At 71.9% G+C, this 57249-nt stretch carries 45 protein-coding genes (2 of these 45 only partly in view); 27 read left to right on the top strand and 18 right to left on the bottom strand.

The annotated features are described in order from the left end of the window. Positions 1 to 188: the 3' portion of a response regulator gene (locus K8638_RS26195; protein WP_223757357.1), read on the top strand. Its footprint begins 1789 nt before the window's first position; 188 of the gene's 1977 nt are visible here — the last part of the coding sequence; its start codon lies beyond the left edge, outside the window; it ends in the stop codon at positions 186 to 188. 20 nt (positions 189 to 208) lie between these two features. On the opposite strand, the gene K8638_RS26190 is transcribed toward K8638_RS26195, so the two are convergent. Continuing rightward, entirely contained in the window at positions 209 to 1729 is a 1521-nt protein-coding gene (locus K8638_RS26190; protein ID WP_223757356.1) for an Hsp70 family protein, read from the bottom strand. A 294-nt stretch (positions 1730 to 2023) separates the two neighbouring features. Between K8638_RS26190 and K8638_RS26185 the strand changes: the two genes are divergently transcribed. The 6 genes from K8638_RS26185 to K8638_RS26160 all read left to right on the top strand — a co-directional run bounded on the left by K8638_RS26185 (position 2024) and on the right by K8638_RS26160 (position 10484). Then, a complete protein-coding gene (locus K8638_RS26185) occupies positions 2024 to 4273 on the top strand; it encodes a serine protein kinase PrkA (protein WP_223757355.1) in 2250 nt (749 codons plus the stop codon). A gap of 140 nt (positions 4274 to 4413) precedes the next feature. Further along, a complete protein-coding gene (locus tag K8638_RS26180; protein WP_223757354.1) occupies positions 4414 to 5289 on the top strand; it encodes a serine protease in 876 nt (291 codons plus the stop codon). An 80-nt stretch (positions 5290 to 5369) separates the two neighbouring features. Beyond that, a complete protein-coding gene (locus K8638_RS26175) occupies positions 5370 to 5822 on the top strand; it encodes a cytidine/deoxycytidylate deaminase family protein (RefSeq protein ID WP_223757353.1) in 453 nt (150 codons plus the stop codon). A gap of 294 nt (positions 5823 to 6116) precedes the next feature. Next, positions 6117 to 6734 (top strand): histidine kinase dimerization/phospho-acceptor domain-containing protein, encoded by a 618-nt coding sequence (locus K8638_RS26170; RefSeq protein WP_223757352.1) that lies wholly within the window; start codon positions 6117 to 6119, stop codon positions 6732 to 6734. Between the two features lie 78 nt (positions 6735 to 6812). Beyond that, on the top strand, positions 6813 to 8258 hold the full coding sequence (gene nla6 / locus K8638_RS26165; RefSeq protein WP_223757351.1) for an enhancer binding protein Nla6: 1446 nt from the start codon (positions 6813 to 6815) through the stop codon (positions 8256 to 8258). Positions 8259 to 8516: 258 nt separating this feature from the next. After that, positions 8517 to 10484, top strand: a complete 1968-nt coding sequence (locus K8638_RS26160) for an ArsA family ATPase (RefSeq protein WP_223757350.1) — start codon at positions 8517 to 8519, stop codon at positions 10482 to 10484. 193 nt (positions 10485 to 10677) lie between these two features. Here K8638_RS26160 and K8638_RS26155 read toward each other — a convergent pair whose 3' ends face one another. After that, positions 10678 to 11364, bottom strand: coding sequence for a tetratricopeptide repeat protein (locus K8638_RS26155; RefSeq protein WP_223757349.1), 687 nt, complete (start codon positions 11362 to 11364; stop codon positions 10678 to 10680). Positions 11365 to 11461: 97 nt separating this feature from the next. Here K8638_RS26155 and K8638_RS26150 point away from each other — a divergent pair, with 97 nt between their 5' ends. The 3 genes from K8638_RS26150 to cmk are packed head-to-tail and all read left to right on the top strand — an operon-like array spanning position 11462 to position 14234. Continuing rightward, positions 11462 to 12430 (top strand): acetyl-CoA carboxylase carboxyltransferase subunit alpha, encoded by a 969-nt coding sequence (locus tag K8638_RS26150; protein WP_223757348.1) that lies wholly within the window; start codon positions 11462 to 11464, stop codon positions 12428 to 12430. 23 nt (positions 12431 to 12453) lie between these two features. Further along, entirely contained in the window at positions 12454 to 13545 is a 1092-nt protein-coding gene (hisC, locus tag K8638_RS26145) for a histidinol-phosphate transaminase (RefSeq protein ID WP_223757347.1), read from the top strand. Beyond that, positions 13542 to 14234 carry a (d)CMP kinase gene (gene cmk, locus K8638_RS26140; RefSeq protein ID WP_223757346.1) on the top strand — a complete coding sequence of 231 codons (693 nt, stop codon included), beginning with the start codon at positions 13542 to 13544 and terminating at the stop codon, positions 14232 to 14234. Before hisC ends, cmk begins: the two co-directional genes overlap by 4 nt. A 15-nt stretch (positions 14235 to 14249) precedes the next feature. Here cmk and K8638_RS26135 read toward each other — a convergent pair whose 3' ends face one another. Further along, complete coding sequence (locus K8638_RS26135; protein ID WP_223757345.1) at positions 14250 to 16385, bottom strand: transglycosylase SLT domain-containing protein; 2136 nt, start codon at positions 16383 to 16385, stop codon at positions 14250 to 14252. A gap of 354 nt (positions 16386 to 16739) precedes the next feature. Here K8638_RS26135 and K8638_RS26130 point away from each other — a divergent pair, with 354 nt between their 5' ends. Further along, positions 16740 to 16973 carry a hypothetical protein gene (locus K8638_RS26130; protein WP_223757344.1) on the top strand — a complete coding sequence of 78 codons (234 nt, stop codon included), beginning with the start codon at positions 16740 to 16742 and terminating at the stop codon, positions 16971 to 16973. A gap of 91 nt (positions 16974 to 17064) precedes the next feature. Here K8638_RS26130 and K8638_RS26125 read toward each other — a convergent pair whose 3' ends face one another. Together K8638_RS26125 and K8638_RS26120 are read right to left on the bottom strand one after the other, a co-directional pair. Next, entirely contained in the window at positions 17065 to 18582 is a 1518-nt protein-coding gene (locus K8638_RS26125; RefSeq protein WP_223757343.1) for a CAP domain-containing protein, read from the bottom strand. After that, positions 18579 to 18878, bottom strand: a complete 300-nt coding sequence (locus K8638_RS26120) for a DciA family protein (RefSeq protein WP_223757342.1) — start codon at positions 18876 to 18878, stop codon at positions 18579 to 18581. The genes K8638_RS26125 and K8638_RS26120 overlap by 4 nt, the downstream gene beginning before the upstream one ends. A 177-nt stretch (positions 18879 to 19055) precedes the next feature. On the opposite strand from K8638_RS26120, the gene K8638_RS26115 reads away from it, so the two are divergent. Both K8638_RS26115 and K8638_RS26110 read left to right on the top strand, forming a co-directional pair. Continuing rightward, entirely contained in the window at positions 19056 to 21662 is a 2607-nt protein-coding gene (locus K8638_RS26115; protein ID WP_223757341.1) for a carboxypeptidase-like regulatory domain-containing protein, read from the top strand. 94 nt (positions 21663 to 21756) lie between these two features. Next, on the top strand, positions 21757 to 22632 hold the full coding sequence (locus K8638_RS26110) for a GGDEF domain-containing protein (RefSeq protein WP_223757340.1): 876 nt from the start codon (positions 21757 to 21759) through the stop codon (positions 22630 to 22632). Positions 22633 to 22680: 48 nt separating this feature from the next. Here the strand turns inward: K8638_RS26110 and K8638_RS26105 are convergent, their stop codons facing one another. Then, entirely contained in the window at positions 22681 to 24888 is a 2208-nt protein-coding gene (locus K8638_RS26105; protein ID WP_223757339.1) for a lysophospholipid acyltransferase family protein, read from the bottom strand. A gap of 2 nt (positions 24889 to 24890) precedes the next feature. Continuing rightward, the gene (locus tag K8638_RS26100; RefSeq protein WP_223757338.1) at positions 24891 to 25853 is read right to left on the bottom strand and encodes an SDR family oxidoreductase; all 963 of its coding nucleotides are present in this window, start codon (positions 25851 to 25853) and stop codon (positions 24891 to 24893) included. Between the two features lie 102 nt (positions 25854 to 25955). On the opposite strand from K8638_RS26100, the gene mutL reads away from it, so the two are divergent. The 5 genes from mutL (at position 25956) to K8638_RS26075 (ending at position 30633) form a co-directional block, all read left to right on the top strand. After that, positions 25956 to 27827, top strand: coding sequence for a DNA mismatch repair endonuclease MutL (mutL, locus tag K8638_RS26095; protein WP_223757337.1), 1872 nt, complete (start codon positions 25956 to 25958; stop codon positions 27825 to 27827). A gap of 159 nt (positions 27828 to 27986) precedes the next feature. Then, positions 27987 to 28142, top strand: a complete 156-nt coding sequence (locus K8638_RS26090; RefSeq protein WP_223757336.1) for a hypothetical protein — start codon at positions 27987 to 27989, stop codon at positions 28140 to 28142. Between the two features lie 17 nt (positions 28143 to 28159). Next, on the top strand, positions 28160 to 28891 hold the full coding sequence (locus K8638_RS26085) for a porin family protein (RefSeq protein WP_223757335.1): 732 nt from the start codon (positions 28160 to 28162) through the stop codon (positions 28889 to 28891). Between the two features lie 109 nt (positions 28892 to 29000). Continuing rightward, positions 29001 to 30005, top strand: a complete 1005-nt coding sequence (locus tag K8638_RS26080) for a tol-pal system YbgF family protein (RefSeq protein WP_223757334.1) — start codon at positions 29001 to 29003, stop codon at positions 30003 to 30005. Between the two features lie 115 nt (positions 30006 to 30120). After that, positions 30121 to 30633, top strand: a complete 513-nt coding sequence (locus tag K8638_RS26075) for a hypothetical protein (RefSeq protein ID WP_223757333.1) — start codon at positions 30121 to 30123, stop codon at positions 30631 to 30633. Position 30634: 1 nt separating this feature from the next. On the opposite strand, the gene K8638_RS26070 is transcribed toward K8638_RS26075, so the two are convergent. The 7 genes from K8638_RS26070 to K8638_RS26040 form a co-directional block, all read right to left on the bottom strand. Then, positions 30635 to 32260 carry a carboxypeptidase-like regulatory domain-containing protein gene (locus K8638_RS26070; protein WP_223757332.1) on the bottom strand — a complete coding sequence of 542 codons (1626 nt, stop codon included), beginning with the start codon at positions 32258 to 32260 and terminating at the stop codon, positions 30635 to 30637. Continuing rightward, positions 32257 to 32817 (bottom strand): hypothetical protein, encoded by a 561-nt coding sequence (locus K8638_RS26065; RefSeq protein ID WP_223757331.1) that lies wholly within the window; start codon positions 32815 to 32817, stop codon positions 32257 to 32259. Before K8638_RS26065 ends, K8638_RS26070 begins: the two co-directional genes overlap by 4 nt. Before the next feature lie 22 nt (positions 32818 to 32839). Continuing rightward, positions 32840 to 34735: a sigma 54-interacting transcriptional regulator gene (locus K8638_RS26060; RefSeq protein WP_223757330.1), complete on the bottom strand. Its 1896-nt coding sequence runs from the start codon at positions 34733 to 34735 to the stop codon at positions 32840 to 32842. Positions 34736 to 34760: 25 nt separating this feature from the next. Next, a complete protein-coding gene (locus K8638_RS26055; protein WP_223757329.1) occupies positions 34761 to 35744 on the bottom strand; it encodes a hypothetical protein in 984 nt (327 codons plus the stop codon). Beyond that, complete coding sequence (locus tag K8638_RS26050; protein WP_223757328.1) at positions 35741 to 37735, bottom strand: serine/threonine-protein kinase; 1995 nt, start codon at positions 37733 to 37735, stop codon at positions 35741 to 35743. Before K8638_RS26050 ends, K8638_RS26055 begins: the two co-directional genes overlap by 4 nt. Positions 37736 to 37755: 20 nt before the next feature. Next, positions 37756 to 38853 carry a 6-phosphofructokinase gene (locus tag K8638_RS26045; protein ID WP_223757327.1) on the bottom strand — a complete coding sequence of 366 codons (1098 nt, stop codon included), beginning with the start codon at positions 38851 to 38853 and terminating at the stop codon, positions 37756 to 37758. A 140-nt stretch (positions 38854 to 38993) separates the two neighbouring features. Next, the gene (locus K8638_RS26040; protein ID WP_223757326.1) at positions 38994 to 39476 is read right to left on the bottom strand and encodes a hypothetical protein; all 483 of its coding nucleotides are present in this window, start codon (positions 39474 to 39476) and stop codon (positions 38994 to 38996) included. Positions 39477 to 39605: 129 nt separating this feature from the next. Between K8638_RS26040 and K8638_RS26035 the strand changes: the two genes are divergently transcribed. Then, positions 39606 to 40268: a hypothetical protein gene (locus K8638_RS26035; protein ID WP_223757325.1), complete on the top strand. Its 663-nt coding sequence runs from the start codon at positions 39606 to 39608 to the stop codon at positions 40266 to 40268. Positions 40269 to 40287: 19 nt separating this feature from the next. Here K8638_RS26035 and K8638_RS26030 read toward each other — a convergent pair whose 3' ends face one another. After that, complete coding sequence (locus K8638_RS26030) at positions 40288 to 40842, bottom strand: hypothetical protein (RefSeq protein WP_223757324.1); 555 nt, start codon at positions 40840 to 40842, stop codon at positions 40288 to 40290. A gap of 599 nt (positions 40843 to 41441) precedes the next feature. On the opposite strand from K8638_RS26030, the gene K8638_RS26025 reads away from it, so the two are divergent. The 3 genes from K8638_RS26025 to K8638_RS26015 all read left to right on the top strand — a co-directional run bounded on the left by K8638_RS26025 (position 41442) and on the right by K8638_RS26015 (position 44202). Next, entirely contained in the window at positions 41442 to 41792 is a 351-nt protein-coding gene (locus K8638_RS26025) for a hypothetical protein (RefSeq protein WP_223757323.1), read from the top strand. A gap of 131 nt (positions 41793 to 41923) precedes the next feature. Beyond that, on the top strand, positions 41924 to 43246 hold the full coding sequence (locus K8638_RS26020; RefSeq protein ID WP_223757322.1) for a S1C family serine protease: 1323 nt from the start codon (positions 41924 to 41926) through the stop codon (positions 43244 to 43246). After that, positions 43234 to 44202 carry an FHA domain-containing protein gene (locus K8638_RS26015; protein WP_223757321.1) on the top strand — a complete coding sequence of 323 codons (969 nt, stop codon included), beginning with the start codon at positions 43234 to 43236 and terminating at the stop codon, positions 44200 to 44202. Before K8638_RS26020 ends, K8638_RS26015 begins: the two co-directional genes overlap by 13 nt. A 36-nt stretch (positions 44203 to 44238) precedes the next feature. Here the strand turns inward: K8638_RS26015 and K8638_RS26010 are convergent, their stop codons facing one another. Together K8638_RS26010 and K8638_RS26005 are read right to left on the bottom strand one after the other, a co-directional pair. After that, positions 44239 to 44610, bottom strand: coding sequence for a VOC family protein (locus K8638_RS26010; protein WP_223757320.1), 372 nt, complete (start codon positions 44608 to 44610; stop codon positions 44239 to 44241). Between the two features lie 121 nt (positions 44611 to 44731). Further along, positions 44732 to 45385: a class I SAM-dependent methyltransferase gene (locus K8638_RS26005; RefSeq protein WP_223757319.1), complete on the bottom strand. Its 654-nt coding sequence runs from the start codon at positions 45383 to 45385 to the stop codon at positions 44732 to 44734. 333 nt (positions 45386 to 45718) lie between these two features. Between K8638_RS26005 and K8638_RS26000 the strand changes: the two genes are divergently transcribed. The 3 genes from K8638_RS26000 (at position 45719) to K8638_RS25990 (ending at position 49690) form a co-directional block, all read left to right on the top strand. Then, the gene (locus K8638_RS26000; protein WP_223757318.1) at positions 45719 to 46234 is read left to right on the top strand and encodes a hypothetical protein; all 516 of its coding nucleotides are present in this window, start codon (positions 45719 to 45721) and stop codon (positions 46232 to 46234) included. Between the two features lie 170 nt (positions 46235 to 46404). Continuing rightward, positions 46405 to 48147: a DUF6311 domain-containing protein gene (locus tag K8638_RS25995; protein ID WP_223757317.1), complete on the top strand. Its 1743-nt coding sequence runs from the start codon at positions 46405 to 46407 to the stop codon at positions 48145 to 48147. 244 nt (positions 48148 to 48391) lie between these two features. Beyond that, on the top strand, positions 48392 to 49690 hold the full coding sequence (locus K8638_RS25990) for a TIGR03915 family putative DNA repair protein (RefSeq protein ID WP_223757316.1): 1299 nt from the start codon (positions 48392 to 48394) through the stop codon (positions 49688 to 49690). Here the strand turns inward: K8638_RS25990 and K8638_RS25985 are convergent. Continuing rightward, positions 49660 to 50640, bottom strand: coding sequence for an aldo/keto reductase (locus tag K8638_RS25985; RefSeq protein ID WP_223757315.1), 981 nt, complete (start codon positions 50638 to 50640; stop codon positions 49660 to 49662). The genes K8638_RS25990 and K8638_RS25985 overlap by 31 nt on opposite strands. 263 nt (positions 50641 to 50903) lie before the next feature. Here K8638_RS25985 and K8638_RS25980 point away from each other — a divergent pair, with 263 nt between their 5' ends. Both K8638_RS25980 and K8638_RS25975 read left to right on the top strand, forming a co-directional pair. Then, complete coding sequence (locus tag K8638_RS25980) at positions 50904 to 56312, top strand: non-ribosomal peptide synthetase (RefSeq protein ID WP_223757314.1); 5409 nt, start codon at positions 50904 to 50906, stop codon at positions 56310 to 56312. Continuing rightward, positions 56305 to 57249: the 5' portion of a non-ribosomal peptide synthetase/type I polyketide synthase gene (locus tag K8638_RS25975; RefSeq protein WP_223757313.1), read on the top strand. The gene runs 10551 nt beyond the window's last position; only the first 945 of its 11496 coding nucleotides appear in the window; its start codon is at positions 56305 to 56307; the stop codon falls past the right edge of the window. Before K8638_RS25980 ends, K8638_RS25975 begins: the two co-directional genes overlap by 8 nt.

Genomic DNA, 57249 nt, shown 5'->3' with positions numbered 1-57249 from the left:
GCGCCCGGCTCCGCGACGCGGCGCGGGAGCCCTTCGAGTACCTCCCCCTGGGGGAGCACTTCGAGCTCGTGCGCCGCCAGGGTGATACGCGCGTCGCCCCGGACGACCCCACGCCCTTCGTGGCCGTGGAGCCCCCCGAGGCGGTGGGCCCGGAGCCGTCCACGCGGGTGGCGCTGCCCTCCCGGTAGGCGGGGGAGGGCAGGGCGCTTCAGCTCTGCGTCACGCGCACCGTGGTCCGCATCTCCTTGCCCGTGGCCGGGTCGCGGGCGCGCATGGTGAGGATGCCTTCCACGTTCACGTCGAAGGTGATCTCCACCTGCACGCCGCCGGCGCGGGCCTGCTGGATGCCGGAGAAGGTGAACTCGCCGAGCAGGTCGTTGCGCGCCACCATGTCGTGGTCACCCTGGTAGATGCGCATGGCCAGCTCCGTCTGGTTGTCCACGCTGGTGGTGGCCAGGAGCTGCTTGGCGTTGGGGATGGGGGCGTTGCGCGGGAAGACGACGTGGAAGGCGCCGCCCGCCTTCTCCAGGCCAATGGCCATGGGAATCACGTCCAGCAGCTGGATGCGCAGGTTGGTGTCGTCCTGCAGCGAGTGCGCGTAGAGCGCCGCGCCGATGGCCACCGCCTCGTCCGGGTGCACGCCCTTGCTGGGCGGCTTGCCGAAGAACTTCGTCAGCCGGTCCTGGACGATGGGCATGCGCGTCTGCCCGCCCACCAGCATCACCTCGTCCACGTCCTTCGTGGACAGCCCGGAGTCCACCAGCACCCGCGCCACCATCTGCAGCGTGCGGTCCACGAGCTGGTTGGTGAGCTGCTCCAGCATCTTCCGGGTGAACTTCATCTCGATGTTCAGGGGCTGGCCCTGGGACGTCATCGTGATGAAGGGGATGTTGAAGGGCACCTCCTCGCGCGCGGACAAGTCGATCTTGGTGCGCTCGGCCAGGTCCTTGATGCGCTGCATGGCCACCGGGTCCGTGGCCAGGTCGATGCCCGTCTTCGCCGCGAAGTCCTTGAGGACGTGGTGGATGATGGCGTTGTCGAAGTCGATGCCGCCCAGGAAGACGTCACCGCCGGTGGCCTTCACCTCGAAGACCCGGTCGCGGATCTCGATGATGGACACGTCGAACGTGCCGCCGCCCAGGTCGTAGATGACGACCTTCTCCTTGAGCCCCTTGCCCACGCCGTAGGCCAGCGCGGCCGCGGTGGGCTCGTTGATGATGCGCACCACCTCGAGGTCGATGAGCTTGCCCGCGTCCTTCACCGACTGGCGCTGCCGGTCGTTGAAGTAGGCCGGGACGGTGACGACCGCCCGCTTGATGGGCATCTTCAGGTAGTTGGACGCCACCTCGCGGATCTTCGCGAGAATCTTGGCGCTGACCTCCTGGAGGGTGAACTCCTTCTTCCCCACGTCCAGGTTGACGTCGTTCTTCTTGCCGGGGCGCATGTTGTACGCCACGACCTTGCGCATCGTCTCGACGACGTCACTCTGGAAGGGCCGGCCCACCAGGCGCTTCGCGCCGTAGATGGTGTTGCGCGGATTGAGCTGCCACTGGCGCTTGGCCTCGTAGCCGAGCAGCTCGTTCCCCTTGTCGTCGATGGCGAAGATGGAGGGGATGGTGTACTCGCCCCCCTTGTAGGGGATGAGCTTGACGTTCCCGCTGTCCTCGACAATCGCCGCGCACGAGTTCGTCGTGCCGAGGTCGATGCCGATGATGGGCTCCTTGTGCATCGTGTCTGGACTCCGGTGGGGGGCGCCGCAGGGAGAGGGAAGGACCGTACCGCACCCGCGCGAAGGGCGCGAGTCCGCACGCACCCTGGTCCCCTGCTCCCCCAGGTGGGAGGCCCGGGGCGGCCCACCGCTCTCGGGGCAGGGGACGGAAGGGGACCGAGCGGCCCCCAACACAAGGCCCAGCAGGCCCTGGACAACTTCGGCCCCGCCGGAAAAGTTCGACCCGTGACGGGGTCGTGCGGCCGTCCGGCGCCATGGCTAGATCGAACTGACCCCCGCACGAGGAGCGGCACCGTGGACGCGAAGGGCTATCTCCAGGAGGTCGGCGCGCAGGTGAACGCCGACTTCGTCAAGAACCGGTCGATCCTTTCCTTCGAGGAATACCTCTCACTCTTCTTCAACGACCCCCGGGCCCAGGCGCGCAACGCGGCGCAGTATCTGCGGGACGTCATGGACCACTTCGGCACGGAGACGGCGCCGCACCCCACGGGGACCATCCGGCGCTTCAAGGTGTTCGACGCCCCGGGCTCCGAGCGGGACGGCCGGGTGGCGGGCCAGGAGGAGGTGCAGAACGCCATCTACCGGGTGCTCGGCAACTTCGTGCGCGCCGGCCGCATCAACAAGCTCATCCTCCTGCACGGGCCCAACGGCAGCGCCAAGTCCACCCTCGTCAACGCCCTCAAGGAGGGCATGGAGGCGTACTCCCGGCTGCCCCAGGGGGCCCTCTACCGCATCGCCTGGGTCTTCCCCTCGGAGAAGCTCATCAAGGGCTCCATCGGCTTCGGCGAGCGGGGCGCGGGCAACGAGGGGGACGTGGCCACCTATGCGCACCTGGACGCGGAGTCCATCGACCTGCGCATGCCGTGCGAGCTGAGGGACCACCCGCTCTTCGCCGTCCCGCCGGGCGAGCGGCGCAAGCTCCTGGAGGCCGCTCTCAAGAAGAAGGGCCTGGGCAACGGGGACGGGGAGACGGGCGACTTCATCCTCTCCGACTACGTGCGTGACGGTGAGCTGTGCGCCAAGTGCCGCCGCATCTACACCGCGCTGCTCAACTCCTACGGCGGGGACTGGCTGAAGGTGATGCGCCATGTCCAGGTGGAGCGCTTCTACGTGTCGCGCCGCTACCAGGTGGGCACGGTGACGGTGGAGCCGCAGATGAGCGTGGACGCCATGGTCCAGCAGATCACCGCGGACCGCACCCAGCTCAACGTGCCCGCGCCCCTGCACAGCACCGTCCTCTTCGAGCCGCACGGTCCCCTGGTCCATGCGAACCGGGGCCTCATCGAGTACGCGGACCTGCTCAAGCGGCCGCTGGAGGCCTTCAAGTACCTGCTGGGCTTCAGCGAGACGGGCGAGGTGCCGCTGGAGCCCTTCGTGCTCCAGCTCGACGAGGTGCTCATCGCCTCCGCCAACGAGAAGCACCTGGGCGCCTTCAAGGAGCTGCCGGACTTCGCGTCCTTCAAGGGCCGCATCGAGCTGGTGCGCGTGCCCTACCTGCGCCGCTACAAGACGGAGCAGCAGATCTACGACGCGCAGATCACCTCCACCACGGTGGGCAAGCACGTGGCCCCGCACGCCACCGAGCTGGCCGCCATGTGGGCGGTGCTCACCCGCCTGAAGAAGCCCATCCCGGACCGCTACCCCAACGACGTGAAGGAGCTCATCGACCACGTCACCCCGGTGGAGAAGCTGCACCTCTACGAGGAGGGCGCGCCGCCGGACCGGCTGAGCCTGGCCAACACCAAGGAGCTGCGGAAGCTGCGCGAGGAGCTGTTCACCGAGTCGGACGCGTATCCCAACTACGAGGGCCGCTCCGGCGCCAGCGCGCGGGAAATCAAGACGGCGCTCTTCAACGCCGCGCAGAACCCCGACTACAAGTGCCTCAACGCCCTGGCCGTGTTGGAGGAACTGGAGGCCATCTGCAAGGACAAGAGCGTCTACGAGTTCCTCCTCCAGGAGGTGGTGGACGGCTACCACGACCACGAGTCCTTCGTCCGCACGGCCGAGGCCGAGTACCTGGACCGGGTGGACACCGAGGTCCGTGAGTCCATGGGGCTCGTCTCCGAGGGGCAGTACCGCGAGCTGGTGGAGCGCTACATCCAGAGCGTCAGCCACTGGGTGCGCGGGGAGAAGATGCGCAACCGCGTCACCGGGGCGCTGGAGAAGCCGGACGAGCACCGGATGGCGGAGGTGGAGGCCATCGTCATGCCGAAGGGCGAGGACCCCGGGGAGTTCCGCCGCGGCCTCATCTCCAGCATCGGCGCGCACCGGCTGGACTACCCGGACGCGGACATGGACTACCCGCGCATCTTCCCGGACATGTTCAAGCGCCTGAGGGACCACTACTTCGAGGAGCGCAAGCGGGTGCTGCGCAAGAACAAGGAGAACGTCCTCAAGTACCTCTCCGAGGACCGCAACCAGCTCACCCCGCGCGAGCAGGCCCAGGTGCAGAGCACGCTCAAGACGATGTCGGAGCGCTACGGCTACTGCGAGTCCTGCGCGAAGGACGCCATCCTCTTCCTGATGAAGAAGCGCTACGGATGAGCCGCGCGTGAGCGGGCAGGCGGCCGGGGCCTCGCCGGACGCCTGCTTCCAATGCCGGTGGTGGCTCGGGATGATGGGGGCTGCAAACGAGTTGCATCCTCGTAGCGGTAGCGCAGCCGTTCCCCCCCACCGGAGAGTCGATGAGCCGCTTCTTCCCGGGCGTCCCCGCCCTGCTCGCCCTCGTGTCTTGCGCCAGTGCGCCCTCGCAGCAGGCCGCCAGCGCTCCCGCGCCCCAGGCGGCCCCCGTGGAGCGCGTGGTGGCCCGGCCCGAGGCCCCGAGGCCGTCCCGCAAGGAGCGGGTGCGGCGCATCCTCCCGCACAACGTGCGCCTCCAGATTTCCGACGGCGGCAAGGCGCGCAGCGCGGCGTCCGGCGTGGTGGTGGGCTCCGAGCGCGACGAGAAGGGCGGGGTGGTGGCCTGGGTCGTCACCAACGCGCACGCGGTGGAGATGGGCCACCTGAAGGAGCCCGTCCTGCGTGTCCTGGTGGACCGCCGGGGCGACGTGCTCGAGCACACCGGCGAGGTGGCGGCCACCGGGCAGGTGCCGGACATGGACCTGGCGCTGGTGCGCGTGCCGGGCCTGGACCTGCCGGCGGTGAAGCTCGCGGACGACGCGGAGCTGGAGCCAGGCGAGGACGTGGTGGTGGCGGCGTCTCCCTTCGGCCGCGCGCTGTCCCTGTCCGGCGGCATGCTGTCCCAGGTGGAGTGGGACCGCGAGACGAAGCGCCCGAAGATGGTGAAGACGGACGCGCCCATCGGCTATGGCGCGTCCGGCGGCGGCATCTTCAGCCTGGAGACGGGCAAGCTGCTGGCCATCGTGGAGGGCTACCGCACCGCCAAGGTGGACTTCGCCGTGCAGGAGCAGAGCTACAGCTTCGACGTGCCCATGCCCGGCGAGACGTTCGCCGCGCCCAGCGCCAAGGTGCGCCAGTTCCTCCAGGCCAGGGGCTTCGCGCGGCTGCTCCAGCACGGCGCCTCCTCCGAGGGTGGCGTGGCTCACGCGGCGGGGCGTTGACACTCGCACCCTCGGTGGTGCAGCGGCGGATTTTTCGACACGCTCACGGGCCGGGTTACATCCCGGCCCGGAGGTATCGCATGTCCGGACGTGTCTCGTGGGATCAGTACTTCATGGACATCGCGAAGCAGGTGGCCACGCGCGCCACGTGTGATCGCAAGCATGTGGGCGCCGTCATCGTGCGGGGCAGGACCATCCTGTCCACCGGCTACAACGGCTCCATCCGCGGCCTGCCGCACTGCGACGACGTGGGCCACATGATGGAGAACGGCCACTGCGTGGCCACCGTCCACGCCGAGGCGAACGCCATCATCCAGGCGGCCACCAACGGCGTCGGCATCGACGGGGCGACCATCTACACCACCGCCAGCCCCTGCTGGCCCTGCTTCAAGCTGATCGCCAACGCGGGCCTGGTGCGCATCGTCTTCGGCGAATTCTACAGGGATCCGCGCATCTTCGAGTTCGCCGCCCGGCTGAAGCTGGAACTCGTGGGCCTCGGCGAGGCCGCGCGCCCCCCCGCCACCACGGCGTGAGTCGCACCTTCGTCCACTGCCCGACAGAGGGCGGGACGGAGTGATCGCGGATCCTCGGAAAACGTCGCCCCGGAGACACTTGGGAGCCCCCGCAAGTGGGCGTCCCAGCACGGGAATTTGCCTCTTCCGGCAAGAATTACCGACCCAGGGTTGACGTTCCGGAAGGGGCTCCCTAACTCTTGGCTCCGGCAGGGGCGAGGGCGGGGAGAGCGGCAAAAACCCGAGGAGTTTCCGTTGGTTAGCTCAACGGCTGTGTCCAGTAATGCACCCTCTGTCCAGGAGGCGTCGGACCCCATGGTGGGCGCGGCCCGCTATGGCGTGGTGGCGACGCTGATGGACAGCCTGCTGCACGACGTGCGCAACCCGCTCAACGCGCTGGCCATCCACCTGGAGGTCCTCTCCGAGAAGCTGAAGGCGGAGACGGGGCAGGTGCCTGCCTCGCAGGAGAAGAACCTCAAGGCCATGCGCGAGCAGATCCAGCGCGTGGACGGCATCCTCCGCCAGTTCTCGGAGTTCATCGTCCACCGGCCTGGGACGCCGGGCGAGGCCGACCTGTCCGAGGCCGCCACGCGCGCCCTGGGGGTGCTGGCCCACGAGGGCCGCAAGCGCCGGGTGCAGGTGCAGGTGGCGGTGGAGGCCGGGGTGCGGGTGCGGCTGGCGGACACGTCCGAGCTGGGCTTCTTCCTGACGCAGGCGCTGCTGCGCGCCTTCCGGCGGGCGGACGGCGGTGGGGCGGTGCGCGTGCGGGTGCGGGCGGAAGGGGACTCGGCGGTGCTGGAGGTGGAGGACACGGGGGCCCCCGTGGAGAGCCAGCCGGACGTGGTGGCGGCCCTGGAGCTGCGCTGCGCGCAGCTGGGCGTGGAGGCGCTGCTGCGCGCCGGGCAGTGCCGGCTGGTGTTCCCCCGCGCCTGAGGCGCGGTCCCGGAGCACCGGAGCCTTTCTCTCGGGTTCACAACTTCGCGTCACGACGCAGTACGGGAGGTCTTCAACTTGGGCAGCGCACGAATCCTGGCCGTGGATGACGAACGCGACACGTGCGAGGCGCTGGCAGAGATGCTCAGCACCTGGGGGCACAAGGTCGAGATCGCATTCGACGGGCACGACGCACTCCGCAAGGCGGGTGAGTTCCGGCCGGACGTCGTCCTGTCGGACCTGGCCATGCCGGAGACGGATGGCCTGTGGCTGCTGCGCAACCTGAAGGAGGAGCTGCCGGACTGCCCGGTGGTCTTCCTCACGGGGCGCGGCACCATCGACGCCGCGGTGGAGGCCATCCGCGAGGGCGCCTACGACTTCATCGTCAAGCCGCTCGACACCGCGCGGCTGAAGGTCTGCATCGACCGGGCGCTGGAGAAGAAGGAGACCCTGCGCGAGGTGCAGACGCTGCGGCGGCGGCTGAAGCAGCTCGGCTCGTCGGACCTCATCGCCCAGTCCGCCGGCATGCGGAAGGTGATTGAGCTGGTGGAGAAGGTGGCCCCCTCCAAGGCCAGCGTGTCCATCAGCGGCGAGTCCGGCACGGGCAAGGAGGTGGTGGCGCGCGCCGTCCACAACCTGTCCCTGCGGCGCGACAAGCCCTTCATCGCCATCAACTGCGCGTCCATCCCCCACACGCTCATCGAGTCCGAGCTGTTCGGCCACGAGCGCGGCGCCTTCACCGGCGCGGATCAGCGCCGGCCCGGCGTGTTCGAGATGGCGCACGGCGGCACGCTGTTCCTGGACGAGTTGGGCGAGATTCCCCTGGAGCTGCAGGCGAAGCTGCTGCGCGTGCTGGAGGAGGGGCGGCTGCGGCGGCTGGGCGGCAAGGTGGAGATCGAGGTGGACGTGCGCGTGCTGTGCGCCACCAACCGCGACCTCAAGCAGGAGATCAAGAACGGGCGGTTCCGGGAGGACCTCTACTTCCGCCTCAACGTGTTCCAGATCCACCTGCCGCCCCTGCGCGAGCGGCGGGAGGACGTGCCCATCCTCGTGCAGCACTTCGTGGACAAGTTCCGGGGGGACTCCGCCAAGCGCGTCAGCGGCGTGCACCCGGAGGCCATGGAGGTGCTGAAGAACTACGACTGGCCCGGCAACATCCGCGAATTGCGCAACGCCGTGGAGCGCGCGGTGATCCTCTGCGACGGGGAGCTGATCACCCGGGAGCACCTGCCGCCGGACATGGCCGGCAAGGCCCCGGAGCGCCACACCTTCCGGCTGCCCTTCGGGCTGAGCCTGGACGCGGTGGAGCGGGAGTACATCCTCGGCAGCCTCCAGCGGAACGGGAACAACAAGGCCCGCACCGCGGAGGTGCTCGGGGTGAGCGAGAAGACGCTGTACAACAAGCTCAACCGCTACGCGGCCGAGGCCCGCGCGCAGCAGTCCCCGGTGCGCGACGCAAGTCCCCTGGGAGGGCCGGTAGGCGACGGACCGCTCGGTCCCAACGGGCTGCGCCCGCTGACCTGACGGGTAGGAAATCCCCTCCGGATTCCGCGTGCTTGGCGGGGCTCGGAGGGGGGCCTTCCAGAGGGCCGTTCCAGCCTCGAAACCCCGCGTCAATTCTTGACTTTTGACCTCTGGACGGGGGATTCTGCGGTAATCTCCCACCCACAGGGAGGGCCCGGCCGCACAGGTCCACGCACCGGGTGACTCCGGCGCCTTCTTCTGGCCGTTCTGGAGAGTGCATCAGTGCCGCCGGGGGGGCACAAGGAAGGCCACAACCCAATGAGCGACGCGCGAGTTCTTCACTTCTTCGGAGGCAAGGGCGGGGTAGGCAAGACCACGCTCGCGGCAGCGTACGCGTTGCGGTTGTCGGAAGACGCCCCGAAGGAACGTGTCCTGCTCGTGTCGCTGGACCCGGTGCGTTCCCTGTCGGACCTCGTGAAGAAGAAGCTCGCGGCGAAGCCGACGAAGCTGGTGCCGGGCAAGGGCGAGGGTGGGGTGTACGCCCTGGAGCTCGAGCCGGCCGCGCTGATGAAGCCCTTCCTGGCGGACTACCTGCCCGCGCTGCAGAAGGCGGCGGCGAAGGGCACGCACATCTCCGACGAGGACCTGGGCAAGCTGTACCAGCAGGCGGTGCCGGGCCTGGAGGAGCTGATCAGCCTCTTCCACGTGGTGGATCTGCTCGAGGGCAAGGAGCGCGAGTTCGACCGGATCATCGTCGACGCGGCGCCCACGAGCCACACGCTGCGGCTGTTCGACCTGCCGGTGGGGCTGCGCAAGTTCCTGGGCCTGGTGAAGGCGGGCGGCGCGAAGCCGGCGGCCACGGGCAAGGGCAAGAAGGCCGCGGAGACCGCCGCGCCGGGCTTCCTGGAGGCGCTGGAGCAGAAGGCGGAGAAGCTGCTCGCGCTGCTGAAGGACCCCGCGCGCACGGCCTTCCACCTCGTCGCGCTGGCGGAGCCGGTGCCCGAGGCGCAGACGCGCATGCTCTTCACGCAGCTTCGCGAGCGCGGGCTGCCGGTGACGGAGATCGTCGTCAACCAGGTGGAGGAGCGGGACGGCTGTCCGGCGTGCCAGGGCCGCCGGGGCCTCCAGGCCCCGCACGTTCGCAAGTTCCAGGCGCTGGACAAGGCGGTGCCAGTGCACCTGCTGGGCAAGCGCGAGGTGGCGCCCCGCGGGCTGGACGGGCTGGCCCTGTTCGCCAAGGCGTGGGCGGGTGGCAAGGAGACGAAGGCGCTGGAGTTCGTCGCGGCGGAAGGTCCCCCGGCGCTGGTGCGCGCGCCGTCCATGCCTCCCATCGCCGCGCCGCCGCTGCCTCCCACGCGGCTGATCTTCTTCGTGGGCCAGGGTGGCGTGGGCAAGAGCTCGTGCGCCGCCGCGGCCGCGGTGACGCTGACGGAGAAGGAGGGGCCGGTGCTCCTCATCTCCACGGACCCCTCGCACTCGCTGTCGGACGTGCTGCAGAGCCGGCTGACGGACACCGAGACGCAGGTGAAGGGCACCAAGGGCCTGTACGCGCGCGAGCTGGACATCGCCGGCTGGTTCAACGCCCTGCGCAAGCGGCTGAAGGAGAAGGCGGAGAAGGCCTTCGAGGGCGCGCCCAGGGCGGGCAGCGAGGTGCCGGCGGATCTGCTCTACCTGCGCAACCTGCTGGAGTGCGCGCCCCCGGGCATCGACGAGCTGGCGGCGCTGTCCTGCCTCACCGACGCGCTGGTGCAGGAGCGCTTCAAGCGCATCGTGGTGGACTCGGCGCCGGTGGTGACGGCGGTGCGCGTGGTGGAGCTGGCGGAGACGGCCAAGACGTGGCTGGGCGCGCTGCACACCGTGCTGAGCAAGCACCGCGCGAAGGGGCTGGGCGAGCTGGCGGACGACATCGCGGCGATGATCAAGCATGTGAAGCGCTTCGAGGAGGCGCTGGCCTCCCCGAGCGAGGCGCGCTTCGTCGTCGTCACGCGCGGCGAGGAGCTGGCCGCCGCCCGCACCGAGCGGCTGGTGGAGTACCTCAAGGAGAAGAAGCTCCCGGTGGAGCGGGTGCTCGTCAACCGCGTGGGCCCCAAGTCCACCTGCGAGAAGTGTGAGAACCGCCGCAAGCTGGAGCTGAACGCGGCCAAGGCCATCGAGAAGAAGCTGGGCCTGCCCGTCACCATGGCTCCCGCGCTCGGCCGCCACCCGGCGGGCCTGCGCGAGCTGAAGGCGTTCCGCACCGCGTGGTACGCGCTGTCTCCGCCCGCGGCGAAGATCAAGGCGGCCTGAAAAGAGGGGGCTCGCCACCCGCGTGCCTCCAGCCCCGGTACTGCCCCAAGACAACTGCCGACCCCGCTGCCCCCGCCGCGCAAGATGACGGGTTGCGTCGTGCGCGCCAAGGCCCGGCAGCGGGCTTCCCGTGTAAGCGTGCGGGGCCCGTCACGTCGAATGCCCGTGGGCCATCACTGACGGCCGGGGTGTCTCAGGCATCGCACTCGGAAGGTGAGTCGGTGAACGTGCCCAGCTCGGGGAAGGTGAGGGCACCCTTCTCGGTGAGCGTTCCCACCAGCGGCGCCCGGCCCTTCAGCCGCAGCTCCACCGAGCGGCCTCGCACCGTGTAGGTGCCGGCCACCTGCCGCTGGCGAGGGACGCCGTCCTCCCCCACCCCCTTCGTCCACAGCACGGCCCGGGTGGCGGAGGTAAAGCGCAGGCCCTGGGTGGTGCCGTAGACGCCCACGCCGGGGCCGAACCAGGACACGGCGCGCAGCAGGTGAGGCACGTCCGCCTCCCGCTCCGGAGCGCGGCCCAGCAGGCGCTGCCAGCCGAGCGTGTCGCGGATGGGGTCGAAGTCCCGGTCCACCTTCGCCCGGGCCAGCCGGCGCGCGTCCAGCTTCACCGCCTGGGTGAGGTGCTCGACGATGACGTCCCGGTGGGCGCTGAACTCGCAGACCTTGCCCTGCTTGCGCAGCACGCCCAGGGTGGCCGCGACGTTGTAGCGGGCGAGCGCATAGCCCGGCGCCTCCCGGGCGGCCTCCTGGAACTTTTCCAGGGCCTCCGGGTAGCGGCCGGCCTGGTACAGGCGGAAGCCCTCGGTGTTGCGCGCCTGCGCGGAGGGGACTGGGCTGGCGGCTGTCAGCGTCAGGACGACTAGCGGAAGGGCGAGGTACATATGCTTCCGACGGAGGGAAGGCCTGGTTGATTCCATGGGGGGGTGCGTAACCTCTTGCGCGTTGAAAGCGGCCTTACCCTGGTGCTAGTCCCGCGCCATGGCAATCGGTACCACCTACGCGCTCGACTTCGAGCGTCCCATCATCGAGCTGGAGAAGAAGATCGAGGAGCTGAAGGTGTTGTCCACCGGAGGTTCGGCGGACTTCACGTCTGAGATCGCCAAGCTCGAGAAGAAGGCGAAGAAGCTCCAGGCGGAGATCTTCAGTGACCTGTCGCGGTGGCAGGTGGTGCAGATGTCCCGCCACCCGAACCGCCCGTACTTCCTCGACTACGTCCAGTTCCTGTTCACCGACTTCGTGGAGCTGTGCGGTGACCGGCACTTCGGCGAGGACCCGTCCATCGTCGGTGGCTTCGCGCGCTTCGACGGCAAGCCGGTGATGGTGATGGGCCACCAGAAGGGCCGCAACACCAAGGAGAACATGGCGCGCAACTTCGGCATGCCGCGCCCGGAGGGCTACCGCAAGGCCCGCCGCCTGATGGAGCTGGCCGAGCGCTTCGAGAAGCCCATCCTCACCTTCGTGGACACGCCGGGCGCGTACCCGGGCATCGGCGCGGAGGAGCGGGGGCAGGCGGAGGCCATCGCCGTCAACCTGGAGGTGATGAGCCGGCTGAAGGTTCCCATCATCTCCACCGTGGTGGGCGAGGGCGGCTCGGGCGGCGCGCTGGCCATCGGCGTGGGCAACCGCGTGCTGATGCTGCAGAACAGCGTCTACTCGGTCATCTCCCCGGAGGGCTGCGCCTCCATCCTCTTCCGCGACGCCACCAAGGCGGACAAGGCGGCGGACGCGATGAAGCTCACGGCCAGGGACCTGCTGGAGATGAAGATTGTGGACGAGGTGGTGGCCGAGCCCCCGGGCGGCGCCCACCGCGACCCCGCGAAGACGGCCGAGGCGCTGGGCAAGGCGCTGCGCAAGCACCTGAGCCAGCTCGCCGAGCTGTCGCCCGATGAACTGGTGCAGGACCGGTACGCGAAGTTCCGCGCGCTGGGCGTGTTCTCCGGGCGTTGAAGGCATTTACTTCCTGGGGCTTCATGCGACCTCTCGTTCCTCCCCACGTCGAGACCCTCAAGCCCTACGTTCCGGGCAAGCCGATTGAAGAGACCGAGCGCGAGTACGGCCTGAAGGGCGTCATCAAGCTCGCCTCGAACGAGAACCCGCTCGGGCCCTCGCCCCGTGCCGTGGAGGCCATGCGCGCGGCCTCCGCCGCGACGCACCTGTACCCCGACGCGACGTCCTTCCACCTGGTGCGCCGGCTGGCCGCGCACGTGGGCGTGCGTCCCGAGGAGGTGGTGCTGGGCAGCGGTTCCAACGAGCTCATCGAGCTGCTCATCCGCACCTTCACCACGCCGGAGGACGAAATCCTCCTGTGCAAGGGCTCCTTCTCCGCCTACCGCATCTCCGCGCAGGCGCATGGGCGCCCCTTCGTGGAGGTGCCCATGCGCGAGGGCTACCAGTACGACCTGGAGGCCATGGCCCGCGCCATCACCCCGCGCACGCGGATGGTGTTCCTGGCCAACCCGGACAACCCCACGGGCACGGCCTTCGGGCGCAAGGCGCTGGAGGCCTTCCTGTCCGCGGTGCCGCCCGAGGTGATGGTGGTGCACGACGAGGCCTACTTCGAGTTCGTGGAGTGGCCCGAGTACGCCAGCGCGGTGGAGCTGTTCCGCCAGTACCCCAACCTGGTGGCGCTGCGCACCTTCAGCAAGATTCACGGGCTGGCCGGCGTGCGCCTGGGCTACGGCGTCATGGACGCGAAGCTGGCGGCGTACGTGCACCGCACGCGCATGCCCTTCAACCTGACGGTGGTGGCGCAGGCGGCGGGCATCGCCGCGCTGGAGGACACCGAGCACGTGCGGCGCACGCGCGACAACAACCGCCAGGGCCTGCGCTACTACGCGGAGGAGCTGCCGAAGCTGGGCGCGACGCTCACGCACAGCCACGCCAACTTCGTGTTCGCCGACTTCCACCGGCCCGCCGTGGAGCTGTACGAATTGCTCCTGCGCAAGGGCGTCATCGTCCGGCCCTTCGCGGGCCAGGGGTTCCCCACGTGCCTGCGCATCTCCGTGGGGACTCCCGCGGAGAACGAGCGGTGCGTGCGGGCGCTACAGGAGATCCTCACATGAGCGCGCGTCCCTTCATCGTCGCCATCGACGGCCCGGCGGGCGCGGGCAAGTCGTCCGTGTCCAAGCTGCTGGCCCGGAGGATGGGCTTCGCGCTGGTGGACACCGGCGCCATCTACCGGTGCGTGGCGCTGATGGCCCGGCGCGAGGGAATCGCCTTCGACGACGACGCGCGCCTGGGCGAATTGCTGAGCCGCGTGCAAATCCACTTCCAGGTGGTGGGCGAGGAGAACCGCGTCTTCCTGGGCGGGCAGGACGTGTCCTCGGACATCCGCACGCCGGAGAACTCCATGGCGGCGTCGCAGGTGTCCAGCCGCCCGGTGGTGCGCGCGGGGCTCCTGCAGCTGCAGCGGCGGCTGGCGCTGGAGTCGGAGAAGGGCGCCATCCTCGAGGGCCGCGACATCGGCACGGTGGTGTTCCCGGACGCGGACGTGAAGTTCTTCCTGGAGGCCAGCCCCGAGGTGCGCGCCCGGCGCCGCTACGAGGAGCTGTTCCAGAAGGGCGTGGAGATCACCCTGGAGGAGGTGCTCGCGGACCAGATGAAGCGCGACCGCGACGACGCCGCCCGTGCCGTGGCCCCGCTGAAGGCCGCGGAGGATGCCATCCGCATGGACTCCAGCGTCACCCCCCTGTCCGAGGTGGTGCACACGCTGGAGGCGGAGATCCTCCGCCGCATGGCGGCGCGGAAGTAGGGCGGGCGCCCCGCGTCAGAAGGTGACGCCTTCCTTCGCGGGCTCCGGCACCTGGAGCGAAAGCCGGAGCGGCTCGGCGCCGTTGCCGTAGAACGCGTGGTAGAGGAACAGGTCCGCCACCACCTGCTTCACGTAGGCGCGCGTCTCCTTGAAGGGGATGGTCTCCACGAAGAGGTCCAGCGGCAGCCTGCCCCGCTCCAGTGCCCACTTCACCGTGGGCCCTGGGCCCGCGTTGTACGCGGCCGCCGCCAGCACCGGGTGCCGGAAGCGCTCCATCAGCCGTGACAGGTACCAGGCGCCGTAGCGGATGTTGCGCTCGGGGGAGAACAGGTCCGCCGGGGCGGGCGCGGGCTCCGCCAGGCGCTCGGCGATGGCCGTGGCCGTGGGCGGGATGATCTGCATCAGCCCGCGCGCGTCCGCCGCGCTCATGACCTCGGGCTTGAAGGCGCTCTCGCGCCGCATGATGGCCCACACCAGGAACGGGTCCACCCTGGCCTTCGCCGCCGCGTCCTGCACCGCGTTGGCGAAGGCGCGCGGGTAGAAGGCCGCCAGCGCGTCCGGCTCGCGCGAGCCGAAGGCCCGGCCCCACAGGTGCCGCGCCGCCACCGCGTGCGCGTGGCCGTACTCCCCCAGCTTGAGCAGCGCGTGCGCGAAGGGCAGCGCCTGGTCCGCCGAGCGCACCCGCGCGGCCTGCGCCTCCACCTCGTCCGCCGCGTCGCGGAACAGGCCCGCCCGCGTCAGCTCCATGGCCAGCTCCAGCTCCGGCGGGCGCGGCAGCTCGAGCTGCTTCGGCGGGTGGGGGAAGTGGGCGGGCGGCGCGCGCCCCAGCGCCTTCAGCCGCTCGGCCGCCATCAGCGCGTAGAAGGACGCCGGCGCGGAGGTGACGAGGGCCTCGTACGCCGGGCCCACCACGTCCGCCTTCGCGCCCTCCAGCTCCTGGCTGCGCGCCACCCAGTAGCGCGCCTGCGGCACCATGTTGCTGCGCGGGAAGGCCTCCACCAGCGCCTCCAGCGTCTCGCGCGCCTTCGTGTACTCCTCCAGCCGCAGGTGCGCGAGCGAGCGGAACCACAGCCCCTCGTCCCGGCGCCGCGAGCGCGGGTAGCGCTGGTGGAAGGCGCCGAAGGCCTTCACCGCGTCCGCGAAGCGGCCGGCCTGCAGGTCCAGCCAGCCCGCGAAGAAGGCGCCCTCGTCGCCCGCGGGCTGCGAGGGGTACTTCGCGTCCAGTCCCGCCATCAGCGCCCGGGCCTTGTCGTTGTCGTCGGCGCGCAGCGCCCGCCGCGCGACGAGGAGCGCCGCCTCGGCGGCCACGTCGGGTGGGCCCTTCTCCGCCACCGCGAGCGCCTTGCGCGCGGCCTCCTCCTGCTTCAGCGCGAAGAAGGCGCGGGCCCGCAGCAGCGCCACCGCCGCCGGCTGCCCCTTCGCCAGCTTCACGCCTTCCAGTGCCTCCAGCTCCTCCAGCGCCCGCTGCGGGGCGCCCGCGTCCAGGAAGCCATCCGCGCGGCGCGTACGCTCGGCGAAGCCCCACTTCACCGCGGGTTTCCTCCCCCCGGTGAGCCACTTCACGGCCTCGTCCGCGTAGGGATGGGTGGGATGACGCAGCGCCACCGCCAGCAGGTCCGCCACCTGTCCGGCGCGGTTGCCCACCGCGCCCCGGGCGAGGCCGCGCTGGTAGACCAGCTCCGGTGTAGGTGTGGCCTTCGCGGCCGCCTCCAGCGAGGCCAGGGCCTCCTTCGCCTTCCCGGCCTTCAGGAGCGACTCACCCAGCCGCGCGCGCGCCCGGGCCGCCAGCTCCGCCGGGGGGCGCGCCTCCAGCACCCGGGAGAAGTCCGCGGCGGCGCCCACCGCGTCACCCGCGTAGAAGCGCGCCTGGCCCAGGTAGAAGGCATGGTAGGGCGCCAGGAGGGCCGGAGGAGGCCAGGCGGCCAGGATATCCCTCGCCTCGGCCGCCCGGCCGTCGGAGAGGGCCAGGGTGCCCGCCAACAGCGCTAATCGGCCCGCGTCGGGGCACTTCTTCGCCACACAGGCGGCCAGCTCGTCCCGAGCCAGGCCCGCCGCTTCCGGCTTGTGGAGGCGTACCGCTTCCAGCGTCGCCGGGGACTGGCCCAGGGCCACCCCCGCCACCAGCCCCGCCACCAGCCCGGTCCAACTCATGTGGTCTTCCTTTCCTGACGCGGCTTTGCGGCCTGCCAACGAGATGTGCGGTCCGATCATTCCCCTTGCCACGCAGGGGGGGTGGTTTGACAGACGGGGCGACAAGTCCTAGATCCCCGCGGCGTCGGGCCGGGCCGGACTGTTCATGACCCGTCAACATTCGCCGAAGGCGTCCAGGCGATTACGTGCTCTTGGGTAGGAAAAGTCGACCCATTGCGTCACCCGGAGTGAATCACTACTTTGCGCGGCCGTTACGCGCCACTCCGGTCTTACCGTCGAAAAGACGGTCTGTCGTCCGGTAGCACTGCTCGTTCACAGCGCTCGGGGGGGGAAACAGCTCAGAGGGAGGGCTCCATGAAGCCGTGTCCAGCCGATCTGCCGCAAACCATCAACCCCGAGGCCGGGCCGAAGCGTGCCGGCGTCGAGACGCATCGCAACCTGAACTGCCACCACTACGACAACTGCCTGGACGAGGCCGTCCGGCGGGGCTGGCAGTCCTTCACGTGCATGAAGTGCCCGCTGTACCAGCACGTGGCGCCGCCCCAGATGGGGCTCGAGGCCTACGCCACGCAGCGCCGTCCCGTCTAGCGCGCGGCACCTCCGTCTCCGGTTTGCTGGGGCCGCCCCTGGTGGTGCACAGGGGCGCCACGGCCGCGCCGTCGCCGTCCGCCGCGCGTCTTCAGGGGACCGCGGCGTAGATGACGGCCACCCAGTACTGCCTGCGGCCGAAGCGCTTCGAGTCTCCCAGGACCACGCCCACGCCCACGAGGTTGTTGGTGGCGTCCGCGAGGCTGCGTGACTCCGGCAGGGCCGTGGGGTCCGCGACGATGAAGAAGTCCACCGCCGCCGTGCCCGCGTCCGGCAGGGCCTGGAACACGCGGTCGTGCAGGGGCGCCTCGGCGGGCTGTGCCGAGGGCTGGTCCAGCTCCAGCGCGCGCTTCGCGTGCGCGCGGGCCAGGGCCTCCAGCGCCGGGCTGCGCCGCAGCGGCGGCAGCTTTCGCGACGCGCGCAGCCGGGCGAGCGTGTCGTAGGCCTCCTGCTGCGGGTCCTCCGGGAGCTGGGCCGCGGGTGAGGCCACGGTGAAGACCTCGGTGAGGACGGCCTCCTCGCGCCCGTCCACCTTCTGGAAGGTGACGCCCACGCCCACGAAGCGGAAGCCCGGGTCCAGCAGGTTGCGGCGGTGGCCGGGGCTGTGCTCGATGCCGAAGTGCGCCGCCAGCGGCCCGGGCGCGAGGCCCAGGTTCTCTCCGGCGCGCACGTAGCGGGAGTCCGCCGGCAGCCTCCGCGTCAGCGTGGAGCCGTCCGGCGCCACGTGGGCGAAGAAGCCCTCCGCCGACATGCGGTCGCTGTAGTCCTGCGCCACGCGCTCCAGCTGCGGGTCGGGTGTCAGCTCCGGGAGGCGGTGCGCGCGGCGGAGCGCGTTGATGCGCTCGTACACGGCCTGCCGGGCCTCGGGCGGGGTGGTGGGCTCGGAGGTCTTCGCGCTCGTGTCGCGCCGCGCGGGGAGGCCGAGCTGGGTGAGGAAGAGGGCGGCCACCTCCGGACCCGCCGAGGCCCGGCCGATGACCTCCACCGTGTAGATGCCGGGCCCGCCGAACTCCAGGCGGGTGCAGAAGCCCGCGCCGCCACCGCTCCGGCGGCCGATGGGCACCTGGTCCACCGCGCCATCCGGCCGGGTGACGTAGATTTCCGCCTGGCGCAGGGGCGCCACGAGGTGGCCGCAGAGCGTTCCCGCGGCGTGCTCGCCGCCGGCCAGGACGCGGGGGAAGGGCTGCAGCTCCGCCTTGCGGTCCGCCATCAGCAGCAGCAGCGCGGCGCGCTCGCCCTCCACGGCCACGCCCACGCCGAAGTGGGAGGCGCGCTCCGTGTTGAAGTCCGTGCGCGCGAGGAAGGTCTCGATGGCGTGCTGGGGCGCCCACGCGCGGATGACGAGGGTGCGCGGCGACGGGTCCGCGCCGCCCGCGTCGCTGACGGCCTGCGTGAGGGTGAGGAGGTCCGGCGCGCCGGTGGTGTACTCGGTGAGGGCCTCGCGTGCGAGCCGCCGCGCCGCCGTGGTCAGCCTGGCGTCCTGCGCCGGCGCGCGCCGGCCCACGCGCTCGAACTCGCGCACCACGTGCTGGCCGGCCCGCCGCTCCATGTCCTCGGCGGACGGCGGCGCCGCGGCGAGGAAGGCGCCGAGAGCGAGCAGGGCAATCATCGGCGCTCCATCCGGAAGGCGAGGGCCGTCACGGTGCCCGGGCCGAGCCGCGCGTTGAGCTGCTCGCACAGCGAGGCCGCCTCCGCCTCCAGCGACCTCGCCCACTCCTCGCCGGCCACCGTCACCACCAGCGTGGTGCCCTGCAGGGCATGAGGGGCCGTGTGGCGGGCCAGGTGGGGGCCCACCACCGATGCCCACACGGGCGCCAGCGTCTGTCCTCGCCCGGACTCTTCCGCGAGGCGGGCCAGGACACGGGGGAGGAGGCTTTCCAGGGACTTGGGCTCGCTGCGCGCCATCGAACCCCGATGATGAGTCCAGGCCACCCGAAAGCCAACCGTCCATTGAGTGCCAGGAGGGGAGGGCGGCCGGGCGGACCCCATGGCTGTCGGATGGGGGGCGGAGGGTGCCGGAGACCGTCGCACACGGGGCGGCCAGCCTGTAAGGTCGCGGACAGCCCCCTGGAGCCGCACCGTATGAGCCCGTCCCCCCGTCCCTTCCTGCTGGCAGGCCTCGCCTGCGCGCTGCTGGCCCTGGCGGGCTGCGCGGCGGACTCGACGGACGGGGCCCGCATCCCCGCGGACCCCTATCGCCAGCTCGACTGCGCGGTGGACCAGGACTGTCCGGACCCGGCGCTCTTCTTCTGCGACACCGCCGTCTCGCGCTGCGCGCCCGCGTGCCGTACGCCCGAGGACTGCCTCGCGGCCCGGCGCGCGGAGTACGCGCTCGCCGAATGTGACGGCTCGCCCCTGGGCTGCCAGTGCGACATGAACCGGTGCATGCCCGGCGTGTGCGCGGCGGACGCGGACTGTGGCGGAGGCCGGGTGTGCCGCGACGGGGCCTGCGTGGTGCCTCCGGCCGCGGAGACGGTGGACGCGTGCGAGGTGACGCCGGACGTCGTCGTGGGCCGTCCGGGGCTGCCCGTGGTGTTCACCGTGTGGGCGAGGGACAAGGCGGGCGCGCCGGTGGTGCCGCGAGACGGCGTGACGTGGCGCGCGCGCGCGCCGGCGGTGACGGGGGAGGGAACGGGCTCCAGCGCCCGCTTCGTCCTGGCCGAGCCCGGAGACGAGCGCGAGGCGGTGGAGGCCCGCGTGGGCAGCGCCACCTGCCGCGCCCGCGTCACCGTGCTGCCGGCGACCGTGCCGGCGGGTGGGGTGCGCGTGCTGGTGGTGGACGAGCTGACGGGACGTCCGGTGCCGCTGGCCACGGTGGCGGTGTCCAACGCCGCGGGCGCCCTGACGGCCAGCGCGGTGACGGGCCCGGAGGGTGCCACATGGGTGCCCGCCACCGGCGAGGTGGGCCTGTCCGTCTTCCATGCGGACTACGGCTACCTCACGCTGGCGCGCCAGGACGTGACGGGCGAGCGGGACGTGCGGCTGGCCCTGCGGCGCAACCCGCTGGACCGCTTCGGGGGCGTGCGCGGCACCTTCGGCGAGGACCCCAAGTCGGACGAGGCCACGCCCGCGCTGCGGCTGGGACTGGCGGGCCTGTCGATGCCGGGGCTTCCCGCGGAGCTGGCGCCGGAGGCGCTGCTGGGGCCGGAGCGCGAGGTGGAGGTGGCCCTGGGCAACAGCCGCCGCCGCCTGTCGCTGCCGTCCGGCGCGGCCCTGTGGCTGGCCGGCACGCCTCCGATGGAGGTGAACGCTCCCGGCGTGGCGGGCTTCTGCGACACGTCGCTGGAGGGCGTGGTGGAGGCGGAGTTGGCGGTGCGCGCGGGCGCGTGCGGCACCCGGGCCGCCTGGGCGCTGCAGGGAGGGCTGCCGCTGAGGGAGCTGCCCCTGAACGCGCTGGAGCCCGGGGTGGACCCGCTGCTGCTGCTGGGCCGGCTGGTGCCGGGCTCGCCGCGCTTCTCCTCGACGGTGCGGCGGGACACCCGGTTCACCCTCGACCTCACGCCCGGCATTACCTCCGGAGCCCCGGACGTGGAGTCCGTGCGGTACCCGCGCGCCGTGTCCTTCGCGGAGGGCGGCGTGCGGCTGGCCTTCCCCTTCGCCGTGCGCGTGCCGGAGCTGCCTCGCTACCGCGGCGTGTACCTGGACCGCGCCTACGTGCTGGCCACCGTGTCCGCGCCCGGCCGGGGCGTGGTGCCGCTGGGCCTGGGCGCCGCGACGAACGCGGCCCCCGCGGACCCGAACACCGACAAGGACGAGCGGCTGGCCAGCCCCGGGCTGGTGCTGGTGCGCATGGCGCCCGCGCACGGCGGACTGGAGGGCCAGCCCTACCGGCTCGTGGTGGCGGCCACCTCCACCCTGGCTCGCGAGGATGCGTCCGCGGCCGTGGCCACCTCCGCCCTGCTGGTGGACCTGCCGGGCCCGGACTTCGACCCCCAGGGCTCGCGGCCCGTGGAGCCGCGCACGGGCTTCCTCGGCCTCCCCGAGGATGCCCGCTACAACTTCGACTCCGCCGCCTGGCAGGGCCTGGAGGCCCGGCAGTTCCGCGCCGATGTGGACGAGGCGGCCTCGCTGGTGCGCGTCGTCTTCACCAACCGGGCCGGCCGCCGGTGGACGGTGCTGGCGGACCCGGACCACGCCCGCGCCGGCTTCCGCCTGCCCAGGCCCCCCGCCACCTTCGAGGACCGGACGTATTTCGGCGACGTGCAGGGCTCGCGCGCGCGCATGCTGGTGGAGGCGCTGATGGTGGGGGGCCCCGCCGCGCGCGACAGGCTGGGCCCGGAGCGGCTGGCCTCCGCCGGCGGTCCGGGGATGGAGCGCCTGGCGGACCTGACGCTCGGGACCGCCGCGCTGGATGTGGGACGCCCGGAGGTGGCCTGGCTCTTCCCGGAGCTGGAGGGGCAGCGCCTGGTCCGGGGCAGCGCGGTGCGCGTGCGCGTCACCGGATTCCGCGTGGGCTCCGGGGAGGCCTCGGAGGGCCAGGTGCGCCTGACGCTGCGCGGGGGCCTTGGCTGCGAGGGCACCGTGCTCCTGGAGGCCGAAGACGTGTCCCAGGGCCGGGGCGAGGTGGAGCTGCGGCTCCCGGCCACCTGCTCGGGGATGGGGGTGATGCTGGTGGCCGAGCTGGCGGACTCCGGCGGCGTCCCCCTGCGTCCACCCGTCGCCGCCGTGCGGGGCGTGGATATCCCCTGACGGGTAGGTCGTGGTAGGTCCCCGCCCGGACTCCCGCCCGTGACTCGCTTTCGGGATTTACCGGGTGGTAGCGTTGAGCTTCGAGGAGGCAGGGTTGCAGAAGGAGACGGTCGTCACGGTCATCTCGAAGATCTCCGACCGGCCGGTCAACCTCGACGCGGCGCTGGTGGTGATCTACGGCCTGGACCTGGGGCGGAAGTTCGACCTCACGCGCGAGGAGACGCTCATCGGGCGCTCGTCGAAGGCGGACATCCAGATCGACCAGGAGTCGGTGAGCCGCAACCACGCGAGCATCTCCAACACGCGCGAGGGCGTGCGCATCCGCGACATGGGCTCCACCAACGGCACGTTCATCAACGACGACCTGGTGGAGGGCGTGCGGTCGCTGCGCAACGGCGACCTGGTGAAGATTGGCCGCACCATCTTCAAGTTCATCGCCGGCGGCAACATCGAGGCGGCGTACCACGACGAGATCTACCGGCTGACCACCATGGACGGCCTGACGCAGATCTACAACCGCCGCTACTTCGACGAGCAGCTCGACCGGGAAATCTCGCGCAGCCGCCGCTACGAGCGAGTGCTGTCGCTGGTGCTGCTGGACATCGACCACTTCAAGCAGGTGAACGACAACTACGGGCACCTGGCGGGTGACTCGGTGCTGAAGCAGCTCGCGTCCACCGTGCGCACGAAGATCCGCCGCGAGGACGTGTTCGCGCGCTACGGCGGCGAGGAGTTCGCCGTCCTCCTGCCGGAGGTGTCGCTGGGCGGCACCCGGCAGCTCGCGGAGAAGGTGCGGCGGCTGGTGGAGAAGCAGCGCTTCGAGTTCGACAAGCAGCCCATCCCCGTCACCGTGTCGCTGGGCATCGCCACGTTGGAGCCCCAGCACCGCGAGCCCGGGGACCTGGTGCGCGCGGCCGACGAGAAGCTCTACGAGGCCAAGATGGCCGGCCGCAACCGCGTGGTGGGCTGAAGCGGCCGCGGCCCCCGGGCCGTGGCCCGGAGGCGGGCTCGCGGTGGCTCAGCCCGCGAAGACGGAGCGGCGCTCGCGCAGCAGCGACTGGACCATGCCCTGGATGGACTCGCGGGTGCGCTCGGTGAGGCGCTGCACCTCGCCCAGGTCGTCCGCGGCTTCGGGGGGCAGTCCCTCCATGCCGATGGGCTCGCCGAAGCGCACGCTCCACTTGGCCGGCAGCGGCAGTGGCCCCAGCGGGGTGAGCGGCAGGTAGGGCAGGCCCAGGAAGGACGCGGGGAGGCGGCCCAGGAGCGGCGACGTCTCCTCGCCGCCGACGATGGCCACCGGGACGATGGGCGCGCCGGTGCGCAGCGCCAGCTTCACGAAGCCTCCGCGCCCGAAGCGCTTCAGCCGGTAGCGCTCCGCGAAGGGCTTGCTCAGCGCCTGATAGCCTTCCGGGAAGACCACCAGCGGGCGCTGCTCGTCCAGCAGCCGCAGTGCGTTCTCCGGGCAGGCGCGCACCGCGCCCAGGCGGTTGAAGAGGGTGCCCAGCACCGGCGCGTGGAAGACCTGGTCCTCCACCAGCCACCGGGGCTCGCGCAGGTCGGGGCGCTCGCGGGAGAGGACCAGCGACATCACCAGCCCGTCATAGGGCAGGGCGCCCGAGTGGTTGGCCACCAGGATGGCCGCGCCCTGGGGAACGTGGTCCGCGCCCTGCACGGACACGCGCCAGTATTGCGAGTAGAGGAACTCCAGCACCGGCTCCAGGTGCTCCACCAGCGCCGGGTCCTTGCCGTACTCGTCGATGTTGGCGCCGCCGCCCGTGCCCAGCCCGGCGCGCACCGCCTCCATCAACCCGTTCATCGCGCCCAGGGCCCGGCCCAGGCCCTCGCTGGCCAGCGCCTGTCCGGCGATGTCCCTCGCCAGCGACAGCATGCCCGCGGCCCGCTGCGCGAGGGGACGCGGCCCCTCGGGCTCGCGCACCTGGTCCGTGAAGAACGGCTCGCGCGGACGCTCGCCCTCGTCGGGGGGCGGCACCAGCGACAGCGGGCCCCGGCGGCCCGGCGGGAACTCGTCTCGCGTGGCGTCCGGCGCCTCCACCTCCGCCTCCAGCGACGACGTCTCACGGGTTCCCTGCTCCGTCACCGAGAGCGTCACGGACAGCTCCAGCCCGGACGTGTCCTGGAAGGGGACTTCCTCGTCGTCCTCGCCCGGGCCGAAGCCTCCCTCGGCTTCCGCCTCCAGGTCGAACGTGTCCTGGAAGCCTTCCTCTTCACCCTCGCCGGCGTTGGCGGCGCGCTCCTCCAGGCCCTCGTCGCCTTCCTCCGGGAACGCCTGACGCCGCGAGACGGCATGGCGGTCCAGCACCTCGGCCACGGCCACCTCGGCGGCGGCCTCGGCCACCTGCGCGGCCACGGCGGCGGCCAGCTCGCGCTCGCGCTCCGGGTGCTGCGTGGACGGGCTGTGCTCCAGCACCTCCTCCACCGCCGCCTCGGCCATCTCGGTGGCCATCTCGGTGGCCATCAGCCGGTCCACGTCCTGTTCCTCCCCGGGCCGGCGCTCCATCGCCTCGTCCACCGCGACCTTCGCCGTGGCCTCGGCCACCTCGGCGGCCAGCGCCTCCGCCAGCGCGTGGTCCACCTCGCGCTGCTGCGGGGTGCGCGCGCCCAGCTCGTCCGACAGCACCGGCTGGCGAGGCGGCGGCGGACTGTGCGGAGACACGGGGGCGGCGGGCTCGCGCAGGGGCAGCGCCGCTTCGTCGTCCGTGAGCGCGGCGGGTTGTTCCGCGTGCGGGGGGGCTGCCTCCGCCTCGTGCTTCCGCTCGGCGGCCCTGGTGCCCTGCTTGCGGCCCGGAGCTTCGGCCGGGCCCGCTCCGCCCGCCGCGGGCGTCTTGTGGCCTCCGGCCTTCGCCACCTCGGACTTCCTCGCTTCGTCCGCCTCACGAGACGCGGCTGACTTCCGGCCTCCGGCCTTCGCCGTCTCGGGCACCTTCGCATCACCCGCCGCGTGGGAATCGCGGCTCCCGCCGGATGCGCCCCCGGCCTTCGCCGCCGCGGACTTCTTCCCGGGCGCGGAGGACGTCTTCCCACCACCGGCCTTCGCCCGCGCGGGCTGCTTCGCGGGGGGCGCGGACTTTCTCGCGGCCTCCTTGCGCGCGGGCTTCGCGTCTCCGGCGGAGGCTTCCTTGGTGCCGTCGCCGGGCTTCGCGGAGCCACCGTCGCGGGACGCGGCGCCGCGCTGGAAGGGATCGTTTCCGAGGACACCCTTGGCCATGACTAGCTCCTCCTCAGCGCCGCGGCGGCGTCCCGGACGTGATGGTAGGGGATGAAGCCGAGCGCGGACTCGGCGCGCTCGCCGTCCGCGACCCACGAGTAATGGATGTAGTCGAGAAGGGCCACGGGCAACGTGCCGGTGCCCACCATGTCCAGCGTGTGGAGCGCGGCCCGGAAGAGCGGCCCCGGCAGGGGGAGCGGCCGGGCCCCCGCCTGCTGGATGATGCCGGACAGCGGCAGCACGCCCCGGCCCACGATGTTGAACTCGCCGGACGCGTCCGCGCGCAGGGCCAGGTGCAGCGCCCGCGCGGCGTCCTCCTCGTGGAGGGCCTGCCACAGCGGGTCGAACCCCAGCAGCGTGGGCACCACGCCCCGCTTCAGGAAGCGCGTGGCGGGGTTGTCCACCGAGGGGCCGAGCACCGGCGCGAAGCGCAGCACCAGCACGCGCAGGTCCGGGTGCCGCTCGCGGAAGGCGCGCACCTGGCCCTCCACCTCCACCTTGTCGGTGACGAAGCGGCTGTGCGGGCACCCCTGCATCGGCGACTCCTCGCGCAGCAGCGCGGGGTTGTTGCCGCGCGCGCCGTACACGGCCGTCATGGAGGGCACCACCAGCCTCGGCAGCCGCGCGCGGCCCGCCGCGGTCAGCACGTTCATGGTGCCGATGACCTCCAGCTCGTGCGCCAGGGAGCCGTCGCGGATGGGGCCGAGGAGGAAGGCCAGGTGGTAGAGCGCGTCCACGGGGCGCTCGGTGAGCGCGTCGGTCAGCTCACCTTCCGCGTCGTGGCGCGTGAGGTCCACCCGGTGGAACTCCACCTTGGCACCTTCTGGACGTGCCACGTCGAGCACCAGGATGCTCTCCACCTCTGGATCCCGCTCCAGCCGGTGCATCAGGAGCTTCCCGTAGTCTCCGCTCGCGCCGGTGACCGCAACGCGAAGCCGCCCCTTGCCTGGTCGTGACACGTCCATTCGCGCTGTCGGGTGTTAGCCCAGACGCTCGGGAATGTCAGCCGCCAGCATCGTCGTCGCGCTGGACAACGTTGTCCGGGTGGCGGAGGGTGAACGATCGCCATGGCCCGCATCGCCCGCCTCAGTGACGTCCTCATCAACAAGATCGCCGCCGGAGAGGTGGTGGAGCGCCCCGCCTCCGTGGTGAAGGAGTTGGTGGAGAACTCGCTGGACGCGGGCGCCAGCACCGTCCGCGTGGAGCTTCAGGGCGGGGGCGTGGACCGCATCATCGTGTCGGACGACGGGCACGGCATGGGGCGGCTGGACGCGGTGACGTGCCTGGAGCGGCACGCCACCAGCAAGCTGCGCGAATTGGACGACCTGTTCCACATCAGCTCCATGGGCTTCCGGGGCGAGGCGGTTCCGGCCATCGCCTCCGTCTCCCGCTTCACACTCCACACGGCGGAGGCCGGCGCGGACGTGGGCACGCGGGTGACGGTGGAGGGCGGGGGACCGCCGGTGGTGGAGGACGCGGAGCCGCGCACCGGCACCGTCATCACCGTGGAGGACCTCTTCTTCAACGTGCCCGCGCGCCGCAAGTTCCTGCGCCGGGGGGAGACGGAGCTGAAGCACGCGGAGGAGGCCGTGGTGCGCCTGGCGCTGGCGTACCCGGAGGTGGGCTTCTTCGCCACGAACGAGGGCGACACGCTCTTCTCCAGCCCGGCGTGCCCGGAAGACCCGCGCGAGCGCATCGCCGCGGCGCTGGGCCCCACCGCGCACCCGCACCTGTTCCCCGTGGAGGAGCGGCGGCTGGGCATCTCCATCACCGGTTACGCCGCCTCGCCCGAGTTCACCTTCAACAACGCGCGCGGCCTCTACACGTACGTCAACCGGCGCTACGTGAGGGACCGCGGCCTCATCGGCACCATCCAGCGCGCGTACCAGGACTTCCTCGCGGCGGGCCGCCAGCCGGTGGTGGTGCTCCACATCGACATCGACCCGGCCGCGGTGGACGTCAACGTGCACCCGCAGAAGCTGGAGGTGCGCTTCGCCGACGCGCGTGGCGTGCAGGAGGCGCTGACGGCCGCGCTGACCCGCATGCTTCGCGCCGCCCCGTGGCTGGGCGCCGCGGCGGAAGGCAATGCCCCACAGGCGGGACAGCCGCGCGAGGCCGCCCACTACGCGCTCGCCGTGGAGCGCTTCCTCACCCGCGCCCAGGAAGCGACGTGGGGTGCGCCCCTGCCCACCGCCATGGATGCCCCGGACTCCGGCCGCGCGCCCCTGGGGCCGGCGCCCACGGGGCCCCTGCCGCCCGGTGTCCGGCCGGGGGCGCTGCCCTTCGCGCCCAGCAGCCCGGGACAGGCGCCCGCCTTCGGACAGGCCCAGCCGCAGCTCAACGAGGCCCCGCCGCCGGGCTACTTCGCGGCGCTCCGGCCCATGGGCCTGCTGGGCGGCCGCTTCCACGTGTGCGAGGGCCCCGGCGGCACGCTGGTGGTGCTGGATCCACACGCCGCCCTGGAGCGGGCGCGGCTGACGGGCTACCTGCGCGCGCTGGAGGACGGGAAGGGGCCTCCGGCGCCGTCGCTGTTCGGCACCACGCTGGAGTTGCCGCTGGCGGCGGCGAAGGCGCTGGTGGAGGGGCGCGAGGCGCTGGGGAGGCTGGGCTTCGACGTGGAGCCCTTCGGCGGCACCACGCTGGCGCTGAAGACGGTGCCTCCCGGACTGGAGGGCGTGGACGGGCGCTCGCTGCTGGAGGCGCTGGCCCGCGCGCTGCCACCCAAGGGCGCCACGCTGGACGCGGTGTCCCTGGCGGAGGCGGTGCGGGTGATGGCCTGCCACGCCGCGCGCCGGGCCAGCGCCACGCCCCTCACCGACGCGCAGCTCCGCGCGCTGCTCGGCGAGCTGGACCGCGCGGACTTCCACCCCGCCTGCATCCACGGCACGGTGGTGGTGCTGGAGATGCCGCTGCTGGAGCTGGAGCGCCGCGCCCGCTGACGCCCGAGCCGGAATCCCCAGTCGCTCCGAGCCCTTGCGCGTCCGGAAAGTTGACGCGTGGGAGGCGGCTGCTACGGTGCGCCACACGCCTGTAGCACCGGGCGGAATCAGCAAGGACGTACGCGACGGGTACCCACGGCAACGCACGGGAGCGGGCACATGCGCGGTGTGATCACCCTGCGGGACGTGGTGGCCAACCTGGGCGTCGTCCTCCGCGAGTTCGGCGTGGTGTGTGTCCTGCACTGTCTGCTCGCGGCGCTCCGCCGCCGGCAGACGACCTTCCTGGAAATCGCGCTGCGCCCCAAGCGCCCCTGACGGAAAACGCCGCCTTGATGCTTCGCCGCCTCCTGCCGCTGCTCGCCCTGCTCACCACCGCCCCCGCCTTTGCCCAGGCGCCGGAGGAGGACGAGGACGACGAAATCCCCACGTCGCTGAACGGGGTGGGGCGCATCTCCATCCAGGGCGGCTGGCGCGTGACGTCCAACGAGACGCTCTACACCTCCTGGTATGGCCGCACGGAGAACCAGGGGCTGGCCCGCGCCCGGGAGGTCTCCGGCGGGCCGCTGGTCATCGGCTCCTTCGCCTACGCGATGTCGGACCTGGTGGAGGTGGGCATCGACCTGTTCGGCACCGGCGGAAAGCTCTACCTCCGCGAGCCCGACGGGAGCGAACGCAGCATCAACCTCCTCAGCTACGGCGCCATGATAGGCCTGCGCTTCCAGACGGTGCTGCCCGAGGTGGGGCCGTACGGGCTGGTCCCCTTCGTGGGCCTCTTCACCGGACCCGCGCTCGTTTCCTCGAAGCGCCAGGGGGAGGCCGTGCAGGAGAGCACCACCCAGGCCTGGGTGGGCACCCTGGGCGCCACCTGGCGCCTGTCCTCCCGCTGGGGCCTGACGGCCGAGTACCGCCTGTCCTTCCTCCGGGGGCCGGTGGGCGCGCCGGAGACGGAGAACAACAACCGCCGCATCGGCTCGTTCAGCGCTGGCGGCAACTGGCTCTCCGTGGGCGTGACGTACACCTTCCCACCAGAGCCATCCCGGCCGCTTCCGGACGGTTTCTTGTAGAGAGAGCAGCCAGTCGAGACCCGGGCTGTCCACTCCAGGAAATGCATCGGCCCCGCGCCGTTGTTTCGGTGCGGAAATTATCGCCATACGCCCGGGAGAACTCCTTACGATGCGTGAGCCGGCCGAGCTCGTTTCCGCGCCCAGGAAGATGTCCATGCCAGAGCAGTCGAAGACGGAAGTGGAGAAGGAACTGCAGGACCTCCGGCGGGAAATCGTCGAGGCCCGCAACCTGGTCATCAAGAGCGACAACCTGCTGAAGAACCTCCATGCGGAGGTGAAGGCGGTGGGGAAGCGCCACGAGGACTTCCAGAAGCGCCAGTGGCTCTCCTCGGCGGTGGCCTATGTGCTGTTCGCCATCATCGCCGTGGGCGCCGCGCTGATGATCACCAGCGCGCGCAGCTCCAGCGCCAGCAATGAGCGCGAGCGGCTGGAGAAGATGGTCGCGGACCTCACCACGCAGCTCGAGAAGCAGCGCGCGGACACGGCGGCCCACCAGACGGCCCAGCGCGCCGCGGCCGAGGTCTACAAGATGATGACCAACCTCCCCGGTGACGAGCGCCTCAAGGGCATCGACGCGCTGGTGAAGCTGGACACGTCCCGCCTGAGCAACCTGGAGCGCCAGGCCCTCAATGACCGCGCCTCCGTGCTGCGCCGCGAGACGGGCGACGCCGCCTTCGAGCGCGGGAAGATCGCCTTCCGCAAGAACGAGATGCAGTCCGTCATCTCGGAGATGGAGCGCTTCCTGGCCATGAACCCGCCGCAGGAGCAGGCGCTGGACGCGTCCTTCTTCCTGGGCACCGCGTACAACCAGACGCGTCAGCACGACAAGGCGGTGCCGATGCTGGCCCGCTTCGTCGAGGGGGACAAGTCCTCCAAGACGCGTGACTACGCCATGCTGCTGCTGGCCCAGTCGTACCAGGAGGTCGGCCAGTACGATAAGGCGCTGGAGACCGCGCGTGACGCGGCCGGCACCTACGTCAACAGCCAGTACCAGCCGCAGTTCCGGGGCCGCATCGCCACGGTGAAGCGCCTGATGAACCCGGATGCCGCGGCCGCGCCCGCCGCCGTTCCGGCCGCCGCGCCCGCGCAGGCGGCCTCCCCGGCCGGCCAGTAGTCCCGGTGGGCTCAGGGGCAGGCGCCCTGGGGCCCGCTGCTCCCCCCCACCGGACGACGGTGCGGGACACGGAAGCGTTGCCACGCGGGGTCCACGGTCGTAAGACCTGGACCCCGTGTCCGCTCCCGACCCCCGGAAAGACCCCCGCTACCGCCGCTTCCGTGGTGGCGCGTACGCGGTGTACATCCTCCTCACCACGCTTTTCTCCGTCTGGATTCTCTGGAGCGTGGGCCGCTCGGTCGCGGCCATGACGCCGGAGCGGCCGCCGGACGCACCCCAGCTGCTCACCTTCCGTGAGTGTCTGGACGGCGCGCAGGCGCTGTGGGCGGAGCTGGAGTCGGAGCGCGAGAAGCTGGTGCGCGTGTCGCCCGCCCGGGACGTGGACCGGCAGTGGATGCGCTTCCGGACGGCGTGGCTGGAGCGGCTGCGCCAGCGCGAGTCCATGTGCGGGCTCGAGTCGCGGGATCGCGAGCGCCTGCGCGCGGTGTACCGCCGCCTGGAGACGGTGCAGGACCTCTACACCATCCATGCCGTGCAGTACGCGGGCGAGGTGGGCGGCGCGGTGGACGCGCTGCACGCCGCCTTCGCCACCGCGCGCAAGGACCCGGGCGCCGGCAAGCTGCCGTGAGTCAGCGCACCGGCATCAGCGCCGTGTAGCGGCCCTGGTGGTCCGACACCGTCTGGGACAGCAGCACGGACGAGGGGCGGCCCTCCAGCGTCCCCACCCGGTAGAAGCGGATGGAGGCATAGGGCAGGGTCCGCGTGCCGTCCGTCACCCGGCCGGTGAGGGTGCGGCCGCGCTGCAGGTTGAAGGTCGCCAGCTCCTGCACGGTGGCGTCCTCGCCGGGCAGCACGGTGATGACGCGGCTGATGCGCGGGAGGTTCTCCGCCGGGAGGAAGTCCACGCGGTAGACGGCGGGGTCCAACCGCAGCCGCCAGGTGCCTTCGTCGTCGGTGGCGACCAGCGCCTCGCCACCGCCGGGCGGACGGGGCCAGCCGGGCACCTCGGCGATGGGCTCCACCGCCACGCGCACGCCGCGCGCCGGCTCGGTGCTGCCGGGCAGGTGGAGGGTGCCCATGACGACGCGCCGGTCGGGACAGACGACGTCCGGCAACACGGCGCCGGTGCGCGGCACCTCCACCGGCTGCACGATGAGGCCCGCGGTGACACCCAGGGGCGGCACCACCACCAGGGAGAGCGTGCCGCCCGGAGCCGCCGGCAGGGTGTCCACCGTGAAGCGCCCCTCCAGGGTGGTGGTCGCCAGCGGGCCATGGAACAGGCCGCCGCCGCCCACCTGCCCGCGCAGCGCCACGGTGGCGCCCGCCACCGGCCTGCCGTCCAGGCCCACCACCCGGCCCGACACCCGCACCGGCTCGCCATACTCCCCCAGCTCCAGCGGCGAGGTGAGCGGCGCGCGCGGGTCCACCGTGAAGGTCTTCTGCGGAACCCAGGGCGCCTCGCCCAGGGCCGTCACCCGCAGCAGGATGGCGGAGCGCCGTGCCGCCTCCCGGGGCATGACGAGCGTGAAGTCACCCGAGCCGCGCATCACCGGCACACGCTGGGACAGGGGCGACAGGTCCGCGTCCAGCGCTTGAATCCGCAGGTCCGCGTCCACCAGCAGCTCGCCCTGGCGCACCACCCGGCCGCTCAGCCGCACCACCGTGTCCGGGGCGGGCAGCACCAGCTCCAGCGGCACCCGGGCGCCGGGCTCCACGTGGCTGGTGCCCCGCACCGGCGGCACCTCGAGGTCGCCGGCCGTCAGCGTCACCGCGTACTCGCCGGTGCCCACGGGCAGCTCCCACGCGCCGTTGATGGGCACCAGCTCCGCCTCGTACCGGCGCGTCACGCCGGGCAGCAGGAGGCTCTCGCCGTCGGCGCGCAGGTGGAGGGGCTCCGAGTAGGGACGCGTGGTGGTGCCCCCATCCGGGGCCGGCAACGACGTGGCGCGCACCACCCGGCCCGCCACCCGGGCGGGCTCGAGGAGCTCCAGGTCCAGCTCCGGCCGCACCGGGTCCACGCGGAAGTCCTGCGCGTGCATGCCGTCGTGGGGGTTGGGCGTCACCTCCACGACGATGTCCCGGCCCGGGTCTCCACACCCGTCCGGGAAACACACCTCGTTCGGGCCGCACTCGGCATCCGAGCGGCACACGAGCTGGCTCGGGTCCGGCTCCTCCTCCAGCAGGGCGCACCCGGTGCCCGCGAGCACCGCCAGCAGCGCCAGCGCGGGGACGAGCGGCGCGCGGCGCGGCGTCACCGGCAGTCCCCCTGCACGGTGTTCACCACCCAGGCGTACGTGACGACGTAGCCCGGGTCCTCGATGAAGGTGCCGTCGGGAAGCTGCACCACCCGCGGCTGCACCACCCGGTCCTGCAGCTCCGAGTCGCTGACCAGCGCCTCCACCAGGTGCGTGCCCGGCGTGCCCAGCGGGCTGTTGGCGGACGCGAGGCTGATGAGCAGCGAGCCCCGGTCCGAGCGCAGCGGGTCCCGGGTGATGTTGGCCAGGTCGTACTGCCGGTAGGGGCCCCGCGGGTCCTGTGGGTTGTAGTCCACGTACCAGTGCACCTTGAGGCGGTCATCCAGGTCGGGGTCCTCGGCGACGACCTCGAAGGTGAGGTCACACGCGCCGGCGCCGAAGTCGGAGATGACGCGCTGCTGGGGCGACACCAGGCTCTCCACGATGCGGGGCGGCCGGTTCCTCTGCCCGGGCACGCCCTCCAGCAGCGTGTCGTCCTGGGGGATGAGGCAGCCCGTCGCCGCGCAGGCCGCCACCACCAGCGCCGACCATCCGTATCGCCGAGTCGTGCCTTCCATCGTCCGTGCGCGGGCCGCCCGCTCAGAGCAGCTCGTCTCCCTCCTCGGGAGGCAGGGGCCGGCCCGACTTCTCCGCCTCCAGCTTTTCCAGGTGGCGGAAGATGGTGCGCGGGTCCACGCCCAGGTCCTTGGCTGTCTTGGTCCGGTTGCCGTTGTTCCGGGCCAGCACCTCGTTGATGTAACGCTTCTGGAATTCTTCCTTGGCCTGGAGCAGCGGCATGATGGGCTCCAGGTTCTCCGGCTTGAGGTCCAGGTCGTCCGGACCCAGCAGCGGCTTGTCCGCGAGCACCACCGCCTTCTTCAGGCGGTTCTCCAATTCGCGGATGTTTCCAGGCCAGCCGTACTTCCGCATGGAGACGGTGGCGGAGGGGGTGAAGCCCCGGGCCTTGGAGTTGAACTCGCGGGCGTACTTCTGGAGGAAGAAGCGGCCCAGCACCACCACGTCCTCGCCGCGCTCGCGCAGGGGGGGCAGCTTCAGGGTGACGACGTTGAGGCGGTAGTAGAGGTCCTCGCGGAAGGTGTTCTTCTTCACCTCGTCCTCGAGCACCTTGTTGGTGGCGGCCACCACGCGGATGTCCACCGGCTCGCCGCGGTTGTCGCCCACCTTGTAGACAATCTTCTCCTGGAGGGCGCGCAACAGCTTCACCTGGAGCTGCAGGGGCATCTCGCCAATCTCGTCCAGGAAGAGCGTGCCGCCGATGGCCGCCTGGAACTTGCCGGCCTTGGTGGCCACCGCGCCGGTGAAGGCGCCCTTCACGTGGCCGAACAGCTCGCTCTCCAGGAGGTTCTCCGGAATGGCGCCGCAGTTGATGGTGATGAAGGGCCCCTTGGCGCGCGGGGAGCGGCGGTGGATTTCGCGGGCGATGAGCTCCTTGCCGGTGCCCGTCTCGCCGGTGATGAGGACGGAGATGTCCGTGGGGGCAATCTTGTCGATGCGCTTGTACACGTCGCGCATGCCCTGGCAGGCGCCCACGATGTCGCCGTAGCGCTGGTCCTCCAGCTTCCGGCGCAGCTCCGTGTTGTCCAGCTTGAGGTCGTTCACCAGCATCGCGTTCTGCAGGATGAGGGACGCCTGCGCCGCGAAGATGGTGAGCATGTCCGCGCTCTTGGGCTCGAACCGGTTCACCAGCCTGTCGTTGCCCACGTAGATGACGCCGAACAGGTCCCCCTTGTGCATGAGCGGCACGCACATGACGGAGTGGACGCGGAGGTTGACCACCGACTCGCTCTTGTTGAACTCCGGCGAGTCGAGCGCGTCCGCGACGATGAGCGGCTTCTGCTCCTTCACCACCTTGGCGATGATGGAGTCGGAGATCTTGTCCTTCTCCACCGCGTCCTCGATGTTCTCCCGGGACACGTTGCGCGCCACCTTCACGCGAGGCTCGCCGCTCTCCATGAGGATGAGGAAGCCCTTGTCCGCGCGAGTCACCTCGATGGCCTCGTCCATGAGGCTCTCCAGGATGCGCTCCACGTCGTAGAGGCCCAGCAGCCGCTCGCTGAAGGCGGTGAGCCGGCGCAGCAGGAGCAGCTCGCGGCCGGGCACGCCGGGCAATTCCGCGGTGTGCGAGTCCGGGTTGGAGGTGCGCATCACCTCGCGGGGCGGAGTGGAGGGCGGCGGGGGCGGGGCGCGGGGGGCGTCCTCGCGAGCGAAGACGAGCTCGGTGGCGCCGACGCGGACCACGTCTCCGGTGGACAGCGCATGGGCGTCGCGCCTCTTGCCGTTGACCTGGAAGGTGGCGCCCAGGCTGCCGACCTCGTAGCGGCTGCCGTCGAAGGTGACGTGCAGGGCGCTGTCGGGCACGCCCGGGTCCTCGAGCTGCACGTCGTTGTCCGGCCCCCGGCCGATGCTGGTGATGCGCTTGTGCAGGGAGACCGAGCGGACCTTTCCATCGGGAGAGCGGACGGTGAGGCTGGCCATGGATTCTCGTATCGGGTGGAGAGGCTCAGAAGAAGAGGGTGAGGCCGGCGCCGAGCCCGCCGGAGGTGCGGTAGAGGCCCACCCGCGTCGAGAGGGTGCCGGGCGGAGCGGAGGCTGGAGCGGGCGCGTCGGGGCGGGGCTCCACGGTGGTGCGGATGACGTGGTCCTCGTGGTGGTACAGCGCGTCCACCACGCCGAGTGCGTAGATGGTGTAGAAGCCCGCCGCCGAGGACAGCTTGAGGAGCTGCCAGGTGTCCCGCTGCTTGCGCCGGTTGGTGGGGATGTAGCGCACGCGGATGGAGGCCTGGCCGTCCGGGTCCAGGACGTTGTCCATGAGGACGGTCTGCTCCTCGAAGAGCGACTCGTAGGCGAAGAAGGAGATGATGCTCGTCACCGCGAGCGCGCCCTCGGTGGCGGCGAAGACGATGCCGAGGCTGTTGCGGCCCTGCTGGAACTGGCCGGCGCCGAAGGGGACGAAGTTGACCAGGAAGTTGCGCTTCTCCACGGTGCGCACGGTGACCTGGCGGGCCATCTCCTCGGCGCGGCGGCGCTGCACCTCGGCCTCCAGGCGCTCACGCTCGCGGCGCTCGGCCGCGGCCTTCTCGCGCTCCTGGCGCAGCCGCCGCTCCTGGCGGAGGAACTCCAGCTCGCTGGACATCTCCACCTTGAGCGAGTCCAGGAAGGCCACCGCGGGCGGCGGGACGACGAAGGGGTCCAGGCCGTAGTCCGGATCCAACCGGAGCAGGGCGCGCAGGTGGCGCGTGGCGTCCTCGGTGCGGCCGAGGTTGAAGGCGGCGAGGCCCGCCAGCTTGTGCAGCTCCACCAGGTCGTCCTCGGACAGGTCTCCGCGGTCGATGCGGGCGCCCGCGCGGTCCAGCACCTCCGCGTACTTGCCGTACTCGAAGCTGGCGCGCAGCGCGGCCACCTCCGGGTCTCCGGAGTCCTGGGCGCCGGCGGCGGCCGGCGCGAGGGTCAGCGTCCACAGCAGGAGCAGGAGTCCGCGGCTCATTCGGGGAGGAGGCTCCCGCGAAGGGTGGTGGGCTCGCCGGGATTCAGGTGCACCTTGCGCCGCTCCGTCCTGTAGCCGGGGTGGGAGAGCTCCACTTCGACGCTGAGCTGGAAGCCCGCCGGGCCGCGCGGGGCGCGGACCACGAAGGGGGACTGGAGGCTCTCGCGCACGGTGCGCTGCTGCCCGTTCACGCGCACCACGGCGTCCGCCGGCTCGTACTCGAAGGAGAGCAGCGCGGGCTTGGGCTGGGCGCGCAGGTGGAAGACGTTCTCTCCGCTGCCGCGCACGTCGATGGTGTCCACCACGTCCTCGCAGTAGTCACAGGAGATGGTGACGCTGTGCCGTCCCGGCACGACTTCCACGTCGTGCTTCTGCAGCGGCTGGGCGCTGGGCGCGCCGTCGTCCACCCGGATGATGCCGTAGGGCCGCACCAGGATGGACACCGGCACCTTGCGCACCGGCGGCTTGCGGGACGCGTCATCGGGGAGCCGCTCCGCGACCGGCGGGGCGGGCACGTGGCGTGAGCCGCTGCCCCTGGGCGCTGCTCCGGGGACGGGAGTGGAGCCCTGGTGCGGCGTGAGATTTCCCGGGGGCGGCCGCTCCTCGTCGACGGACGCCGCCACGAGGCCGGCCACCAGCGTGTCCGGCGGCCGCGCCACCACGGGCGGCCGTGAAGGGACACCCTCACCGGTGCCGGTCGTCGAGTCGGTCCGCACGCCGGGCGTCCCGACCGTGCCGCCCGGGGCCGGTGGCTCGCCCTGGGAGCCCGGTGGGGTGGTGCGCGGGTCCGTACCGCCCGGCACGCTGTCGCCCGTCTGCTCCGGCGTGTCCTGCCGCGTGCCGGCCTGGCGCACCTTCCAGCCGCCCACGCCGAGCAGCGCGGCGGCGGCAAGGCCGATGCCCACGCGAATGCCGCGGCGGCGCCACGTCTTGATGCGCTGGGCGCGCCGCAGGCCCTTGAGGAGCGCGAGCGCGCGGGCGTTGGTCGCGTCCAGCGCGAGCACCTGGTTGAGGCTGGCCAGGGCGCGCGGGGTGCGCTTCTCCGCGAGCAGCCGCTCGCTGCGCTCCAGCAGCGCGGCGACGATGCGCTGGCGGGCGAGCTTCCGGTACGAGGTGGGGTCCGCGAAGAAGGACACCAGCTCCTCGCCCACGCGCGCGAAGCCCAGGCCGGCGAGGTAGTCCGCGAGCGCGTCGCGCAGCCTGGCGGCGTCCGGGTAGCGGCGCTGGGGCTCGCGCTGGAGGCAGGTGGCGCAGATCTCCGCCAGCTCGTCGGACAGCGTGGGCACGCGGCGGCGCGGGTCCTCGTAGTCGCCGTCGAGGATGCGCTTGAGCGTGGCGGTGGTGTTGGTGGCGCTGAAGGGCAGCCGGCCCGTCATCGCCGCGTAGAACATGATGCCCACGCTGAAGACATCCGCCTCGGGGCCGGCCTCCAGGCCCTCGATGATTTCCGGGGCCATGTGGGCCGGCGAGCCCACCAGCGTGCCGGTGACGGTCATCCGCTCCTCGATGTCGAGCAGCTTCGCGATGCCGAAGTCCATGAGCTTGAGGATTCCGTCCTCGCGCACCATGACGTTCTCCGGCTTGAGGTCGCGGTGGATGACGCCGGCCTCGTGGGCGTGGGCGAGCGCCGCCGCCAGCTCGTGGATGACCATGGCCGCCAGCTCCGGCGGGTCCATGGGCCCCTCGTCGAGGAAGGACTTCAGCGTCTGGCCGCGGATGTACTCGGTGACGATGAACGCGTCCTGCGCGTCCGCGGAGGAGAAGTCGAAGACCTCGAGGATGTTGGGGTGGTGCAGCTTGGCCACCGCGCGGGCCTCGCGGGCCAGCCGCCGCCGCGACTCGTCCTTGCCGGCCAGGTGCGGGTGCAGCACCTTCACCGCCACCTCGCGGTCCAGGGCCGTGTCGAGCCCCTTGTACACGACGCTCATGCCCCCCGAGCCGAGCTGCTCGAGGATGCGGTAGCGACCGATATGGCGGCCGACGAGCGTCATGACGTGCGGCGTCCTCCCCCTCAGTCCCCGAAGCTGATGCCCATGCTCTTGGCGAAGCGCACCAGCTCACCGGATGGGTCCACCCGGCGCTCCTTGCGCGACTCACTCAACGGTACCGCGACAATCTCCCCCGCGCGCAGCGCGACCATATGGTTCCACTGCCCGTCACGCACGAGATCCAACACCTTGCACCCGTAGCGTGTGGCCAGCAGCCGGTCCGCCGCGCTAGGGCTGCCGCCGCGCTGCAGGTGGCCCAGCACGGTGACGCGAATCTCCGCGTCCACGTGCTTCGCGAGCAGGTCCGCGCACACCCGGCCGGAGCCGCCCAGCCGCACCACGCCGCGCCCGGGGACCTCCCCGGCCTGCTCCTGGATGGCCAGCGTGCCGCCCACGGGGTACGCCCCCTCGGAGATGGCGATGATGGAGAAGCTGCGCCGGCGGGTGGCGCGGCGGTGGATCTTCTCCACGATGGACTCCACTTGGTAGGGAATCTCCGGGATGAGGATGACGTCCGCGCCGCCGGCGATGCCGCTGTCCAGCGTGAGGAAGCCGGCGTGGCGGCCCATGATCTCCACCACCATGACGCGGTCATGCGCCTCGGCGGTGGAGTGCAGCCGGTCCAGCGCTTCCGTGACGATGAGGCGCGCGGTGTCGAACCCGAACGTCTGGTCCGTGCCGGAGAGGTCGTTGTCGATGGTCTTCGGGCAGCCCACGACGTTGAGACCCCTGGAAGCCAGACGGTGGCCAATGGACAGCGTCCCGTCACCGCCGACGGCGACCAGCCCGTCCAGCTTGAGCTCCTCGCAGCGGCGGAGCACCTGGTCGGACACGTCCCGGTCCACCCAGTGGCCGTTCTCCCGGAAGGGGTAGGCGAAGGGGTTGGCCTTGTTGGAGGTGCCCAGGATGGTCCCCCCCTTGGGGAGGATGCCGCGCGTGTCCTCCTCCGTGAGGGGGTGGGTGAGCCCGGGCTCGACCAGACCCATGTAGCCGTTCTCGATGCCGACGAACTCGTGGCCGAACTCGTGCGTGCCCCGCTTCACGAGGCCACGGATCAGCGCGTTGAGTCCCGGGCAGTCACCACCACCGGTGAGGACTCCGAGTCGCAGGGAACGGGGCATACGGGTCGGACGCAGGTGTCAGAGGTGCGGGGTTGAACCATGACAGCGACGTCGGACCTGATTCTAGGGGCCCCCCCTGGGGGGTGCAACGCGCGAATCACCCGGTGCGGCGGTTTTCCGAGTGTAAACAGGGCCTTCCGTCAATCGCGCTTGAGGCGGCGGCGCGAGGCGACGCGGTCGAGGAGCGCCTGGAGACGGGGCTCGGCCTCCTTGGGGAGGGCCTTGTCTGTCGGAGAATGTAGGGGCATCTCGCGGGCGAGGCGGTACAGCTCGATCAGCCGCTCCTTGAGCAGCTCGCTGTCCGGGCGCTCCTGGACGGCGCGGCGGTAGGCGGCGGCGGCCCCGACGTAGTCCCCGAGGGCGAAGAGGCGCTCACCCTCCTGGGCGGGTGAGGAGGGGCCCAGGGGGAGGGAGACGTCATGGGTCGGGCGGGAGGCCTGGAGGGCCTGGAGCTCGGCGGGCTGGAGCGAGTCGCGCAGGTTGGCGAGCTTGAGGGCGAGCCCCGGGTCTTCCGGGAAGGCGCGGACGAGCGCTTCGTAGAGGCCGAGTGCTTCCGCCATTTCGCCCCTGCGCAGGGCGCGGTCGGCGCGTGCCTCCATGTCGGCCCGGGCTGCAGGGGTCATCAGGCCGGCGAGGTTACCCGCGACGTCCGGGGATGTCACAACGAAGGTGGCATGCCTCGCGCGCCTGGGGGCCGGGCAGGAGACAGGGGGCCCGTGAGAGTGGGGCCGGACCCACCTATGCTGACGGCCGTGAGTCCCTCCCTCCTCGCCGCGGGGCTGCTGGTGCTGTCGGGCGCGCTCGGCTCCGAGCTGCGGCGCGACGGCTACCAGTTCCGTCCGCCCGAGGGCTTCCACATGGTGCGCTGGGAGCAGTACGCGGGCTCGCGCGCGGGGGCGGTGGCGCTGGAGGCGGATGCGCCGCGCGCGCTGTCCGCCGCGCTGGCGGACGGCGAGGGCCCGGAGGCGGCCACGCTGCTGGTGTCGGTGGTGGAGCGGGGGTTTTCCGCGAGCCCGTCCGAGCGGGACGACTTCGCGGCGGCGGTGATGCAGCACTTCCAGCGCGAGCTGGGGCTGACGCTGTCACCGGAGCGCGTGGAGCGGCTGGGTGGAGCGGTGCCGCGCGTGGAGGTGCTGGGCACGCTGCGCGAGGCGGGGCAGGTGCGCACGGTGCTGGTGGCGGGGCTGGCGTCGGAGGGGCGTCACGCGGTGGTGGCGGTGAGCGCCCCGGCGGTGCGCTGGGAGGAGCTGGAGCCCCGGGTGCGGGAGTCGCTGGAGACGTTCCGGCTGGAGGCGACGACGGCCCCGGGCCCCGCGCCGCGCAGGCTGCTGGGCGCGCTCGCGGGGGCCCTGGCCGGAGCGCTGGTGGCCTCATACACGGCCTGGCGCAGGCGGCGCGTGCGCCAGGGCTCGTGAGCCACGAGGCGGCTGGGCCTCACCCCGTGAAGTGGAAGCGGTAGTGGCACTCCGCGTCGCCCTGGGAGAAGCCCTTCAGGCGCTCGGCGCGCACGTTCTTCGCGCCCAGCACCTCGAGCCCGTGCTTCATGAAGCCCATGGTGATGTATTCGAAGTACGCGTGCGGCCTGGGGAGGCCGGTGATGCGCAGGTCCGCGGAGCTCTCACCGGTCTCCACGTGCGCGGTCCCCGCGGTGAAGTAGCTCTTCCACACGCCGGGGAAGAACTGGAGGAAGCGGCGGAAGTCGGCCTGCGCGAACATGGGCTTGAGCTGGCCCTTCGTGAGCGCGTGCGTCGCGGCATTCTCTCCGAAGCTCCAGTAGGCCATGGGGTCGTTCTTGTAGAAGCGCGCGAGCAGCGCCTCCGAGAAGCGGACGTACGAGTCCGCCGGTATCCACGTCATCGGCAGCACCGGCTTCGCGAAGACGGGGTCCGTCTTCGCGTACTCCGTCAGGAACGAGCGCCACGCGGCCTCGCCGAATTCCGCGACCACGGACTCGTGCCTCGCCATGAACGCTGTGCCCTTGATCTCCATGTCGTCGTTGTCTCCAGGGGTGTGGGTGCGAAGCGCGAGCGTATTGTGCCCCCCGCGTCGCGTTCGTGAGCCGGCGGATTCTCCCCTCGCGGCTGCGTCGAATGCGAGGGCAGGCACCCGAGAGCGCGTGCCCGTCCGGCTCCTGTAGGGGCAGACCTCCCGGGACGGGGAACGAACACTCCGGACTCGTGAGCGCGTCTCTCCGGGAGGCGCTCTGGGGAGGCGACGGCGGCCTGGGGTCAATCACACCCGTGGTGCTGGTGGCCGAGCCTCTCCGTGTTAGGCTGGAGGCTCTTGAAGAGAAGGCTTCGTCCGCGGTGACGGGGAGCGCTGTGATGGTACGACTCAATCCAACTGGCAACAGGGTGCGAGCTTCAACGGTGTCGGCGGGGGCCACGGGGGCTCCGGCACGCGCCGCCACTCCGCCCAGGGCTGCTCAGCCCAGGGACACCTTCGAGGTGGCGCGCCGCTCCCCACCTCCCGTGCAGCTCGCCGCCACCACCCCTCCGTTCGGGCAGCGGGAGCGTGCATTGCAAGTGGTTCGACAGGCACCACCGGGGTCCGTTGGCGCGGCCATCCGCCCGCTTCTCGAGGGGGCCATGGCGTTCCTGGGCACCGTGGGCTTTGCCACGGGCTCATCGATGCCGGGACAGAACCCCATTCTCGGCATGGCCATGGCGGCCTTCACCAGGGAGTTCGCCGCCGGGGCGGTGGGGGACTTCTACGAGCAGCAGCGGGAGCTGCTCTACCAGCCGGCGACGGATGAAAACATCCGCGAGTTCGCACGGCGCGAGACGGAGTTCTTCGGCACCCAGCCCTGGCTCGCGCGAAACGTGGGGGGCCTCATGTCCGCCGAGACGCGAGCGGAACTGCTCACCTACAGCCGGAACGCCCAGCAAGCGGGGGAGCAGGTGCTGCGGAGGGTGTTCGGGAGCACGGGCTCGGAGTGAGCCTGGCGCCGTGAGCCGAGCGGCATGGCACGCTCGCCCCGGTGGCGGGCCGCCGTCCTGTTTCCAGTGCACAAGGGGGAATGGCTCCATGCCCCCGGGCCCGGCGGGGTGGGGTAGGGTGGGACGCATCCATGTTCGCCTTCCTACTCGCCGCCGTGCTCGCGCAGGCGCCCGTGGCCCCGGGGGAGCCGGGCACGCCGCCGGATGCCGGTGTCCCCGAGGCCTCGCCCGAAGTGCCCATCTCCGCGCTGCCGCCGGCCACGCATGAGCTGTTCCGGCGCATCGAGGGCCGTGTCGCCCAGGTGCGCATCATCGAGCGCCGCTCGGGGACGCGCTCGTCCATCGGCTCGGCCTTCTTCGTCTCCGCCGCCGGGCACGCGGTGACGAACTACCACGTGGTCTCCGACGTGGTCATCCACCCGGAGGACTACACCGCGGAGCTGGTCCTTCGCGGCGGTGGCGAGCCCGTGCCGGTGCGCCTCGTCGACGTGGACGTGGTGCACGACCTGGCCGTCATCCAGATGGCCACGCCTGTGGCGGACTTCTTCGCCCTGGAGGACCGCGAGCCCCCGCAGGGCGCGCGCCTGTTCGCCATGGGCAACCCCCGGGATCTGGGCACCACCATCGTCGAGGGCACCTACAACGGGCTCATCCAGGACGCCCTCTACGAGCGGCTCCACTTCAGCGGCGCCATCAACCCCGGCATGAGCGGCGGGCCCACCCTCACCGGCGAGGGCCGCGTGGTGGGCGTCAACGTGGCCACCATGGGCAACCAGGTGGGCTTCCTCGTGCCGGTGCGCTTCGCGCGCGACCTGCTCGCCCGCGCGCTCCAGGCGAAGGAGCCCGACGCGCAGGCGCTATTGGACACCGTCCGCGCGCAGTTGATGGACAACCAGCAGCGGCTCACCGAGCGGCTCCTGGAGGCACCGCTGCCCAGGCACACGCTGGGCAGCTACCGCGTCCCCGGCCGCTGGAGCCCCTTCCTCAAGTGTTGGGGGGACACGCCGCACGACCCGGAGGTGCCGTACACGGTGACGAACTACCAGTGCTCGTCCGAGGAGGACATCTACGTGTCCTCGAACCACCGCACGGGCGTGGTGGCCTTCCTGCACCAGTACGCCACCAGCCAGAAGCTGGGCGCGCTGCGCTTCTCCGCGCTCTACAGCGCGCTCTTCTCCCAGGATCCGGACGCCGTGGAGGCCACGCGCCAGGACGTCACCAACTACCGCTGCAAGTCGGAGTTCGTGGACGTGGACGGGCTGCCCGTGCGCGCCGCGCTCTGCCTGCGCGCGTACCGGAAGTTCCCCGGCCTCTATGACGTGGTGCTGCGCGCCGCCACGCTGAACGCGGGCACCAGCGGCGTGGACACCTCGCTCACCCTGGCCGGCTTCACCGCGGAGAACGGCCGCCGGATTGCCCGGCGCTACCTGGAGGCGCTGTCGTGGACGAAGTGATCTTCCTGGAGGTGCTGGAAGGCGACATCGTCCATGCCCGACACCGCCTGGAGCGCTTTCCGGCGAGCGTGGGACGCGCCTACACCAACGACGTCATCCTCGACGACCCGAAGGTCTCCGCCGAGCACCTGCGCATCGAGCGCCGTGAGGACGGCGCGCTGGTGCTGAGGGACGTGGGCAGCCACAACGGCACGTACCGCGTGGAGCCCTGGGCGCCGCTCGCCGAGCTGGAGCTGGCCCCCGACACCCGCGTGGCCGTGGGGGACACGGTGCTGCGCTTCCGCGCGCGCAACCACCCGGTGGAGGACACCGTCATCGGGCAGGCGCCCACCGCGCCGCGCGCCCGCGTGTTCGAGAGGCCGCGCACCTTCTCCCTGGCGCTGCTGGCCCTGCTGTGCGCGAGCCTCCTGGAGGAGTACCTCTCCAACTACGGGCGCACGGACTGGGGCGAGCTGATGGTGGCGCTGGTGGCGCCGCTGGGGCTCATCCTGCTGTGGGCCGGCGGCTGGTCGGTGGCCAGCCGCATCGCCCGCCGGCAGTTCCACTACCGTGCGCACGCCACCATCGCCACGCTGGTGTTGCTGTGCGGCCTCGTCCTCCCGGTGCTGCTCACCCTCGTGGGCTTCAGCCTGGGGGTGGGGAGCGGCCTGCCCCTGCTCCACCACGCCGCGTTCCTGGGGCTGATGGGGTGGGGGCTCTACTGGCACCTGCGCTACGTGACACGGTGGGACCCGCGCCGGCTGGTGCGCGTGCTCACCGTCGTCACGTTGGTGTTCGGCGTCCTGTCCCGCGCGGACGACCTGCTGGGCAACGAGTCCTTCAGCGAGGCGCTCGACTTCCCCCGCACGCTGCTGCCGCCGGCCTTCCGCGTCGCGGGGGCGCGGCCCGTCGAGGACTTCTTCGAGGACACGTCCTCCTTGCAGGAGCAGGTGGACGCGCTGGCCAGGGAGGAGTGAGCCGGGCGTCTCGCGCCCGGCTGGGGCGGTCGCGCTCTAGCTCGCGCGCGGCTCGTGCAGGCCCACGTGGTTGCCCTCCGTGTCCTGGATGATGGCGATGTGGCCCGGGGGCCCGATGTCCGTGCGCGGCACCAGGACGCGGCCGCCCGCGGCCTCCACGCGCGCCAGCCACGCGTCCAGCTCACGGCCCGCGTTGAGGAAGACGCGCTGGCCGTTGGGGCCCGGGGCGTTCCGCGGGTCCTCCACCAGCGCGCCGCCCACGCCCTCGGTCTTGAAGATGGCGTGCGGGACGTCCATGAAGCGCTCGCGCTTGAGCGCCAGCCCGGTCATCCGCTCGTAGAAGGCGGCGGCGCGGGAGAGCTGCGTGCAGGGAATCTCGAACCAGTTGACGGCGTCGTTGCGGGCCATGGCTTCGCTCCATGTTCGAGGCCGGCGGCGCCCGGGCGGGAGTGCCCGGGGCCCGACCTCCATGCCGCGCACACTGCGCCAGCCCTCCTGACAGCCTCATGTCAGGATTGTGTCAGCAGTCTCACCATGGCTTCATCATGAGCAGCGAGAACAGCCGGGGCACCGCGGTCTTCTCCGCGCCAGGGTCCCTCCAGTCCCGCGCCCGGGCCAGGACGAGGCCCGCTCGCGCCATCGCGTCGAGGAACTCGGAGACGTCATGGAGGTGGCAGCGGACGTACTCGGTGGTGTTCGTCTCCGGGTTCAGGAAGCGCGCCTGGCTTCCCTGGAGCTGGCGGAAGGGGTGCAGCTCACAGATGAAGAAGCACCCTCCGGGCCTCAGCACGCGCTTCGCTTCCGCGAAGATGAAGGACAGGTCGTCGATGTGCTCGAGCACCAGGTTGCAGACGACCGCGTCGTGGGCCTCGTCCGGCGTGGGCCACCGCTGGCGCAGGTCATGCTGGATGAACCGGACGTGCTCCACGCCCGGGCGCTGCCGCGCGCGCTTCAGCATTCCTTCCGAGCCGTCCAGCGCCAGCAGGCTGCGTGCGCGAGGCGCCAGCCACTCCGTGTTCTTTCCCGTGCCGGCGCCAATTTCCAGCACGTCACCTCGAAAGAGGGCCGGGTCCAGGCTCCTGAGGACCACCGCGTCCAGGTCTCGCGTCGCGTTGACCTGGGTGTCGTAGCTGTCCGCCCAGACGTCGTACGCCCGCGACACTTCGTCAGCTGGATTCTTCACCGTCATCTCCTGTCTCCCGCGGAGAGGTGACGGAAGCCCGCCACCCTCCGCGTCCTGGGCATCCTCCGCCCGCGCGTCAAGTGACGTGGCTTTGTGCGCCCCTCGGAGGAGGAGCCCGCGGCAGCGTCACTGCCGCGGTCAGACGGGTGCGTGCTAGCACCCGGGCCGGGAGGGGTCAACCGAAGCCGTTCACCGTGAGGGCAGGGGACGCGCCGGGGCTCGGCGCGACGCGGCATCCTTGACGGCTTCACGGTGAAGACAGTACTAGCGGGTGAAACCTGAATCACTATTCAGGTCAGGAAGTCGCACCCCACACGCACCCCAGAGGAACACATGTACTCATTTGGACGTCCCGCTCTCGGTCTGCTCGCCGCGCTCTCGCTGCTCGTGGGCTGTGGAGGCCAGGAGCCCCAGCCGCCCGCGCCCGAAGGCGCGGAGGCCACGGGCACGACGGAGTCCGCCCTGTACGAGTCGCCGGACAGCCTGTCGGGGCTGCTGGGGAGCTACACGCGCTACTGGCCGCCCGCCGCCCTCGGGGAGATCACCTCCATGACGCTGAGCGGGACGGAGTACGTCGACCACGTGGAGGGCACCTACGTCCGTACCGTGAGCAGCCTCTGCCCCATCATGGGCTGCAACACGGAGACGGGCTCCTTCTGGGCGCTCCCCAACAACCCGGCGGTGGGCGCCGTCATCTCCTTCTCGGATCCGCTGGGCGAGCAGCGGGACTACTACGCCATCGTGGAGCTCCAGCGCAGCGCCTTCACCGGGAAGATCACCCACCTCGTCCTGGTGAAGGGCGGCAGCTCCACGGCCCTGCCGTTCACCATGACGCGCGTGGGCCTCTAGTCTCGCGGGGGCAGGAGCGATGGGGGCGGGTCGCGTCCGAGAAGACAGGGGCCTGCACATGGACTCGCTCCACCCCGGGAGCGAGCGGGGGCGGAAGCCGGTGAACGCGTCGAGGTGGGTGGTCATTCCTTGACGGCTCCGAAACGCCCGTGCTTCAAGCGCGGGTGCCCATGTCCGAAGCAAGCACCGCCCCCGCAGCCGTCACCTCGAGTGGTGGGGCGCGGCGCGTCCTGACCTCCGCTTCGCGCTTCGCCGAGGCGCAGGCGGGGCCCCTGGGCGCCGCGCTGATGGGGTTCCTCGCGTTCCTCGCCGTCTACGGGCCGGCGGCGCTCAATCCCACCCGGCTCGGCTGGCTGATTCGCGACGACTTCAGCCAGCACCTGCTGGGGTGGCTCTTCTTCCGTAACTCGCCGCTGGAGCTGCCGCTGGGCTTCATTTCCGGGTACGTGCATCCACTGGGGACCACGCTCGGGTACACGGACTCGATTCCCTGGGTGGGGCTCCTGCTCCGGCCGTTCTCGGGGCTGCTGCCGGTGGACTTCCAGTACATCGGGCCATGGCTGTGCCTGTGCCTCGTGCTCCAGGGGGCCGTGGGGGCGTGGGTGGCGAGAAGGCTGGGGGCGCGGCTGTCGCTCCAGTGGCTCATCGGGGCGCTGCTGGTGTTGTCGCCCGCGCTCTTCGCCCGGATGAGCATGTCGCACGAGGCGCTGAGCGCCCACTGGCTCATCGTGCTCCTGGTGGGGCTGCACTTCATTCCCCAGCGCGACGCGCGCGACGCGAAGCGGGCGCTGGGGGGCGGGCTGGCCCTCTGCGTGCTCGCGGCGGGCATCCACCCCGTGCTCACCGCCATGGTGCTGGCGCTCGCCGTGTCGCTCTGCGTGCGCACCGCCCTCGAGGGACACTGGGGCTGGCGGGGACCGGTGCTCGCCGCGGTGGCGGACGTCGCCGCCGTGGGGCTGCTCCTCACCGCCTTCGGCTACTTCGGGATGACCGGACCCCTGGCCGCCTACGGCTTCGGCGAGTTCTCCGCGGACCTGGCCACCTTCCTCAACCCGTTCGGGTACCGGGACATCCGCTGGTCCCGCCTCCTTCCCGCCCTTCACAGGGGGCGCGGGCAGTACGAGGGCTTCGCCTATCTCGGCGTGGGAGGGCTCTTCGCCCTGTGCGGCGCGCTCGTCCTGGTGGGGCTCCGGGCCCGGGACGTGGGGCGGCTCTGGCGGCGGTGGCTGCCGGTGGGGCTGGTGGCCGCGGGGCTGGCGTTCTTCGCGCTCTCCTGGCGCATCACCTGGATGGGCGAGCAGGTCGCGGACCTCTCGGCGTTCTACCGGCCCGGCCTCCGGTGGGTGGAGGCCTTCCGCGCGTCGGGCCGCTTCGTGTGGCCGCTCTACTACCTCGTCCTGCTGGGCTCCGCGCTCGCGCTCCTGCGCCTCCCCCGGCCGGCCCTGGCGTCGGGGCTGCTGGCGCTGACACTGACGCTGCAGGTGCTCGACGTCGACCTGGGAGACGGGCGTCAGGCACACACGGGGGAGCGGTGGAACTCGCGGCCCTCCGACGCGCTCCGTGAGGCCGCGAAGGGACGGAAGCACCTCGTGTTGTACCCGCCGCAGTCCCATGACGGCTCCGGCCGGGGATGCCGCGCGGGGCCCATGGACTTCGAGCCCTGGGCATACCGCGCCTACCTCCTCGGGCTGACGTTCAACGGTGGCTACGTGGCGCGGCTGGACGACGCGCGCGCGCAGGCCTACTGCCTGGGGCTGGATGATGAGATCCGGGCGGGCCGGCTGGACCCGGAAACCGTCTACCTCTCCATCCCCCAGCGGCTGCACGAGTTCCGCCGGATTCCCGGTACCCGCTGCACGGAGCAGGAGGGGCTGTGGATGTGCGTGTTCGACGCCGCGCCCCCCGCCGGGTAGCGGCCTTCCGGTGGAGGGCTTCCGGGCGCTCGAAGCGGGCCTCGCGCGGAGCCGCCGCCGGGAAGGGGGCTTCCCATCAGATGCCCCGGGCCGGATGGGATGTCAGACCGGTGGAGTAGGACGCCGCGTGGAAGATGCGGCTGGTGGGGTCGCCAGGTCCGCACATGACCGGACATTCCCGGACGTCTGCCGGAGGTGGCGGGGGCTCCTCCAGGGCGGCGTCCGCGCGGACGGAGGAGCGCAGATGCAGGTGTGCGTGGAGCCGGACCTGTCATCCTTCCGGGCGGTGGCGCGAGGGCTGCTGGCGCGCGACGCGCCTCCGGAGCGGGTCCTCTTCGAGGAGGCGCGGGCGCGGCGGGGCTCGGTGGGGGTGGCGGCGGCGGAGCTGGAGCCCGTCCAGGGGTTGCCGGCGCCGGCGGTGCCCCGGGACTTCCTGGGGCTGGCGGAGAAGGTGGCGTGTCACCGGGAGCCAGGGCGCTGGGCGCTGCTGTACCGCGTCCTGTGGCGGCTGACCCACGGGGAGCGCCACCTGCTGGAGGTGGATGGCGATGTGGACGTGCACCGGCTGCGGATGATGGAGCGGGAGGTGCGGCGGGACGTGCACAGGATGATGGCCCTGTTGCGCTTCCGGCGGGTGGAGCGGGACGGGGTGGTGCGCTTCATCGCGTGGTACCGGCCGGACCACCTCATCGTCCGTCAGGTGGCGCCGTTCTTCGTGCGCCGCTTTCCCTCCGTGCGCTGGAGCATCCTCACGCCGGACGCATGCGTGCACTGGGACTTGGAGCGGCTCACCTTCGGTGACGGCGTCTGTCGCCCGGAGGCGCCGGAGGGGGACTTGCCGGAGTCGCCATGGGGCACCTCCTCCGCGTCAGGCGTCACTCCCCTGATGTTGGTGGGGGCGCAGCCCGGGGACCTGGAGGACCGGGAAGGGCGTCCCTTCGTCGGACCCGCGGGGCGGTTGCTGGACGAGGTGCTGGGGCGGGCGGGGCTGAAGCGCTCGGATGTCCATGTCACCCACGCGCTGAGGCACTCCGGGGGGACGGAAGGAGAGGGTGGGAAGCGGCGGCTGTACCCGTCACCGGGGCGGGCGGAGTTGCTGGCGTGCCGAGAGGGGCTGGAGGCAGAGGCCGCGGTGGTGCGGCCGAGGATGATCATCGCGCTGGGGGCCACGGCGGCGCAGGTATTCCAGGGGCCGGGCTTCCGCTTCAATCTCAGCCGCGGGCAGGTGTTCGACACGCCGTGGGCGGATGGGTGGATGGCCACGTTCCACCCATCCGCGCTGCTGCGCATACCGGACCCTCGCAAGCGGGCCGAGGCGCGCATCCACTTCGAGGCGGACCTGCGCTCGGCGGCGGCGTGGCTGCGGCGGGTGCCCGGTCAGCGGCCCCGGAATCGCCCCCTGAGCGCGCCAACGCCCGAGTCCCGCGCCCCTATCGCCCGCTCTCCATATGCTTGCCTCCCGGTGGGGCTCCCATGTGTGGACGGGAGGCGGTGCTACAGCGGCCCGGGGCCTCACATGCCGCGCACCTCGTGCGGCTTGTAGGGCGCCTCCAGTGATTTGATTTCCTCGGGCGTCAGCTTGAGGTCCACCGCGCGCACGGCGTCCTCCAGGTGCTCCAGCTTCGTGGCGCCGATGATGGGCGCCGTCACCGCGGGCTTCGACAGCAGCCACGCCAGCGCCACCTGCGCGGGCGCCACGTTGCGCGCGGCGGCCACGGCCCGGTTCGCCTCCGCCACCTCCCAGTCACCGGGCTGGTCATAAAGCTGGGGCGAGTACGTGTCCGACTTCGCGCGGGCCGTGGACTCGCGGTCCTTCAGCGACTTGCGCGAGCCCGCGAGCAGGCCACGCGCCAGCGGGGACCAGGGGATGACGCCGATGCCCTCCGCCTCACACAGGGGCAGCATCTCCCGCTCCTCCTCGCGGTAGACGAGGTTGTAGTGGCCCTGCATGGAGACGAAGCGCGACCAGCCGTGCAGGTCCGCCACGCCCAGCGCCCGCGCGAACTGCCACGCATACGCGGAGGACGCGCCCAGGTAGCGCACCTTTCCCTGGCGCACGAGCTGATCCAACGCGGACAGCGTCTCCTCCAGCGGCGTGTTCGGGTCCATGCGGTGAATCTGGTAGAGGTCGATGGCCTCCACGCCCAGCCGCTTCAGGCTCGCCTCGCAGCCCTGGACGATGTGCTTGCGTGACAGGCCGCGCATGTTCTGCCCGTCACCCATGGGGAAGAACACCTTGGTGGCCAGCACCACCTCGTCCATGCGCGCGTAGCGGCGCAGCGCGCGGCCGGTGACCTCCTCGCTCACGCCCAGCGAGTACATGTCCGCCGTGTCGAAGAAGTTGATGCCCAGCTCCACCGCGCGGCGGAAGAACGGCTGCGCCGCCTCCTCGTCCAGCACCCAGGGGCGCCAGGTGGGAGTGCCGTAGCTCATGCAGCCCAGGCAGATGCGGGACACCCGGAGGCCCGTGCGGCCCAGATTCGTGTACTTCATGCGTCTGCTCCTCCCTCACTCAGCGTGTCTGACGGTGGCCTCTCGAGCCCACTCTCGCGTGTGCGTTGCGTCATACCGTGAATGGGTGGGTCAAAAGTGAGCTGGCGTCTTTTCTGTATCCCAAGAACCCGGTAAGAGTGCGGGGAATCCGAGGGGGTGTCGGGCGTAGCGGAGTGGCGGGTTCCCCTGGGTTTCCGGGTGGGGTGCGCGTCACGTCGTTACGGTTGACGCCCTCATCGGGAAGGCCCCGCCGGGACTCCGACATGCACCTGCCGACTCGCGCCGACACCGCCTCCGCCTTCGTCTGTCCCGAGGATGCCACCTTCGTGGAGGTCTGCCGGGCCCGGGCCGAGGCGCAGGGCGGGGAGCGGATCTTCACCTTCCTGGACGAGGAGGGCGAGAGCACCGTCACCTACGCGGAACTGGACGCCGGAGCGCGGGCGGTGGCGGCGCTGCTGCAGCGGCACCTGGCGCCGGGGGAGCGGGCGCTGCTGCTGTACCCGCCGGGGCGCGAGTACGTGCTGGGCTTCCTCGGGTGCCTGTACGCGGGGGTGGTGGCGGTGCCGGCGTACCCGCCGGACCCGATGCGGCTGGGGCGCACGCTGCCGAGACTCCAGTCGCTGGTGGCGGACTGCGGCGCCCGGGTGGCGCTCACCACGTCCGGCATCGCGGAGATGGTGGAGCCGCTCACGGCGGACGCTCCGGACCTGCGCGCGCTGCGCTGGCTGGCGACGGACGCGGTGCCCGCGAGCGAGGCGGAGGCGTGGCGGGCGCCGGGCCTGCGTGGCGACGCGGTGGCATTCCTCCAGTACACCTCCGGCTCCACCGGGACGCCGCGCGGCGTGGTGCTGCGGCACCGGCACCTGCTGCACAACTCGGCGCTGATCGCGCGCGGGTTCGACGCGGGGCCCGGGCCGGTGGGCGTCATCTGGCTGCCGCCGTACCACGACATGGGGCTGATTGGCGGCATCCTCCAGCCGCTGTTCCGGGACGTGCCCACGGTGCTGATGCCGCCGCTGTCCTTCCTCCAGCGGCCCCTGCGGTGGCTGGAGGCGGTGTCCCGGTTCGGGGGGACGGTGAGCGGCGGGCCCAACTTCGCGTTCGACCTGTGCGTGCGCAAGAGCACGCCGCAGGAGCGGGCCGCGCTGGACTTGAGCCGCTGGGAGGTGGCGTTCTGCGGCGCGGAGCCGGTGCGCGCGGAGACGCTGGAGCGCTTCGCGGACGCCTTCGCTCCGGCGGGCTTCCGGCGCGAGGCGTTCTACCCCTGCTACGGGCTGGCGGAGGGGACGCTCATCGTCACCGGCGGAGCCCGTGTGGCGGCGCCGGTGGTGCGGCGGTTCTCACGTGAGGGCCTGCGGCACGGTGAGGCGCGGGCACCGGAGGCCGGTGCCGCGGAGGCGGTGCTGGTGGGGTGTGGCGCGGCGCTGGGTGGGCAGGAGCTGCGGGTGGTGGACCCGGAGACGGGAGTGCCGTGTGGTCCGGGGCGGGTGGGGGAGCTCTGGGTGCGCGGGCTCAGCGTGGCGGACGGGTACTGGCAGCGGCCCGAGGAGACGGAGCGGGCGTTCCATGGGCGGCTGGCGGGCTCGGGCGAGGGCCCGTTCCTGCGCACCGGAGACCTGGGCGTGCTCGACGGTGGCGAGGTGTTCGTCACCGGGCGGCTGAAGGACGTGCTGGTGCTGCGCGGGCGCAACCACTACCCGCAGGACCTGGAGCTGACCGTGGAGCGCTGCCACCCGGGCCTGCGCCCCGGTTGTGGCGCCGCGTTCGCCGTGGAGGTGGCGGGCGAGGAGCGCCTCACGCTCGTGCAGGAGCTTTCCGCGAAGGCCGCGGATGAAGTGGACGCGGTGCTCTCGCGCATCCGCGCGGCGCTGGCCGAGGAGCATGGCGTGGCCGCGCACGCGGTGGTGCTCATCGCCGCGGGCTCGCTGCCGAAGACGTCCAGCGGCAAGGTGCAGCGGCGCGCGTGCCGCGAGGCGTTCCTGTCGGGGGCGCTGGACGTGGTGCGGGAGTGGCGGGAGGGGGCGGCGGATGCGTCGATGGCGCTCACGTCCGTGGCCCATGAGCTGGCGGCGCATCAGCGGGAGTCAGGGGACGCACGTGCCGGGGATGCCAGCACGTCGGCGCCCGTGCACGAGCAGGGGGAGGTGCTCCCCTGGCTCGCGTCACGTGTGGCACGGCTGCTCAACGTGGACGCGCGCACGCTGGACGTGGAAGCGCCGCTCACCCACTACGGTCTGGACTCGCTGCGCGCGCTGGAGGTGCTGCACGCCGTGGAGGAGGGGCTGCGCGTGTCGCTGCCTCCCGCGCTGCTGCTCCAGGGGCCGAGCCTGCGGGAGGTGACGGAGTGGGTGGCGCGCAAGCGCGGCGCGGCGCCGCGGGACGAGGCGGGGCTCCCTTCCGCCGGTACGCCCGAGGGCGCGGCGACGTTCGTGTCCGATGGGCAGCGGGCGCTGTGGTTCCTTCAGCGGATGGCCCCCGGGAGCACGGCGTACCATGTGGCCCGCGCGGTGCGGTTCTCCTCGCCCGTCGATGCCGCCGTGCTCGCGCGTGTGTTCCCGGTCATCGTGAGCCGTCACCCGGCCCTGGCCTCCGCGTTCCCCGAGGAGCGAGGCGAGCCCGCGCTGCGTCCCGCCGCCTCCGCGCCCTCGCTGGAGCTGGAGGAGGCCTCCACGCTGACGGCCGAGGCGCTGGGTGGGCGGCTCGACGCCGAGGCGCATCGTCCGTTCGACCTGGAGCGTGGGCCCCTGGTTCGCGCGCGCTTGTTCACCGGGGCGCCGGGTGGGCCGGTGCTGCTGCTCGTCCTTCACCACCTCGTCACCGACTTCTGGTCGCTGGAGGTGCTCGCCGAGGAGCTGGGCGCGCTCTACACCGCGGAGGTCCAGGGCTCGCCCGCGGCGCTGCTCCCGCCTCCGCCTCCGGCCCCCTCCATCCTCCAGGCAATGCAGGCGCGGTACACCGGCGCTCGGGGCGAGGCGCTCCATGCCTGGTGGCGAGAGCGGCTGGGCGGTGAGCTTCCGGTGCTGGAGCTGCCCACGTCACGGCCTCGCCCCCGGCTCCAGTCGTTCCGCGGCGCCACCGTGTCCTTCCGCGTGGCGCCGGAGACGGCCGCGCGCCTGAAGGCCCTGGCGCATGCGCATGGCGCCACGCCCTTCATGACGCTGCTGGCCGGGTACCTCGCCTTCCTGCGCCGCTACACCGGGCAGGACGACCTCGTCGTGGGCACGCCCACCGCGGGCCGCATGCGAGCGGACCTGTCCCGGCAGGTGGGCTACTTCGTCAACCCCGTGGCCCTGCGCGCCCGCCTGCCTCGCGCGCTGACCTTCTCCGGGTTGCTGGCCCAGGTGCGCGGCACCGTGCTGGAGGCGCTGGAGCACCAGGAGCTGCCCTTCGCCCGGCTCGTCGAGCGGCTCCAGCCCCGGAGAGACCCGTCCAGCGCGCCCGTCTTCCAGGCGATGTTCGCCCTGCAATCCGGCCGGCCCGGGCGCGAGCCGCTGGGCGCGTTCGCCCTGGGGGAGCCGGGCGCGCGGGTCCGCCTGGGGGCGCTGGAAATCGAGTCCGTTCCCCTGGGACACCGCGCGTCGGCGTTCGACCTCACGCTGATGATGGCCGAGGTGGACGGCGGCTTCTCGGCCAGCCTGGAGTACTGCGCGGACCTCTTCGATGCGGACGCCGCCGCCCGCATGGCCCGGCACCTGCGCGCCATGCTGGGGGTCGCGTCGGCCACTCCGGACGTTCCGCTGGTGGACCTGCCCCTGCTGGACGCCGCGGAGCAGCGCGCGCTGCTGGACCTGGGGCGGCGGAAGGACGCCGTCCGCGTGGCCTCGGGCCCGGAGGCGCCGGGCCTTCACCGTCGCTTCGAGGCCTGGGTGGAGCGGACGCCGGACGCGGTGGCGCTCGTCGCCGGCGCGTCGCAATGGACGTACCGGGAGCTGGAGTCGTGGGCCGGGAGGCTCGCCACGCGGCTGAGGCGTCATGGCGTGGGGCCCGAGGTTCGCGTCGGCACGTTGCTGGAGCGGGGCGGGCCGGAGGCGGTGGTGGCCTTCCTCGCCGTGCTGAAGGCGGGCGGAACGGTGGTTCCGTTCGAGCCGGCCCATCCGCCCGAGCGCGTGGCGTGGACGCTGGCCGACGCGGGCGCGCGCGTGTTGCTGGCCCACGGGCGGCTGCTGCAGCGCCTGTCCCTCCCCGAGGGCGTGGAGCCCCTGCGCTGGGAGGAGCACGGCGCTCCGGGCGTGAGCACTGAAGCACCGATGCAGGGCGTGGCCGTGCCTTCGCCGGACTGCGCCGCGTACGTCATCTACACCTCCGGCAGCACCGGGCGGCCGAAGGGCGTGGTGGTGACACACCGGGGCGCGAGTCATCTGTCCGAGGCGATGGTGACGGGACTGGCCCTGGGGCCGGGCGCGCGGGTGCTCCAGTTCTCGTCACCTTCCTTCGATGCCTCGGTGGCCGAGTACGTCCAGGGGCTCACCTCCGGTGCCTCGCTGCACCTGCCGCCGCCGGGTGAGCTGCTCGCGGGAGACGCCTTGCTCCGTGTGCTTCGCGAGCAGCGCATCACCGCGGTGACGCTGCCACCCTCCGTCTCCACGCTCCTGCCCGAGGCGCCGCTGCCGGACCTGACGACGCTCATGTCCGCGGGCGAGGCGTGCCCGGCGGACCTCGTGGCCCGCTTCGCGCCGGGCCGCACCTTCCTCAACGCGTACGGCCCCACCGAGGTGACGGTCTGCGCCACCTGGGAGCGGTGCTCGCCCGGCGAAGCAGGCCCGCCTCCCATCGGCCGGCCGCTGCCCCACGTGGACGTGTACGTGCTGGACGCGTCGATGCGCCCCGTTCCCGTGGGCGTGGCGGGGGAGCTGTACGTGGGAGGCCCGTCCGTGGCGCGTGGTTACCTGGGCCGGGCGGACCTCACGGCCGAGCGCTTCGTGCCGGACCCGTACGGTGGCGAGCCGGGCGCCCGGCTGTACCGCACGGGCGACGTGGTGCGCTGGCGGCCGGATGGGCGGCTGGACTTCGCGGGCCGCGCGGATGCGCAGGTGAAGCTGAGAGGCTTCCGCATCGAGCCGGGAGAGGTGGAAGCCGCCCTCCGCGAATGGGCCGGGATGCGGCAGGCCCATGTCATCGTGTGGCGGCCTCCGGCGGGCGGTGAGCCGAGGCTGGTGGCGTACGTGGTGCCGCCCTCCAACGAGCCGCTCGCTCCGGGCGAGGTGAAGGCCCTGCTGCGCGCGCGGCTACCCGAGCACCTGGTGCCCGCGGACATCGTCCCGCTGGACACGCTGCCGCTGATGGCCAGCGGGAAGGTGGACTCGCGCGCGCTGCCGCCTCCCACACGCACCGCGGCTCCGGACGGCGCGCCCCGCACGCCACTGGAGGAGACGATTGCCCGGGCCTGGGCGGAGGCCCTGGGGCATTCCTCGGTCGGCGTCCACGCCCACTTCTTCGACGACCTGGGCGGCAGCTCGCTGGGCGCGGTGCGGGCGTGCTCGCGGCTGCGCGAGTCGCTCGGCCGGGACGTCCCCATCACCCACTTCTTCGAGCATCCCACGGTCCACGCGCTCGCCCGGAGGCTGTCCTCCGAGGTGAAGCCGGAGGCCGAGGACGCGAAGCACCAGGAGCGCGCGGAGGCCCGCAAGCAGGTCCTCCAGCGTCGCGGAAGGAACACCCGAGGCCATGGCTGACCACCAGGACGAGACAACGGGCGTGAGCGGCAACGACATCGCCATCATCGGAATGGCCGGGCGCTTCCCGGGCGCCGCGGACATGCGGGCCTTCTGGCGCAACCTGGTCGAGGGCGTGGAGTCCATTTCCCGCCTGAAGGCCGAGGCGCTGGAGGCCTCGCCCCTGGTGCCCGAGTCCGTGCGCGCGCATCCCGACTTCGTGCCCGCGGCCGCCGTGCTGGAGGAGGGCGAGTCCTTCGACGCCGGCTTCTTCGACGTGCCGCCGCGCGAGGCGAAGTGGATGGACCCACAGCAGCGCGCGTTCCTGGAGTGCGCCTGGGCCGCGCTCGAGGACGCCGCGTATGACCCGGAGCGGTACACGGGGAAGATTGCCCTCTACGCGGGCGCGGGGCCGTCGCTGCACACGCTGTCGCTGCTGGGACAGGGGAAGCTGGACCCGGCCTCGCTCTTCGAGTTGCTGGGCACCACCGGTGAGAACCTGGCGACGAAGGCGTCCTTCAAGCTGCGGCTGCGCGGCGAGAGCATGGCCGTGTACACCGCGTGCTCCACGGGCCTGGTCGCCGTCCACATGGCCTGCCAGAGCCTGCTGCTGCGCCAGTCCGACATGGCGCTCGCCGGGGCGGTGCGGCTGTCGCTGCCGCAGCGCACGGGCTACCTCTTCCAGGATGGGATGATTCTCTCCCCGGACGGGCACTGCCGCGCGTTCGACGCGAAGGCGGCGGGCACGGTGCCGGGCAACGGCGTGGCGGCGGTGGTGCTCAAGCCGCTGGAGGACGCGCTGCGGGACGGGGACCACGTGTACGCCGTCATCCGGGGCTCCGCGCTCAACAACGACGGTGGCCTCAAGGTGGGCTACACGGCGCCCAGCGTGGAGGGGCAGGCGGACGTCATCGGCGAGGCGCTGGCGTACGCGGGGCTGGAGGCGGGGGACATCGGC

The organism is Myxococcus sp. RHSTA-1-4 (assembly GCF_020037125.1).
In the GTDB taxonomy this organism is placed as follows: Bacteria; Myxococcota; Myxococcia; order Myxococcales; family Myxococcaceae; genus Myxococcus.
Note: the sequence above shows the minus strand (reverse complement) of the source record. Positions and strands in the feature narration are given on the sequence as shown.

Excerpts from the sequence above, each read along its gene's own strand:
- K8638_RS26190 (WP_223757356.1), bottom strand. The coding sequence starts at position 1,729 with ATGCACAAGGAGCCCATCATCGGCATCGACCTCGGCACGACGAACTCG.
- K8638_RS26180 (WP_223757354.1), top strand. The coding sequence starts at position 4,414 with ATGAGCCGCTTCTTCCCGGGCGTCCCCGCCCTGCTCGCCCTCGTGTCT.
- K8638_RS26175 (WP_223757353.1), top strand. The coding sequence starts at position 5,370 with ATGTCCGGACGTGTCTCGTGGGATCAGTACTTCATGGACATCGCGAAG.
- K8638_RS26170 (WP_223757352.1), top strand. The coding sequence starts at position 6,117 with ATGGTGGGCGCGGCCCGCTATGGCGTGGTGGCGACGCTGATGGACAGC.
- K8638_RS26160 (WP_223757350.1), top strand. The coding sequence starts at position 8,517 with ATGAGCGACGCGCGAGTTCTTCACTTCTTCGGAGGCAAGGGCGGGGTA.
- K8638_RS26155 (WP_223757349.1), bottom strand. The coding sequence starts at position 11,364 with ATGTACCTCGCCCTTCCGCTAGTCGTCCTGACGCTGACAGCCGCCAGC.
- K8638_RS26150 (WP_223757348.1), top strand. The coding sequence starts at position 11,462 with ATGGCAATCGGTACCACCTACGCGCTCGACTTCGAGCGTCCCATCATC.
- hisC (WP_223757347.1), top strand. The coding sequence starts at position 12,454 with ATGCGACCTCTCGTTCCTCCCCACGTCGAGACCCTCAAGCCCTACGTT.
- cmk (WP_223757346.1), top strand. The coding sequence starts at position 13,542 with ATGAGCGCGCGTCCCTTCATCGTCGCCATCGACGGCCCGGCGGGCGCG.
- K8638_RS26135 (WP_223757345.1), bottom strand. The coding sequence starts at position 16,385 with ATGAGTTGGACCGGGCTGGTGGCGGGGCTGGTGGCGGGGGTGGCCCTG.
- K8638_RS26130 (WP_223757344.1), top strand. The coding sequence starts at position 16,740 with ATGAAGCCGTGTCCAGCCGATCTGCCGCAAACCATCAACCCCGAGGCC.
- K8638_RS26125 (WP_223757343.1), bottom strand. The coding sequence starts at position 18,582 with ATGATTGCCCTGCTCGCTCTCGGCGCCTTCCTCGCCGCGGCGCCGCCG.
- K8638_RS26120 (WP_223757342.1), bottom strand. The coding sequence starts at position 18,878 with ATGGCGCGCAGCGAGCCCAAGTCCCTGGAAAGCCTCCTCCCCCGTGTC.
- K8638_RS26115 (WP_223757341.1), top strand. The coding sequence starts at position 19,056 with ATGAGCCCGTCCCCCCGTCCCTTCCTGCTGGCAGGCCTCGCCTGCGCG.
- K8638_RS26105 (WP_223757339.1), bottom strand. The coding sequence starts at position 24,888 with ATGGCCAAGGGTGTCCTCGGAAACGATCCCTTCCAGCGCGGCGCCGCG.
- K8638_RS26100 (WP_223757338.1), bottom strand. The coding sequence starts at position 25,853 with ATGGACGTGTCACGACCAGGCAAGGGGCGGCTTCGCGTTGCGGTCACC.
- mutL (WP_223757337.1), top strand. The coding sequence starts at position 25,956 with ATGGCCCGCATCGCCCGCCTCAGTGACGTCCTCATCAACAAGATCGCC.
- K8638_RS26090 (WP_223757336.1), top strand. The coding sequence starts at position 27,987 with ATGCGCGGTGTGATCACCCTGCGGGACGTGGTGGCCAACCTGGGCGTC.
- K8638_RS26085 (WP_223757335.1), top strand. The coding sequence starts at position 28,160 with ATGCTTCGCCGCCTCCTGCCGCTGCTCGCCCTGCTCACCACCGCCCCC.
- K8638_RS26080 (WP_223757334.1), top strand. The coding sequence starts at position 29,001 with ATGCGTGAGCCGGCCGAGCTCGTTTCCGCGCCCAGGAAGATGTCCATG.
- K8638_RS26065 (WP_223757331.1), bottom strand. The coding sequence starts at position 32,817 with ATGGAAGGCACGACTCGGCGATACGGATGGTCGGCGCTGGTGGTGGCG.
- K8638_RS26060 (WP_223757330.1), bottom strand. The coding sequence starts at position 34,735 with ATGGCCAGCCTCACCGTCCGCTCTCCCGATGGAAAGGTCCGCTCGGTC.
- K8638_RS26055 (WP_223757329.1), bottom strand. The coding sequence starts at position 35,744 with ATGAGCCGCGGACTCCTGCTCCTGCTGTGGACGCTGACCCTCGCGCCG.
- K8638_RS26050 (WP_223757328.1), bottom strand. The coding sequence starts at position 37,735 with ATGACGCTCGTCGGCCGCCATATCGGTCGCTACCGCATCCTCGAGCAG.
- K8638_RS26045 (WP_223757327.1), bottom strand. The coding sequence starts at position 38,853 with ATGCCCCGTTCCCTGCGACTCGGAGTCCTCACCGGTGGTGGTGACTGC.
- K8638_RS26040 (WP_223757326.1), bottom strand. The coding sequence starts at position 39,476 with ATGACCCCTGCAGCCCGGGCCGACATGGAGGCACGCGCCGACCGCGCC.
- K8638_RS26030 (WP_223757324.1), bottom strand. The coding sequence starts at position 40,842 with ATGGAGATCAAGGGCACAGCGTTCATGGCGAGGCACGAGTCCGTGGTC.
- K8638_RS26025 (WP_223757323.1), top strand. The coding sequence starts at position 41,442 with ATGGCGTTCCTGGGCACCGTGGGCTTTGCCACGGGCTCATCGATGCCG.
- K8638_RS26020 (WP_223757322.1), top strand. The coding sequence starts at position 41,924 with ATGTTCGCCTTCCTACTCGCCGCCGTGCTCGCGCAGGCGCCCGTGGCC.
- K8638_RS26010 (WP_223757320.1), bottom strand. The coding sequence starts at position 44,610 with ATGGCCCGCAACGACGCCGTCAACTGGTTCGAGATTCCCTGCACGCAG.
- K8638_RS26000 (WP_223757318.1), top strand. The coding sequence starts at position 45,719 with ATGTACTCATTTGGACGTCCCGCTCTCGGTCTGCTCGCCGCGCTCTCG.
- K8638_RS25995 (WP_223757317.1), top strand. The coding sequence starts at position 46,405 with ATGTCCGAAGCAAGCACCGCCCCCGCAGCCGTCACCTCGAGTGGTGGG.
- K8638_RS25990 (WP_223757316.1), top strand. The coding sequence starts at position 48,392 with ATGCAGGTGTGCGTGGAGCCGGACCTGTCATCCTTCCGGGCGGTGGCG.
- K8638_RS25985 (WP_223757315.1), bottom strand. The coding sequence starts at position 50,640 with ATGAAGTACACGAATCTGGGCCGCACGGGCCTCCGGGTGTCCCGCATC.
- K8638_RS25980 (WP_223757314.1), top strand. The coding sequence starts at position 50,904 with ATGCACCTGCCGACTCGCGCCGACACCGCCTCCGCCTTCGTCTGTCCC.